The sequence below is a fragment of the Angustibacter sp. McL0619 genome (assembly GCF_049994355.1).
Taxonomy (GTDB): Bacteria; Actinomycetota; Actinomycetes; order Actinomycetales; family Angustibacteraceae; genus Angustibacter.
Map to the genome: position 1 here is coordinate 450,391 of NZ_CP188257.1, position 56,176 is coordinate 506,566.

Sequence of the window (56,176 nt, forward strand, 5' to 3'; positions counted from 1 at the left end):
GTTCTTCGTCCAGGAAGGCGTCGCCACGGAGTTCTCGGCCCGCCTGTCCGAGGCGATGGACGCGATGGTCCTCGGACCGGGCTACCTCGACGGGACCACCCTCGGCCCGCTGGTCAACGCCAAGACCCGGGACAAGGTCGCAGACCTCGTGACCGAGGCGGTGCACGGCGGGGCGCGAGTCGAGATCGGCGGCGCCACAGTGGACCGTCCGGGTTTCTTCTACCCGGCGACCGTCCTGACCAACGTCGCGCCGGACGCAGCGATCCTGCAGACGGAGATCTTCGGCCCGGTGGCGCCCATCGTCACGTTCCAGACCGAGGACGAGGCCATCAACCTGGCCAACAACACCGAGTACGGCCTGGTGTCGTACGTCTACACCGCCGACCTGGGCCGCGGCCTGCGGGTCAGCGAGGCCATCGAGGCAGGCATGGTCGGCCTCAACCGCGGACTGGTCTCTGATCCTGCAGCCCCGTTCGGCGGGGTCAAAGAGAGCGGTCTTGGCCGCGAAGGGGGCATCGAAGGGCTCTTGGCCTTCACCGAGAGCAAGTACATCGCCGTCGCCTGGTAACCGGCACGGGAAAGACACCCACGACACGCCGGCCATCGGTGCGGCGAGAACGATCGAAAGGGAAGTCATGAAGATCAAGGGCAAGGCAGGACTCACCACTGCTGTCGCGGTGACGGTCGTCGCGACCCTCGCCGCCTGCAGCGGCGGGGGAGCACCGAAGAACGAGGCCGGCGGCGGCTCCGGAGGAGGTGGCGGAAACTCCGGCTACACCTTCGCCATGATCACCCACGAGACCCCTGGCGACACGTTCTGGGACCGGATCAAGGCCGGCGCCAACCAAGCGGCCAAGGACACCGGGTCCACCCTGAAGTACTCGGCCGACCCGGACGCCACGAAGCAGGCGGTCCTGATCCAGAACGCGATCGACTCCAAGGTCGACGGCATCGCCACCACCTTGGTCACGCCGGAGGCACTGATCCCCACAGTCAAGAAGGCTGTCGCGGCCGGCATCCCCGTGGACAGCTTCAACTCCGGCCTCGGCTTCTACCAGCAGGCCGGATCCCTCGTGCACTTCGCCGCCGACGAGAAGCTGGGTGGCCAAGGGGCGGGCAAGCGAGCCGCCGATGACGGTGCCACGAAGATCCTGTGCACGATCCAGCAGGCCGGCTCGGTCGCCCTCGAGGACCGTTGCGCCGGGGTGAAGGACTCGTTCCCGAACACCGAGAACCTGCAGGTCAACGGCGCCGACGACGCGGCGGTCACCTCCGCCATCCAGGCAAAGCTGAGCCAGGACAAGTCCATCAACTGGATCATCACCCTGGGTGCTGCGCAGGCCCTCGACGCCGTCAAGGCGATCGCGGCGGACGGGTCCAAGGCCAAGGTCGGCACCTTCGACACCAACCCTGACGCCGCCCAGGCCGTCAGCGACGGAAAGGTCCAGTTCTTCATCGACCAGCAGCCCTACCTGCAGGGCTACCTGGCCATCACCCAGCTCTACCTGTACCTGAGGAACGGCAACATCATGGGTGGCGGCAAGCCCGTGCTGACCGGTCCGTCGTTCGTCGACAAGACGAACATCGCGAAGATCCTCCCGTTCGTGAAGCAGAACACCCGCTAACCAGCTTCGGGGGCCGGGCCTCTGCGGGCCCGGCCCCCGCCCAACAGCACTGGAGCTGTCATGAGCACACCAGCCAAGACCGAACCGCCACAGGCTGCGCCCTCCGAGGCCTCCAACCGCGTCTCCATGGGGCTGTCGAACCGGCTGCTGGCCCGCCCGGAGATCGGCGCCCTCGTGGCCGCGGTCGTCATCTTCATCTTCTTCCTCATCGTCGCCCCGGCGTTCCGGTCCGCGCCTGCCTTCTTCACCGTCCTCTACCAGGCCTCGACCATCGGCATCGTCGCCGTCGGAGTGGGCATGCTGATGATCGGCGGCGAGTTCGACCTGTCCGCCGGTGTCCTGGTCACATCGGCCGGTCTGCTGAATGCCATGTTCTGCTACGAGCTCGGCATCAACCTGTGGGTCGGCGCGATCCTGTCGCTGATCTTCTGTCTCACGATCGGCTTCATCAACGGCTATCTGGTGATGCGGACCGGCATCCCCAGCTTCCTGATCACCCTCGGAACCTTCTTCGTCCTCCAAGGCGCCAACCTCGGCGTGACCAAGCTGGTCACCGGCTCGGTCTCCAGCCCGAACATCAACCAGATGGACGGCTACAAGGCGCTCAACTGGATCTTCGCGGCCGAGTTCGACATCGGCTCGATCACGTTGTCCATCACCGTCATCTGGTGGATCCTGTTCACTGCGCTCGCCGCCTACGTCCTGCAGCGGACCAAGATCGGTAACTGGATCTACGCCGTCGGTGGCAACGCCGACTCCGCTCGTGCCGTCGGTGTCCCGGTGACCCGGGTGAAGGTCGGCCTGTTCATGACCGTGTCGTTCCTCGCCTGGTTCATGGGGATGCACTACCTCTACAACTTCAACGTGCTCCAGGCCGGCAACGGCGTCGGCAACGAGTTCCTCTACATCATCGCCGCGGTCGTCGGCGGCACCATGCTCACTGGCGGCTACGGCAACGCCATCGGTGTCGCCATCGGCGCGTTCATCTTCGGCATGACCAACCTGTGCATCGTGTACGCCGGCTGGGACCCCAACTGGTTCAAGGCCTTCCTCGGCGTCATGCTCCTGCTCGCGGTCATGGTCAACCTCTACGTCAAGAAGCTCTCAACCACCAGGAAGGTGGGCTGACATGACCGACACCCTCGCCGAGCACGCCGACCCGGAGCTCCACCAAGGCGAACACCTGGTCGAGATGACGGACGTCGGCAAGACCTACGGCGCCATCCGAGCCCTCAAGGGCATCAACCTCACAGTCAACGCAGGCGAGGTCACCTGCTGCCTCGGCGACAACGGGGCGGGCAAGTCCACGCTGATCAAGATCATCTCCGGACTGCACCCGCACAACCAAGGCACCATGAAGGTGGACGGAAAAGAGGTGCACTTCAGCTCGCCCCGAGACTCCCTCAGCCACGGCATCGCCACCGTCTACCAGGACCTCGCCGTCGTCAGCCTCATGGAGGTCTGGCGCAACTTCTTCCTGGGCTCGGAGATGGTCGGGAGCAAGGCTCCGCTGGCTCCTCTGAAGATCAAGGAGATGAGGGAGATCGCCGACTCCGAGCTGCGCAAGATGGGCATCGTCGTCAAGGACATCAACCAGCCCATCGGCAACCTCTCCGGCGGGCAGCGTCAGTGCGTCGCCATCGCCCGAGCGGTCTACTTCGGCGCGCGGGTGCTGATCCTCGACGAGCCCACTGCCGCACTTGGGGTGAAGCAGTCCGGGGTCGTCCTGAAGTACACGGCCGCCGCTCGCGACGCCGGGCTCGGCGTGGTTTTCATCACCCACAACCCGCACCACGCCTACATGGTCGGCGATCACTTCGTCATCCTCAAGCTGGGTGAAGCCGTGTTGGACAAGAAGCGCTCAGAGGTCACCCTCGACGAGCTCACTCGTCAGATGGCCGGTGGAGACGAGCTCGCCGAGCTGTCCCACGAGCTGCAGCGCTGACCCAGAGCGAGTTCCCGACGACAGACGGAGAAGGGAAGAGCCATGACAGTCGCAGTCGCACACCAGGCGACGACGACGGGCGCTCGGGCACTGGCGCTCGCCGCCCGGGAGGCCGCCTACCGAGACACGACGCTGGCGGTGGTTCACATCTCGGACTCGCTGGACGGCGACATCGCCGCGGCAAGCAAGGCCGGAATCTCTGACGCGGTCGACAAGGCCCTCGCAGACGCCGATCTGGAGCACGTCCGCTGGGACGTGCACCTCGTGGCCGGCGGAACCGACAAGTCAGATGTCGCCGGCGCGATCCTCGAGCTGATGAAGGGTCTGTCACCGGAGCTGCTCGTGATCGGCGCCCGGCGACGGTCCCCCGTCGGCAAAGCCTTCTTGGGGAGCGTCACCCAGACGCTGATCCTCGAAGCCGACGTGCCCGTTCTGGTGGTGCAAGAGCCTCGCTGACCCGCACGCGCCCGCCGCCGCCGGTGAACCGACCGGCGGCGGCGGGTGCGTGCGCGACGAGGCGTCGAGCGGTCGAGTTTCGATCGACGTAAGAATGTCAGTACAAAGCCTTGACGCAGGCCCCGGCGAACCGGGAAGGTTGATGTCACGCCCGGGCACTGCCAGCCGCCGGGGCGGCACGCCACCGTCGTCATCGGAGGAGGGACCATGCGGATCGGACTGGCCGGCACGGGACGGATCGGTGCCTTCCATGCCTCGACTCTGGCCGCCTTGGACAAGGTCGACGAGGTGGTCGTCGCCGATGCCCTCCCCGAGACCGCGAAGCGGCTGGCGAGTGAGCACGGATACCGGTTCGCAGCCGACCTCGACGAGCTGCTCGCGCAGGTCGACGCCCTGGTGATCGCCACCTCGACCACCGCGCACGCGGCCACCTTGCGCCGCGCGGTGGAGGTTGGCGTGACCACCTTCTGCGAGAAGCCGGTGGCCAGCACGATCGAGGAGACCACCGAGCTGCTGGACCTGGTCGAAAGCAGCGGCGTGCGGGTGCACGTCGGGTTCCAGCGTCGCTTCGACGAAGGCTACCGACGAGCCAGGGACGCCGTGCGCAGCGGCGAGCTCGGCTTCGTGCACACGGTGACGGCGCACACCCACGACCAGTCCCCGCCGCCAGCCGCCTACATCCCCACCAGCGGTGGCCTGTTCCGGGACTGCAGCATCCACGACTTCGACATCATCCGGTTCGTCACCGGCCGCGAGGTGGTCAGCGCGTTCGCGGCGGGCGCCAACAAGGGCGATGCCTTCTTCACCGAGGGCGGCGACGTCGACACCGCCGCCGCGCTCCTGCGGCTGGACGACGACACGCTCGTCTCCGTGACGGCCACTCGGTACAACGGGGGCGGCCACGACGTCCGGATGGAGGTCCACGGCTCCCTGGGCACCGTCGGCGTCGGGTACGACGACTCGCTCGCCGTCCGCTCGATGGAGCCGGGTGCGGACTACCCGCGGGGCCCGCAGAAGTGGTCGTTCATGGAGCGCTTCCTGCCCGCTTACCGAGCGGAGCTCACGGCCTTCACCGAGGTCGTCGCCGGCGCACCGAGCCCGTGCACCGTGGCCGACGCACTGGCGGCCTTCCGCATAGCCGACGCGTGCGAGCTGTCCCGGCTGAAGGGCGAGCCGGTCGACGTCACTGCGATCGGCGGCGCTCGATGACGGACTTCGACCTGGTCTCCATCGGACGCACCGGGGTCGACATCTATCCGCTCGACCACGGCGTCGGGTTGGAGGACGTCCGGACGTTCGAGAAGTTCCTGGGCGGCAGCGCGACCAACGTCGCTGTTGCGGCGGCTCGCTACGGCCGGCGCGTCGCGCTCGTCACCAGGACCGGCAAGGACCCGTTCGGTCGCTTCGTCCGACGTGAGGCGGAGCGGCTGGGAGTCGACCCGAGGTACATCTCGTCCGGCGATGGTCCGCCGACGCCGGTGACCTTCTGCGAGGTGTTCCCCCCGGACGACTTCCCCCTCTACTTCTACCGGTACCCGACCGCGCCGGACCTCCAGCTGACGTCAGCCGACCTGCCCATCGACGCGATCCAGCAGGCGAAGGTGTTCTGGCTCACGGTGACCGGGCTGTCGCAGGAGCCGTCGCGAGGCACCCACCTGGCCGCCCTCGAAGCGCGCGGACGCCGGTCGCACACCATCCTCGACCTGGACTACCGGCCGATGTTCTGGGAGCACCCCGAGGATGCCGGGGCGCAGGTGGCCAAGGCGCTGGCGCACGTCACCGTCGCCGTGGGCAACCGCGAGGAGTGCCGGGTCGCCGTGGGTGAGGAGGACCCGCAGCGAGCGGCCGACGCGATGCTCGAACGCGGCCTCGAGCTCGCCGTCGTCAAGCAGGGCCCGAAGGGCGTGCTCGCGGCCACCGCCGACGAGCGGGTCGAGGTGCCGCCGTTCCCGGTCGACGTCGTCAACGGCCTCGGTGCCGGCGACGCGTTCGGCGGGGCGCTGGTGCACGGCCTGCTGTCCGGCTGGGACCTGCGCCGGATCCTGGAGTTCGCGAACGTCGCCGGCGCGCTCGTCGCCGGCCAGCTCGAGTGCTCGACCGCGATGCCGGACCAGGCGACGGTGGAGTCGGCCCTCGCGCGGGGGACCTCACCCGCCGCGACGGCGACCCAGTAGAAGGAGACGGACGTGCTGAACCTCACCGAGATCCGGGCCCGTGAACCGGGCCGAATCAGGGACGAGTGGGCCAAGCGGACGCGCCGGCCACTGCTGGGTGACGACGGCCGGCTGCTCATCGTCGCTGCCGACCACCCGGCCCGGAACGCGCTCGGCGTACGTGGCGACGCCATGGCCATGGCCAGCCGGATCGACCTCCTCGACCGCCTGGCAACCGCGCTTTCCAGGCCCGGGGTCGACGGCGTGCTGGGCACCGCCGACGTGCTGGACGACCTGCTGCTGATGGGCGCGCTGGACGGCAAGGTCGTGATCGGTTCGATGAACCGCGGTGGGCTGCAAGGTGCCGTCTTCGAGTTCGACGACCGGTTCACCGGGTACACCGCCGCAGAGATCGCCAGCCGCGGACTGGACGGCGGCAAGATGCTGACGCGGGTCTGCCTGGGCGATCCCGGCACGGCCGCGACGCTCGAGGCCAGCGGCCGGGCCGTCACCGAGCTGGCCGAGCATCAGCTGATCGCGATGGTCGAGCCGTTCTTGTCCGTCCGCGAGGACGACCGGGTCCGCAACCTGCTCGACCCGGACAGCACCATCCGCTCGATCCACATCGCGTCCGGGCTCGGGGCCAGCAGCGCCTACACCTGGATGAAGCTGCCGGTGGTCGACGAGCTGGAGCGAGTCATGGAGGCCACCACGATGCCGACGCTGCTCCTCGGGGGGGACCCGGAGGGTGATCCGCAGGACACGTACGCGGCCTGGGCCAAGGCGCTGCAGCTGCCGGCCGTGCAGGGACTCGTCGTCGGTCGTGCACTGCTGTACCCACCGGACGCCGACGTGGCCGCGGCGGTGGACGTCGCCGCCGAGCTGGTGCACGGAGCGGCCGGATGAGCGCGATCGAGTGGATGCTGCCGCTCGGCAGCGCCGAGCGGGACGGGTTCGACCTCGTCGTGGACGACCGGCTACCAGGCTGGACGCACACCGGACTTCGCGTGGCCACCCTGGCCGAGGGCGATCGCGTGCAGGTACCGGCCGGACCGTGGGAGTACGTCGTCGTCCCGCTGGCCGGCTCGGCGGACGTCGACGCCACCCTCGCCGACGGCTCGACCAGGTCCGCCGCGATGGCCGGTCGCACCAGCGTCTTCGCCGGGCCGACGGACGTCGTGTTCGCCCCGGCGGGCTCCGCCCTCTCCCTCACCGGGACGGCGCCGACGTCCCGGATCGCCGTCTGCGCGGCTCGGGTCAGCGGCACCGGAACGGCCGCGTTCCGGCACCTGCTCGCCGTCGAGGTGCCGGTCGAGCTGCGCGGCGCCGGAATCGCCTCGCGGCAGGTGCGAAACTTCGGGACGCCCGGGGTGCTGGAGGCCGATGCGATCATCGCGTGCGAGGTCATCACCCCGGCCGGGAACTGGAGCTCCTACCCCCCGCACAAGCACGACGAGGAGCGCGACGGAGTCGAGACCGAGCTCGAGGAGATCTACTACTTCGAGTGCCAGGTCGAGAGCGCGCACGACGGTCGCGACCTGCCGGCCGGTGCAGATCCCGTTGGCTACCAACGGGTGTACGGGACGGCGGAACGTCCGATCGACGTGTTCGCCGAGGTGCGTACTGGTGACGTCGTCCTGGTCCCGCACGGCTGGCACGGCCCGGCCATGGCACCACCCGGGTACGACCTGTACTACCTGAACGTGATGGCTGGGCCCGGCCCGGTCCGCGCCTGGCTGATCTGCGACGACCCGGCCCACGCCTGGGTCCGCGACACCTGGCCGGGCCAGGACGTGGACCCACGACTGCGAGCGCGAGAGGAAGGAGAGTCATGAGCAAGCCCGCCCTGATCGGCAGCGCCCCCGACAGCTGGGGGGTCTGGTACGCCGACGACCCGGTGCAGGTGCCGTGGAAGCGGTTCCTGGACGAGGTGGCAGGTGCCGGCTACACGCGGATCGAGCTGGGCCCCTACGGCTACCTGCCGACCGACCCCAGCCGGCTGCGGGACGAGCTCGACCAGCGTGGTCTGACGGTCACGGCCGGGACGATCTTCGAGCACCTGCACCGCCAGGACTCCTGGGAGTCGACGTGGGCGGGGGTTTCCGCCGTCGCCGAGCTGACCGCGGCGATGGGCGCCAAGCACATCGTGGTGATCCCTGACTTCTGGCGCGACCCGGCCACCGGCGCCGTCCTCGAGCCGGCCGAGCTCACCCCCCAGGAGTGGCCGGCCTACGCCCGTCAGATCGACCGGCTGGCCAAGGCCATCCGGGACGACTACGGGCTGCAGATCCAGTTCCACCCGCACGCCGACAGCCACGTGGACACCCACGACCGCGTCGAGCGGTTCCTGGCCGAGACCGACCCCGAGCTGGTCACGCTGTGCCTGGACACCGGGCACATCTCCTACTGCGAGGGCGACAACCTCAAGCTCATCCAGGACTACCCCGAGCGGATCGGCTACGTGCACCTGAAGCAGGTCGACCCGCAGGTGATGACCAAGGTACGGGCCGAGGGGATCGGTTTCGGCGAGGCCGTCAAGCTCGGTGCGATGTGTGAGCCGCCACGCGGCATCCCGCCCATGCCGCCGATCCTGGACGCACTGGCCGCACTCGAGCACGTCGAGCTCTTCGCCATCGTCGAGCAGGACCTCTACCCCTGCGAGCCGGACGTCCCGGCGCCCATCGCCACCCGAACGCTCGAGTACCTGCAGTCCTGCGGCCCGCTGCGTTGACCTACGAAGGAGACCGACCAATGTCCGAGAGCGCGATCTCTTCGCGGCCCCTGCGGGTCGGCGTCGTCGGCGTCGGGATGATGGGCGCCGACCACGCCGAGCGGCTGGCCAACCGCACGGCCAACGCCACCCTGGTCGCCGTCGCCGACCCCGACCTTGACCGGGTGCAGCAGCTTGCCGCTCGCTACGCCGATGTCGCGGCCTACGCCGACCCGATCGAGCTGATTCGCGACGAGCGGGTCGATGCGGTGCTCATCGCCTCGCCGGGCTTCGTGCACACCGAGCAGCTGCTGGCGTGCATCGACGTGGGCAAGTACACGCTGTGCGAGAAGCCGCTCACGATGGACGCCGCCTCCGCCCTGCAGATCGTGGAGGCCGAGCGGGCCACCGGACGGCGGCTGATCCAGGTCGGCTTCATGCGTCGCTTCGACCCCGAGTACGCGGCGCTTAAGCAGCTGCTGGACGGCGGTGAGCTCGGGCGGCTCCTGTTGCTGCACAACGTGCACCGCAACAAGGACGTCCCGGACTCGTTCCTCTCGGAGATGATCGTGCGGGACTCGCTGGTGCACGAGGTCGACGTGTGCCGGTGGCTGTTCGGCGAGGAGATCGACGAGATCACCGTCTACTCACCGGCCGCGACCAGCCGGGCCGCAGCGGGCGTGGTCGACCCGCAGATCGCCGTCTTCCGGATGGCCGGCGGCGGGATGGCGACAACCGAGGTGTTCGTGAAGTGCGCAGTCGGGTACGAGGTCCGCTGCGAGGCGACCGCTGAGCTCGGCAACGCGACGGTCGGCCTCGGCAGCGGTGTCTTCGTCCGCTCCAACAACCGTTGGGGCGGCCAGGTTCCGGACGACTTCCGGGTCCGGTTCGGGGCCGCCTACGACGACGAGGTCCAGTCCTGGGTGGACTCGACCCGGCGCGGCGAGGTCACCGGACCCACCTCGTGGGACGGCTACGCCGCAACCGTCGTGTGCGAGGCCGGTGTTGAGTCGCTGAGCAGCGGCGCGCCCGTGAAGGTGACGTTGTCATGAAGCTGGCCCTCGACCCCTACATGTTCCGCGACGTCCCGCTGCTCGAGCTGCCGGCCATCGTCGCCGAGCTCGGCTACGAATGGATCGAGCTGTCGCCGCGGGAGGACTTCACGCCGTTCTTCGACCACCCACGGGTGGACGACGGCACTGCCCGGCGGTTCAGGTCCGAGCTGACCGCGGCCGGGGTCGGGGTCTCCTCGCTCCTGCCGCTCTACCGCTGGAGTGGGCCGGACGAGGAGGACCGCAAGGCCGCCGTCCGCTACTGGAAGCGGGCGATCCGGCTGGCCTCGCTGCTGGGCGTGGACACCATGAACAGCGAGTTCAACGGGAACCCGCGAGATGCCGCCACCTGCGAACGGCAGTTCTGGCAGTCCATGGACGAGCTGCTACCGGTCTTCGAGTCCGAGGGCGTCCGGCTCGTCCTGGAGCCGCACCCCGACGACTGGGAGGAGGACGGCAAGCGCGCCATCGACCTGATCCGGGGGATCAACAGTCCGCTGGTGTCGTTCCTCTACTGCGCGCCGCACACGTTCCACCAGGGCAACGACTGCGCCGCCATCATGGCGAAGGCCGGCGACCTGCTGACGATGGTCCACGTGGCCGACTCGTTCGACCACACCGGGTCGTCCGGACTGCGCTACATCGTCAACCCGCCCGGTTCGCAGGTGACCGTGCACCAGCACCTGGACATCGGCCAGGGCGAGGTCGACTTCGACGAGTTCTTCCGGTCGCTGGAGGAGGTCGGCTTCGACGGCATCGTCACGACCTGCGTCTTCGCCTGGGAGGAGCGGGCCCGTGACTCCAGCACCTTCATGCGCGAGCGCATCGCGCAGTACCTCGCGGGTTGGAAGACGCCGCCGACGCTCGTCTCGCCCTAGCCGTTGGGCTCGTCTCATCTTATGTGTTAATGTTCTGACAAAGACCTCACAGCATTCGGAGCCGTCATGACCGCCACGCGCATCACGCACCTCATCGCCGGCGAGCCCTGGTCGGGCACCGCTGAACGCACCAGCCCGGTCTACAACCCCGCCACCGGCGAGCAGTCCGGCGTGCTGGACCTGGCGTCGTCCGAGCTCGTCGGCGAGGTCGTGGCCAAGGCCAAGAAGGCGTGGTCCCAGGAGTGGGGCACGCTCTCCCTCGCCCGGCGCTCGCAGATCCTCTTCACGTTCCGCGAGCTGCTGAACCGTGACAAGGAGCGGATCGCCGCGATCATCACCGCCGAGCACGGCAAGGTGCTCGATGACGCGCTCGGTGAGGTCAACCGCGGCCTCGAGGTCGTCGAGTTCGCCTGCGGCATCCCCAGCCTGCTCAAGGGCGGCTTCACCGAGAACGCCTCTACCAAGGTCGACGTCTACTCGATGCGCCAGAGCCTCGGCGTGGTGGCGATCATCTCGCCGTTCAACTTCCCGGCGATGGTCCCGCTCTGGTTCGTGCCGGTCGCCGTCGCCTGCGGGAACGCGGTCGTCATCAAGCCGAGCGAGAAGGACCCGAGCGCAACCATCGCGATCGCCGCCCTGTGGCGCGAAGCCGGCCTGCCGGACGGCGTGGTGAACGTCGTCAACGGTGACAAGGAGGCGGTCGACGCGCTGCTGACCCACCCGGACGTCAAGTCCATCTCCTTCGTCGGGTCCACGCCCATCGCGCGGTACGTCTACGAGACGGGCACCAGCCACGGCAAGCGCGTGCAGGCCCTGGGCGGCGCCAAGAACCACATGCTCGTCCTACCCGATGCCGACCTCGACCTCGCGGCCGATGCAGCCATCAACGCCGGCTTCGGGTCCGCCGGCGAGCGCTGCATGGCCATCTCGGCGCTGGTCGCGGTCGACTCGATCGCGGATGACCTGGTGGAGAAGATCAAGGATCGGATGGGCAAGCTGCGCACCGGAGACGGCACCCGGGGGTGCGACATGGGTCCCCTGGTGACCCAGCAGCACCGCGACAAGGTCGTGGCCTACGTGGAGGCGGGGGAGGCGCAGGGGGCTTCCCTCGTCGTGGACGGTCGGTCCGGGACGTACGACGCCGACGGCGAGGGCTTCTTCCTCGCACCGACCCTGCTGGACAACGTCGACGAGCAGATGAGCGTCTACACCGACGAGATCTTCGGGCCGGTGCTCTCCGTCGTCCGGGTTCACTCCTACGACGACGGCCTGGACCTGATCAACCGCAACCAGTACGGCAACGGCACCGCGATCTTCACCAACGACGGCGGCGCGGCCCGGCGCTTCCAGAGCGAGGTCGAGGTCGGCATGGTCGGGATCAACGTGCCCATTCCGGTGCCGGTCTCGTACTATTCGTTCGGCGGCTGGAAGAACAGCCTGTTCGGCGACAGCCACGCGCACGGCATGGACGGCGTGCACTTCTTCACCCGCGGCAAGGTCGTGACGTCACGCTGGCTCGACCCCAGCCACGGAGGGCTCAACCTGGGCTTCCCGCAGAACGACTGACGAGGTGAACTGCTGAGCGAGTACGCCGCGTCAGCCTGGGTCCTCCTGGGGCTGGCCGCGGCGCTCGTCGGTTTCGCGAAGACGGCTATCGGTGGCCTGGCCTCGGTGTCCGTCGCGGTGTTCGCTGCCGTGCTGCCGGCCCGCGAGTCCACCGCGACGTTGCTCTTGCTGCTGCTGGTCGGCGACGTGATCGCGGTCTGGCACTACCGCCGCGACTGCGACGTCGCGATGATCAGACGCCTGGTGCCGGCGGTCATCCCGGGTCTGCTGCTCGGCGCCGTCGTGCTGGCCAGGACCGATGACGCCTTCCTGCGCAGGCTGATCGGGGTGATCCTGCTGCTGCTGCTCGGGCTCCAGCTCGTCCAGAGCGCGAGCCAGCGACGGGCGGCCGGGTCGATTTCGGAGTGGGGGCGTCCGGCTACCGCGGGGGTCGGTGTCGTCGCCGGCTTCACCACGATGGTGGCCAATGCGGGAGGCCCGGTGATGACGCTGTACCTGTTGTCGCAGAGGGTCGAGAAGATGCGCTTCCTAGGTACCATCGCCTGGTTCTTCTTCTGCGTGAACCTGTGCAAGCTGCCGTTCAGCGCGGGGCTTGGCCTCATCAACCGATCCTCGTTGCTGACGGCCGGAGTGCTCGCGCCGCTCGTCGTTGTCGGCGCCGGCGTCGGGGTCGTCGCCGCACGCCACCTACAACAGCGAACCTTCGAGCGGGTGGTGCTGGCAGCGTCGCTGCTCAGCGCGCTTCCGCTGCTGCTCGGCTAGCGACTCGTTGGCACCGCCGCCCCCCGATCGCGGCGCGACACAACCGGCGCGGCGGCCCTTCTCGTGAGGGATGCCGGCCCCTACACTCGCGGCACTTGAACACCTTGCGAGCCAGCCAGGAGCGACGTGCATGAGCCGTACCCGCCCCGTCAGCGTCGCCCTCGTTATGACCGCCCTCACTCTCGCGGTTGCCACGACAGCCGGCTGCTCGCACTACGCCAGCCGGACGACCGTCACCTTGACCAACGACACGGACGCCGACCGGATCGTCTTGCTGTGCCCGCATGGCGAATGCGACCCGGGCTACTCCGTCTTCGTTGTCGCCCACGACAAGTCCAAGCTCTCCGTGAAGACGACGGTCGCCGACGGTGGCCCGGACAGCCTGCAGATCCTGGGCAACGACGGCGACCACCCCCAGTGCATCTTCACGCTGAAAGACGGCAGCCAGTACAAGGTGTCCGAGGCCGAGATCTGCTGAGGTCCGGGGTTGCGGCTGCCAGACTGACCGGATGCCTCGGGAGTACGAGCCGGCGACGCCGGAGATCCTGCAGTGGGTGGCGCACCACGTTCATCCACGCGCCCGAGTCACGGCGGTCGCTCCCCTGCCCGGGGGGATCACTGCAGACATGGATCGCATCACCGTCGACTCCCCGGCTGGGCTCACGGACGTGGTGTTGCGCCGCTGGCCGGACGAGGACTGGGCGCAGGGGCTGGTGTCACGGGAAGGCTCCGCGCTCGAGGCAGTCCGCGGCCGCGGGGTGCCCGCGCCACGTCTCATCGCGATGGACGAGGAGGGGGTCGAGACCGGGGTGCGGTGCACCCTGACGACGGCACTGCCCGGGCAGCCGGACCTGGCCCCGCAGGATCCGGCGTCCTGGTTGAGTCAGCTCGCGAGCGCGCAGGCCGCGATCCACGCCGTACCCGACCACCCGCAGACCCGTTGGGACGGTTGGTTTGAGGAGGACGCACCACTGGATTGGCTGGCCGACCGCGGCCTGCGTGACGTTGCCCGCGAGGCCGCCTCGGGGCCGCTCGTCGGGGAGCAGGTCCTGGTCCACGGCGACTACCAGCAGTTCAAGTGCTGTGGTGCGATGGGCGACTCAGCGGCATCGTGGACTGGCCGAACGCGGCAACTGGCAACCGAGGCACCGACGTCGGCCACTGCAGGCTCAACCTGGCGGTGCTGTTCGACGCCAGGACGGCCGAGGACTATCTGGTGACCTACGAGCGTGCCGCGGGCGTCCGGGTTGACCGGCGGGCCGACCTGCGAGCGTTGCTCTGCTTCGACCTCGAGTGGAGGCGCTTCATCCCGCGCCAGGTCGCCGGCAGGGCTCGGGTCGACCTGGCGGGGATGCCGGACCGAGTTGCCGCCACGATCCGCAGCGCCTTGGAGCGTCCGCAGTTCACTGCACGGTACGGCGCATGACGCAGTTGCCCGCCCCCTTGCTGCGGACGAACTCGAAGTCCGCGCGCTCGAAGAGAGTCCGGGTTCCGTTGTAGAGCACCGACTTCTTCTTGCCGGCGGCATCATGCGGGTAGCCCTCGACGACGCCACCCCCTGCCGCGGCGATCAGGTCGAGGGCGCCGTCGAGGACGATCGCCGACAGGCCCCGTCGTCGGTAGCGCTTGTCCACGAAGATGCAGGTGACCCGGTAGTCAGGCAGCACGTCCAGCTCGTCCTCGTACTGCTTGCGGTGATAGATGTTCGGCAGCTCCTGTGGGCTTCCGTACTCGCACCAGGCCACCACCTCCGGCCCGTCGAAGACGAGCGCCGCGTGCGCCCGCCCCTCATCGACGAGGCGCCGCTTGAGGGATCGGTTGGCCTCGTACGTGCGCTCCTTCTCGGCGTTCATGGTGTGGAAGTAGGTGCACCAGCAGCCGCCGAACACGCCGTTGTGCCGCTCCACCATCCCGGCGAACCCATCCCAGGTTTCTGGCGCCAGCGGCTTGACCACGAAATCGCTCAAGGTCCCTCCATCGCTCGGTTGGGCAGGCGGACGAGCAACGCTTCCAGGCTTGTACACGAACAGGTCGAAAACCGTCCGGATCCCATCCGGCGTTGCCGGCCTTACGAGGCCATTCGCGTGAACGTGAGGTGGGTGACGCCGCTGGGGGAGGAGACCGCCTCGATGTCGTAGCGGTCCTCCAGGGCCTCGAGGCCGTCCCAGAGGCGAACGCCGTGGCCGAGAACGATCGGGGCCTGGACGAGATGCATGTGGTCAACCAGACCGGCGGCCAGGAAGTCGCGGACGACGGTGGGGCCGCCTCCGATCCGGACGTCCTGGCCGTCGGCTGCTTCGCGGGCGGTCTCGAGCGCCACGGCCGGGGCGGCGTCCAGGAAGTGGAACGTGGTGCCGCCCTCCATCTCCATGGAGGGCAGCGGTCGGTGAGTGAGCACGAAGGTCGGTGTGTGGAAGGGCGGGTTCGGACCCCACCAGCCCTTCCAGTCCGGGTCGTCCACCCAGCCGGGCGGCCCGAACTTGTTGGCGCCCATGATCTCGGCGCCGATCCCGTGACTGTGGCGCTCGGCGAAGGCGTTGTCGACTCCGGCGGTTCCGCCCGCGTCCCAGAACCGGGTGCCGAACATCCACTCGTGCAGACGCTGGCCCGCATGGCCGAAGGGTGCGTCGGCGGACTGCGGCTCGCCGGTGGCGAAGCCGTCGAGGGAGATGGACAGGTTGTGAATCCGGGTGAGTGACATTCACGCGCTCCTCGACTGGTTGGCTTGCTCGGCGCGGGTTGCCCGGGCCGGGACCACGCCTGCGACCTAGCGTTGCACCCTGATCACCCTCGCAGGCAACAGACCTCAGCCGACGAGCAGGACGAGCTTGCCGCGCAGGTGACCCTGCTCGCCTACGCGGTGTGCCTGGGCGATCTCGGCGAACGGGAAGGTCTGCGTGACCGGAAGGGCGAAGTGCCTGGACTCGATCAGCTCGGAGACCTCGGCGAGCGCGTGGACCGCGCGTCCGGCGTCCCCGCTGCTGAACAGCACCCCGTGCTTGCGCGCTCCCTCGAAGTCGGCGATCGTCACGACGTGCCCCGGGCCGCCCGCGAGCTCGATGAGCTGGGGCAGGACGCCGCTGCCGGCGACGTCGAGGGCCGTGTCGACCCCGTCGGGTGCGAGTTCGCGGACCCGCCCGACGAGCCCCTCGCCGTACGCGACCGGCTCGGCGCCCAGCGAGCGCAGGTACTCGTGGTTGGCCCGGCTGGCCGTGCCGATCACCCTCGCGCCGCGCACCACGGCCAGCTGAACGGCTGCGCTGCCGACGCTCCCGGAGGCGCCGTTGACGAGCAGCGTGCTGGCGTTGCCGACGCCGAGCTGGTCGAGCGCGCGCGTCGCCGTCTCGACGGCGGCCGGCAGCGTGGCAGCGCCGGCGAAGTCCAGCGACGGCGGGATCGGCGCGAAGAACGACAGCACCGCCAGCTCGGCCTGGGCCACCCCCTCGGTGCAGAAGCCGAAAACGCGGTCACCGAGCGCTACGTCCGCGACCCCGTCGCCGAGCTCGTCGACGATGCCAGCCGCCTCGTAGCCCATGGTCTGCGGGAGCTCCGGATCCATCAAGCCTGCGCGCTTCTTCCAGTCACTCGGGTTGACGCCGGCGGCGCGCACCCCGACCCGGACCTGGCCAGGCCCGGCGTGCGGGTCCGGAAGATCGACGATCTCAAGGACCTCCGGACCGCCGAACCGGCTGAAGCGGGCTGCCTTCACCGTTGGCTCCGATCTCGACCCGGGTCGCACCTACTGCGCTGCCCCGTACGCCAGGCGTAGTCCTACGATCCCACCACACCGGGCATCATGGTGATCGTCAGAGGCGTTCTGGGCTGCTTCGTCGGGTCGTTCTCGGACAGATCGGAGGCTGCGAGGCGATGGCGACCCTGCTCTCGGTCAACGTCGGGATGCCGAAGGATGTGTCGTGGCGCGGCCGGACCGTGCACACCGGTGTCTGGAAGAGCCCGGTGGCCGGGCCGCGCCTGGTCCGACGCCTGAACATCGACGGCGACGGGCAGGGTGACCTGGCGGGCCACGGCGGCGAGCAGCGCGCCGTCCTCGTCTACCAGATCGAGTCCTACCGGCACTGGCAGGAGTTCTTCGGCCGCGACGACCTGGCGTACGGCGCGTTCGGGGAGAACTTCACCGTCGAGGGGCTCGGCGACGACGAGGTCTGCATCGGTGATCGCTACCGGATCGGTGAGGCGGAGTTCGAGGTCACCCAGCCGCGCGTCACCTGCTACCGGGTGGGGATGCGGATGGGCGAGCCCCAGCTGCCGTCGTTGCTGGTCGCCCACCATCGTCCGGGGTTCTACCTGCGCGTCCTGACCGAAGGCCACGTCAGCGCCGGCGACGGGATCGTCCGCACCCGACGCGACGCGCGGCCGCTGAGCGTGGCCGACATCGATGCGTTGCTCTACCTGCCCGGGCACGAGGTGGAGCAGCTGAGGGCGGCCATGGACATCCCGGCCCTCAGTCCGGGCTGGCGAGATTCGTTCCGGAGCATGGTGGACGGCGAAGCGGGGGCGGCTCCGGCTGGTGTGCACGTCGCGCCGCCACCGGCGTGGGTGGGATTTCGCAGCCTGACGGTCACCGATGTGGTCGCCGAGAGCGCGTCGGTGACCTCGTTCAGGTTCGCCGGGGACGACGTGCTGCCCGCGTACCTGCCCGGTCAGTTCCTCGGCGTCCGGCTGCCGAGTGCTGCAGGGCCGGTCCTGGTGCGGTCGTACTCGCTGTCGGGCGACCCGGACGGCGGCCGTTACCGGATCAGCGTGAAGCGTGAGTCGCACGGGCTGGTCAGCTCACAGCTGCACGCCCACCTGCGACGGGGGGACCGGATCGAGGTCGCGGCGCCGAGGGGTGACTTCGTGCTGGACGAGGGCTCCGAGCCGGTGCTGCTCATCTCCGCGGGCATCGGTCAGACGCCCATGCTGGCGATGCTGCACCGACTCGCGAGTGAGCGCAGCACGCGCGCGGTGTGGTGGATCCACACCACGCACGACGCGGACAGCCATGCCTTCTCTGCCGAGGTCGCCGACCTGCTCGGGCGGCTGCCGTCGGCGCACTCCCTCGTCTACTACACGACTCCGGCACAGCCGCTCGCACCAGACTCAGACCTGCGGACCGGACGCCTCACCGCGGAGGTGATCGCGGGCCTGAGCCTGCCGGCCGACGCGCACGCGTACCTGTGCGGCCCGCAGGCGTTCATGGACGACGTCGCGGCCGCCCTCGCCTCAGTCGGCATCGGCCCGGGTCGCATCCACACCGAACGGTTCGGGTCGCGGTCGCCGATCAACCCCGGCGTCGTCGATGCGGCCGCGCCGCCGCCGCATCAGCCTCCCGGCCCGCCGGGTGCCGGCCCGTCGGTGACCTTCGCCCGGTCGGGACTCACCACAGCCTGGTCGCAGACCTACTCGTCGGTGCTCGAGCTCGCTGAGGCGTGTGACGTGCCCACCCAGTGGTCGTGCCGCAGCGGCGTCTGCCACACCTGTGCCACCGCGGTGCTGTCGGGGGAGGCGTCGTACGAGACGCCGCCACTCGAGGCACCCGGCGACGACGAGCTGCTCATCTGCTCGTCCCAGCCGACCACGGCCCTCGTGCTGGACCTGTGATCGCGACTGCTGGGACGCTGGCGGCATGCCGTGGCTGCCCGAGCTCTTCTCAGCGCCTGCGCTGCAGCTGATCCTCGACCAAAGACGCCGAGACGCACTGCTGGCCGTGCCCTACTTCGATGGTCTGCTGGCGGGCGATCCCGAACCTCTGGTCGCGTCGTTCGTGGGCCAGCCAGAGGTGCACGACCCCGTGCGCGGACGGATCAAGGGTGTGACGGCGTTCCGGGGTTTCGTCGCCGAGACCAGTGCCTGGCTGCTGCAGCACCACGCCACTGTCGGCGATGTCGAGCACGTCATCCAGCAGCGGCACGGCTTCGAGGAGGTGGTCCTGCACCTCGACACGGACCGCGGCACCGTGGATCTGCCGGTCGCCGTCGTCGCCGAACGCCAACCCGACGGACGCATCGACGAGGTGCGGGTCTACTTCACCAGCCGGCCCCTCACGGGACGGCCCGCGCTCCGCCCGCCATTGCTCCAGCCCGACCCTGACCTGACCCTGCCGGACTTCGTGGCGGCGTACCTGCGAGCGGTCGCGGTCGGGGACGTCGACGAGGTCGTCGCCACGTTCGAACCGGACGGCTATGTCCGCGAGTCGGTGGGTGGGCAGGTCCACCGTGGCGCGGACGGCCTGAGTGCCTTCTACACGCGGCTGTTCTCTCACGGGGGCGGCATCCCGCTGGAGGCCTGCGCCTTCGTTGGTGATGTGCGCGGATGCGCTGTGGAGTACAACGTCGTGCGCTGGGGGACCACACAGCTGCCGCCTCAGGCCGGGCTCAGTGTGTTCATGGCCGGCCCCGGTGGGGGGCTCGCTGCCGTCCGCGACTACGGCGACATCGAGCCGCCGCTGCACCTCGAAACCTAGGCAGGGCCCCCAAAAGTGGCCACTACGAGTCGGCCGCGGCCTGCCGATCCCAGCCGTGGAACGACGAGAGGTCGCCCGAGTCCCAGGCCTGCCGCAGACCCGGAACGCTGAGGTCCCAGTCAGGCCGGATCTCCTGGCTGGCCGTCCGTAGGTCGTGCCAGAGGTCGCCCACCGAGGGGCGGCCCCAGAACCAGTAGCCGTTGTAGATGCTGTGGACGACGAGCCCGGGCTTCAGGACGAGCGTGTGCGGAATCATCGGGTCGTGCTCGGGGTCGGTGTACTCCTGGATGTCCAGGTCCTGCTGGACGACGCGACCGGGGTCGGACAGGAACGGCCACTGCGCGCCGACCGAGGCGCGGAACTCCTGCAAGGTGTGATGCTCGTCGGTCGCGATGGTGACGACCTGGGTGTAGGCCACCGCGATCCTCGGATAGAACGCCGCGAGCTCGAGATGCTGCTGATGCTCCTTGGGGCAGTAGTGACCGCGTGCCAGCGTGAGGATCAGAGGGTCGTCGCCCTGCAGCTCGCTGAGCCGCCGCGTGACACTCGTGTGGTCAGGCAGCTCGTAGTCCGGGAACGTGGCGCCGGGGACGATGTCGGAGCGCATGGCAGGACCTCTCGATCGATGGGACGACCTTGGCCTGGTCAGCCGGAGACGAACTGCTGGCCGCCGTCGATGTCGTACGTCGCCCCGGTCAGGGCGGTGTTGGTCATGATGTGGACCGCCAACGCCGCGACGTCCGCCGGACCGACGACGCGTCCGATCGGCAGCGTGGCGCGCAGCTCCTCGCGGCGGTGGTCGAGCTGGTCTCCGAGCAAGGACGCCGACAGTGGCGTGTCGACGAAGCCCGCGGCAATCAGGTTCACGCGGACCGGGGCGATCTCGAGCGCCAGGTTGGCGGTCAGCGCCGGCAGTGCCGCGGTCGCCGCCGAGATGATCCCGAGGCCGACGCCGGTTCGCCGACCACCGGTGCCGCCCATGAACAGCAGCGTGCCTCCCGGACGGACCTTGTGCGCGGCGTAGCGCGCTACTGCGAGCATCACCATCGGATGCTCGTACAGACCTCGGCGCGCCTGCTCGAAGTCCATCTCCGCCAAGGGCGCGTAGTAGGGGCGGCCAGCCGTCACCAGCACGTGGTCGATCGGTGTCCGGAGACCGTCGAAGAAGCTCTCGAGAGCCGTCAGGTCGTTCGCATCGAACGTCGCGGTGCTCAACGGTTCGAGCTCGGTTGCGGCGCGCTCGAGCCGCTCGCCGTTGCGGGCGGCCAGGATGACGTCGCCTCCCTGGGCCCGCACGAGCCGCGCGGTCTCGAGCCCGATCCCGGCGCTGCCGCCGATCACGACGACGGTCTGCCCCAGCAGTACGGGCTCATGTTCAGGCGCCGCGAGCGACTCGCGGGTCACGTCGGCGGCTCTTCGCCGGCACGCTGGCGGACCATGTAGAGCGCGTACCAGTCCGGCCAGTCCGGATCCGCTTCACCGGTCCGCTCCTCGTGCTTTCCGTGAGCGTCGGCAGCCCGCCGCAGGGCCTGGGCGAGATCGCTCGCGGACTCGTAGGTCGTGCCCATCCGAGACTCCCTCAGCGGCCCGGCAACCGGGTCTTGATCTCCTGCAGCAACCAGCCGTTGCCGTCCGGATCGGCGAAGGACGCGAACGAGCCGTAGTCGGAACGTCCTGGGGCGGTGCCGTCCAGCCGTCCCTCGGTTCCCGCGTGATGGAAGATGCCCGTCACGTCATGGAACGGCTCGCTGACCTCGACCCCACGGGCGATCAGGTCGGCCCGGGCCGCGTCGATGTCGTAGACCGAGAGCTGGAGCCCCTCGCACGAGCCTGGCGCGGCGGACGTGACCCCGGTGCCGAAGATGATCGAGCAGGTCGAGCCGGGTGGCGTCAGCTGGACCACCCGGTAGCCGGCGTCGACGACGAGGTCGGCGTCCAGGCGCCAGCCCAGCCCCTCATAGAAAAGCCTCGCCCGATCGACATCCGAGACTGCCAGAACCACGACCTCGAGTCTCATCTCCCCGGGCTTCACCGGTGGGCTGCCGCTGGCGGTCTCCCCGCTGGCGTCGACGCTGCTCATCTGTGGCTCCCTCAGTTGATGCCGACCCTGCTCCGCGAACCCGGCAGCCGTCAAGCGGTCACCCTTCGAAGGCCTCCCCATCGGGGCTGGCCACCACGACGACGTAGCCGTCGAGGTCCTGGATCCACAGCTCTCGGTGGGCGGGTCCGTTGCCGTTGCCTTCTGGGGGGTTTCGATGGACGTCGCGCACGACCCTTGCTCCGAGCGTCTGGGCGCGGTCGACGACGCCGTCGAAGTCGGAGACCTCGCCAAACCAGATGAGCACGCCGTTCCCGACCGGGCTGGCCGCGTCCGAGATCAGACCGTGGTGGTGCTCGACGTCCACCTGGTGCAGCTGCAGGACGAGCTCGCCGTCGGAGAGCAGCCGCTCGTACTCGGGGCCGCCGTGGTCGCTCACCAGACCGAGCAGGTCCTGGTACCAGCGGCTGGCGGCCTCGACGTCGCGCACGGCGAGCATGGTCTGCGGCCTGGCTCGGGGTGCCTCGGCGACGAGGCCGACGCGGTTTCCGGCGGGGTCCTCCACCTCGACGAGCCACCGCTCGCCCCCGTCGAGCTGGGGCCGCCCGCGGACGGAACCTCCGTGCTCGGCGACGAGCTGCAAGGTGTGGGCCAAGTCCTGGATGCACACCCAGATGACCGGACCGTCGGGGCTGGGGCTTAGGTCGGTGGTGAGCTGGCCGATCAGGCCGGGCGCCTCGAACCCGCCGTTGTCGCTGCCGACGGACCACCTGAGCACCTGCTGGTAGAAGCGAGCGGACGTCGCGATGTCCTTCGCTGGCAGCTGCAGGTAACCGAGCTGACCGTGGGCGGGAAACGAGTGGGTCGCTTGTTGGGTCATGGCGTGGGTTCCTCTCGAGCGATGAGCAGGCGATGGGCTGAGCGCGCGAACCAGGCCCGGTACTGCACCGGCGTCCAGCCGCGGTGGCGGGTGAGGCGGTCGAACACGGCCGGGTCCATCAGCAGCCAGAGGGTCTGCACCGCATCGTCCCGGCTGTCGGCGAGCCTGGCGCGCTCGGCGAGGGTCGTCACGACCCAGCGTGCGGTGCCCTCGCGCTGGTTCACGAGTTGCTGGCTGAGCGCAGCGAGGTCGGCGTCCCGCTGGGCACCCTCGAAGGCCGCCAGGACGAGGCCCGCGGACCGCTGCTGCGCGTCGGTGAGAACGGCGGCGACGGCGTCCAGGAAGCTCTCGGCGTCGGGCAGAAGGGCCGCCTGCGCCGCCCAGGCCCGTTCGAGTACGGGCACGGGTGTGTCGTCCCCGGCGATCGCGACGTCGATGGCCTGCTTGAGCAGATTGGCTTTGGTGCCGAACAATGACTCGATCGTCGCGACACTGACTCCGGCGTTCGCCGCGACCGTCCTGATCGTCGTTGCGGTGTAGCCGCCGAGGAACTGTTCTGCTGCGACAGTGAGGATTCGTCGACGCGTCTGCCGCGCGTGCTGTTGGCGTCGGCTCGCGTCGTAGCTGCGCCGTGCGGTGGTCTCAGCCACAAGCGCAGTATTGGCTACGGTCTGCCCATAGTCAATGCTCAGCCCGAGAACTCCCCGCGGTAGCCTCGAGATCCCAGGCGGTCAGGTGGTGGGCGTGGACGCTGTCGAGTTCCGCATCCTCGGCCCTCTGCAGGTGCGGGTCGGCGGTCGGGTGAGCGTCGGGCGGGGCCACAAGCGACGTGTACTCCTGGCCGTGCTTCTGCTGTCCGCCAACCGCACCGTTCCCAGAGCGCGCATCATCCAGGCGCTCTGGGGCGAGGACCCTCCACGGTCTGCCGTCAACCTCGTCCACGGTTACGTGCGCGACTGGCGCGCGGTCCTGGACTCGCAGCGGCGCCCCCGCTCGACCGGTGAGCGCCTGGTGACCTCGCCCGAGGGGTACCGGCTGGTCGTGACCGAGGATGAGTTCGACCTCCTCCGGTTCGAGGGGCTGGTCAGCAGGGCCCGCGAATGCGTTTCCGTCAAGGACCTGCCGTCCGCGCGGCGGTTCCTGGTCGCTGCGTTGGCGGAGCGCCGGGGGCCAGCCCTCGCGGACCTGCCCGAGCTCGAGCTGGCGGACGCCGCAACGGCGCTGGAGGAGGCCTGGCTCTCGGCCGTCGAGCTCACCGCGGACGTCGAGCTGTCGTCGGGACGTCCGGAGCAGGCTCTCGCCGTGCTGGACGTTCCCGCCCACGACCACCCACTGCGCGAATCGATCGCCGCGCGCCGGATCCTGGCCTTGTATCGCGCGGGTAGGCAGTCGGAGTCGTTGACGCTGTACGACCGGACCCGCTCGACGCTCGTCGAGGTGCTGGGCGTCGAGCCCGGTCCGGACCTGCGCACGCTGCGAAACAAGATCCTCACGCAGGACCCTTCCCTCGGCGGGCCCACCACGCGCACCCCGACCGTGCGGCTCCCGTCCAGCTTGTCGTCCTTCGTTGGCCGGCGGCTGGAGCTGGCGCAGCTGGTGGAGGCGACCCAGCGGCACCGGCTGGTGACCCTCACAGGGCCAGCCGGCTGTGGCAAGACACGGCTAGGCATCGAAGCGGCACGAACGCTTGCCGCGGCCGGCGACCGGGACGTCGCTTTCGTTGACCTCGCGCCAGTGCGCGAGGCCGAAGTCGTGTGGCCGACCGTCGCCGCTGCCCTCGGCATGAACCTCGCCCCGCATCTGCGCGGCGCCGACTCGCTCGCTCTGCAGCTGGGTGAGCGACCCGTGCTGCTGCTGATGGACAACATGGAACAGCTCGTCCCGGCGGCTGCGGATCTGGAGCAGCTCCTGTCAGCAGCTCCCGGCGTCGCGGTGCTCGTCACTTCGCGCCAGCCGCTGCATCTTCCCGGCGAACAGGTCGTGCACCTGCACCCGCTGCCCATCCCGGCGAGGTCGGACTCCGAGCCGGGAACGATCCGGGACTCGGATGCGGTGCAGCTCTTCGTCGACCGAGCCCGGGCCTGCGATCCGGCCTTCTCCGTCACCGACACTGACGCCGGGGTCGTCGCCCGGATCTGCCGGAGCCTGGATGGGCTGCCGTTGGCGCTGGAGCTGGCCGCACCGTGGACGTCGACCCTGAGCCTGGCCGTGCTGCTCGAACGCTTGGACCGTCCACTACGGATGCTGGGCACCCATGTTGCGACGAGCGAACGCTCGGCGCGCCATCGCACCCTGCACGCCGCGATCGACTGGAGCTGCGACAGCCTCAGCGCCGACCAGCGGGCACTGCTGGCGAATCTGTCCGTGTTCCGGGCCACCTTCGAGCTGACGACGATCGAGCAGGTCGCCGGGGTCGGAAAGGACACGCTGCAGGACCTCGCGGTGCTGGTGGACAGGAACCTCGTGCAGAGGACCGCTGCGCGCAGCGGAACGGTCTACCGGTTGTTGGCGACCATCCGCGAGTACGCGGCCGAGCAGCTGGCTCGCCAGCCGTCCGAACAGGCAGCGGTCCTCGAACGCCTGGCGCATCATGTCTGCCAGCTGGCCGAGCAGGCCGCACGCCACGCCAGGACCCAGCAGGGCGAGGCGCCGTTCGTCGCCCTGGGTGAGCAGCAGGCGGACGTCCGCCAGGTGCTGGACCACCTGCAGCACAACGGACAGAGCGTCCGACTGCTCGCTCTCGTCATCGACTGCCTCCCGCTCTGGTGGGACCTCGGGCACGTCCAGGAGGGCTTCGCCCGCCTCACCGATGCGCTTGCCGGATGCCCCCCGAACGCGGACGCCGAGCTGCTGGCCGCCGCGCATGCCGGCGCCACGATGCTCGCCGACTCGGTCGGAGAGCCAGTGGTCGCACTGGAACACGCCCGGGAGAGCGGCCGGTGCGCGGCCCGCGCCCATTCGGCGAGCCTCGAGATGTTCGCCCGCTGCCTCGAGGGGAACAGCCTGACCTGGATGGATTGGGCGGGGCCGGCCACGAAGGGACTGGCTCTGCTCCAACAGGTCCGCGAGTCAGGACCGGACCTGCCCGAGCACGGGCTGCGCTGGGGTTGGGCGGCCCGACGGTCGGTGGTCGCACAGGCAAACCTGGTCAGCGCCGACTTCCTGCGCTACCGGGAACCGACGTTCGCCCGCACGCTGGTGAACTCCATTCGGGACGAGTCGCTGACCGCGCAGGACGACTACCTGACTTCGTTCATCGTGCGTCTACAGGGAGCACTGGACGCGGACGCCGGCCTCTGGGGCGAGGCTGAGCAGCGGCTACAGGAATCGCTGGACCTCGTCGTGCGGATGGGTTTCCAACGTGGGGAAGCACGCAGCGTCGAGGAGCTCGCACTGCTCGCCTGGGCCCAAGGCGAGCTCGAGGCAGCGGCCCGACTCGGAGCGCGCGCGACCCAGCTCGGCAGAGAGTCCGGGCACGTGCTGAACTGGGCCCGATGCGCGGCCCGCCTGTCCGAGGTGTCCATGGAGCAGAACGACCTCGACGGTGCCCGACTGCTGATCGACCAGAGCGAGGCCGCGGTACTCGGCGGATATCCCGACATCGCCGCGCGCGCCATCGGCCCCAGGCGGGCACGCCTCGCCCGGCTGTCGGGCCAGTCCCACGAAGCGGTTCGCCAGCTACGTTCCGCACTCCTGCTGCAGGACGCGTACGGCCTCACGCCGGACAGGGTGGTCTACGTCGTCGAGTCGGCACTCGCCGCCGCCGCCGCAGGTCGCGCCGAACAGGCGCGGTCGATCGCGGGCCGACTCACCCTCGAGGCAGAGCGGCTCGGCCTCCGGCTACCGGCACCCGAGCTCGCCCGCATCGCGACGCTCTGAGCGAGTCCAGTGATTGTCCAGTGCCTCGGCGCAGCCTGATCGGACCAAGCGTGCAACCACGCTGTTCGCCCAGGAAGGGGCCTGTCATGAGCACGATCAGGACCACTCGCGGCGGCCGCCTCGTACGGCCCCTCACTACCTTCGCGGCGGTGGCAGCCGTGCTGGCGGCCTCACTGCTGTGCGCCGGGGCCACGCGCTACGACGCAGCATCAACTGGCGCGGGCGTCTCCCTCGGGGCGTACGGGAGTGCGAACGCCGTCGAATATCGGCTGAGCCACCCGGGTTCCACTCGATGCAGCAGTCAGGGCAGCGCCAACGCATTGGAGCACTGCCTCGCCCCGTGACAGCAGACCCGCCCCTGACCCGCGATGGGGCGGTTCAGGGGCGGTTCCGGGGCGGTTCAGCGATACCTGGTCATCTCGGCCGCGAGCGCGTCTGTCGACACCAGGTCAGGGTCCTCGTCCGGTGACATCTTCGACTGCTGGATCTTCGCGGGCAGCGTGCTCAGGGCAGCCGATTCGGGAACAACGTCCCGAGCCTTCCGAACCGCCGACAGGGCCTGGGAGCGCGCTGCGAACGCGGTCGCGGTTGCGGTGACACACAAGGCGTCCGATTGAGCTCTCGCCGAGTCGGTCAGGTCGGGGTTCTTCGCCCCAAGACGAAAACGGTGGGCATCCTGACGCTCCCGGTTGTAGGTGTCCACGGCAGAGCTGACTTCTAGCAGTGCGGCCCACCGCCCGGCCACCAGTGCCCGGTCCCTCTGCAGATGGTCGCCCCAGGTAGCCGACACGACACCGCACGCGACGCCGACGATCGCCGCCGACAAAGTCCCGGCCACCCCGATCAGCGCCTTACGCAGGTCCGCGTCACCCACCATCAGCGCGGCGAACCACACTCCGGCGGTGATGCCTACCGCGACGACGCCACACAGCACCAGGACCCACACCCTGACGGGTAGGCGACCGCGGCGATGAGCCGCGGGAGCGGTGCTAGTGGTCACGGCTCGTACGTCTTGGCTCTGTCGTAGCCGTCGAAGGCCCCAGCAAGCGCATCCGATTGGGTCTTGAGGTCCCCCGCCGCGTTGTCAAGCGTGGGCTGCGCATTATTCGTCACCGAGCTGCGGGCCAGCTCCCCCGCGAAGTGCAGCACAACGGGGGCCGCCAGCAGCAGGATCGCCGCGACCACCATCGTGGCGATGAACTCAGGGGTGCTCAGCGCCGTTCCCGTCACCACGATCGTCGGGCCATCCCCCCGGATCGCGACCGGGTGCGCCTCGACGGTGTCGAACATCGCGGCCGCGATCATGGCGGTGCCGACGACACACATCAGCGCCACTGGAAACAAAGCGAAGCGCAGGCCGCTCTTGGCGGCCTCATTGGCCTTCTCGAGCACCGTCACGTACAGCTGCGAGTACGCCGTCCGTGCCTGTTCGGCCTGAACGGCGCGCAGTTCCGTCTGCTTGTCGTTCTCAGCCGCTGTCAGAGCATGAGGCAGCGAATGGTCCACTGAAGCGGCCTCGCGAGCTGGTGGAGAGCCTTCCGGCTGCTCGCCAGCATCGCGGTCACTCGCGACCTCTGTACTCACGTTCAACCTCCGGGCTGGCTCAACCACGCGGCCGCGAACTCCGACAGTAGTACCCGCTACACCGCATCGGAAGGGAACGTCGCGGGGTCTAGGCGAGTCCGTCGCTCGTGGGGAGCTTCACGCTTGCTGGTTGAGTGGAGTCCCACAATGGTGAACTGGTTGTCCAGGGGAACTGGGGTGGGTGGGACCAGTCGCGGACCCCGCTGAAGTCCACCATTCCGGCGCCGGTGAACTTGGCCGGGGAGAAGTCGCCAACGAAGTCGACTCGACTGCCCGAGAACTCCGCACCGTCGAAGTCGACCTCGCTGCCGCGGAACTTCGCGAGGCTGAACCCGAGGTAACCGTCGGCGAACTTGCTGTAGGTGAAGTCGACCTTGCCGCCGGCGAAGTCGGCCTGGTTGAAACGCAGCTCACCGTTGATGGCGGCGTAGTTGAAACGGACCAGACCATCGGAAAACTCCGTGCTGTGGAAGCCGAGCCTGCCACTGCTGGAGACCTGCGCGTTGAAGAAGCACACGTCGGCGCCAGCGCACTGGGCACCGCTGAAGTCGACGTGGCCACCCGAGAACCGGGCTCGGTCGAAGCGGAGCTCGCCACCGGAAAGACGGGCGCGGATGAAGTCGACGCTCGCGCCGGAGAAGTCGGCGTTCTGGAATTGAACCTTCCCACCGGAGAACGTGGCGAGCCAAAAGCTGACTCTGCCGCCCGAGAACGTGCAGTTGGTGAAGTCCATCCGGCCAGTGGGGAATTCGGCCCTCCCGAAGTCAACCAGCCCCCCGGAGAAGTTGGCGCCGGAGAAGTCGCCGCCGTCGAACACGACCCCGGTGAAGTCGAAGTTCAGGCCCTGCCAGGAAGTTGCGGCACCGTCCCTGAGGTGGGCGGCGACAACGCGAACGACCGTATGGCGCACCTCGCGGTTGGCCCGGAAGGCAAGCAGTTCCGCCTGCCCTGCATCCTCGCCGGGGCCGAGGTCATGGGGCATGCGCAGGTACCCGCACAACACGTCGACGCAGGTCTGCCGGTTCTCTTCCCAGTCATCGGCCAAGCCCGCCAGCGCATACACGCCGGCCAGCCGAACGGTTGGCGGCTTGTCGTCACCCAGCTGGGCAGCCGAGCTGATGAAGCGCTCGTTGAGCGTGCGGTTTCGCTGCTCCGCGAGGGTCCTGTCCAGCTGGTCGCGTTGCTCCTTCAGGGATTTGTCCAGCGCTTCGCGTTGGCCCCGGGTCTGCTCCTTGAGGGTCTGCCTGGTGTCTCTACTGGTTGCGCGGCGACCAAAGTACTGGGCAGCCAGAGTGCCGATCAGGGTCAGGACGCCGACGCCGGCAGCGATGAGCGCTGCGACGAGCTGAGGATCCATACGCGGAACCTAGTCCTTTCCCCTGAATGCGATGCTGCGGTCAGTTGCGGAGGAGGGTGCCCGTGGGCGCACGGCGGTGAGACGCTGACGGCATGATTCTTGCCTGCCACGCTCTGATCTATTCCGACGACGCCGATGCTTCCCGGGCCTTCTTCAGGGATGTGATGGGTTTCCCATCCGTGGACGCCGGCACCGGCGACCACAACTGGTTGATCTTCCAGACCGGCCCGAGCGAGCTGGGCGTCCACCCCACGGGTCCGCTGCACGACGGTGCGAACGCACCCAGGCACCAAACGATCAGCTTCATCGTCGATGACCTGGACACCACGATGGCCGAGCTACGAGCCAAGGGCGCTGAGTTCAGCTCCGGCCCAGATGACCACGGCTACGGAATCGTGGCGATGATGACGGTGCCGGGTGCCGACGACGTGCAGCTCTACCAGCCGCGGCATCAGACGGCGTACGGGCTCTGACCAACCCCTCGAGATCAGGTGCTCTTGAGCTCCTCGGCGAGCATCACGATGATGCCGCTAGGGCCGCGGACGTAGGTGAGCTTGTACACGTCCTCGTAGGTCGCCACGCCGCGCAGCGGGTGACAGCCGTGCCTCGCGGCGATCTCAAGGGCCTCGTCGATGTCGTCGACCGAGAATGCCACACGATGCATGCCGATCTCGTTGGGTCGGGTCGGATTCGTCTCTATGGCGTCAGGATGGATGTACTCGAAGAGCTCGAGGCGACCATTGCCGTCCGGTGTCTGGAGCATGGCGATGTTGGCGTGATTGCCGTCAAGGCCGACCGCGGTGTCGGTCCAGTCTCCGCTGACCGTGTCTCGGCCGAGGACGGTCAGCCCGAGATCGGTGAAGAAGGCGATCGTCTCTTCGAGGTCGCGGACGGCGATGCCGACGTTCTCGAGTTTGATGGGCATGTGTTGCAGGCTAGCCAGTCACTGCGACGTGCTCTTGTTAGCCGGCTTCCGCGGTCAGAACCCGTTGGTGGAATGCACCACCGAGTAGTTGTCGCCGTCATCGAGCCGTTGGCCGTCGAGCGGGTTTATCCGCACGCTCTGGAAGCCGAGGTTCTGGTCGTGCACGGAGAAGTGCAGGTGGTCGAAGGCGGACAGGCCAGTGTCGTCCATCAGTCCCAGGCGAATGCCCCGAGGTACGAACATTCCGAGAGACCACGGGATGAGGTGCGGACCAGCCAGGTGCAGGTACTTCGCTCTGAGTCGGGTGTCACCACCAGTCAGGGCTGCAGGAGTCCAGTCCGACGAGGTCACCACGTGGTTGGTCGCGATCCGGTTCTCTATCAAGGGGTCGCCGTTCGGGCGATTCGCTTCGAGGTCCTGCACGACCCCGGCGCTCACGCAGAGCACCGGTGTCCCGCCGGCCGCGTTGACCAACGGCACGTGCTGCTGGTAGCGAGTGAAGTCGATGGCGAAGGCCTGCTCACTGCCGGTGTGCCCGAACTGGTTGTAGTAGAAGCCGGCCGGACCCCAACCGGCCGGCCCATTCGACAGCCCCAGGGCGAGGAGCCAGCCGAACGGGATGGAGGCGACCGCCAACGCCTCGGCGCCGAAGTTCAGCACGCCCCCGGCCTTGAAGCTGATCCCGGCCGGCCACGGCGCTCGCAAGAACGGGTTCGGCAAGGGCTGGTTGGTCATCGGATCCCCGCTCGGCATGAGCGAGGTCAGCGCGTCGTCCGGGAGGGTCCAGATGACACCGGCCCACTCCCAGCCGAGCGAGCACCGACACAACATCAGATGCATCAACGCGTACGGCGACCCCGGCGTCGCCGGGACCACGGCCAGATACCGCTTGTCCCCGTGACCCGTGACGTCGCTCGGGTCGCACAGTGCACCACCACTGAAGTGCTCGACCAGGAGCTCGATCGTCCGCTCGGCGTCCACGAACCGAACCTCCGAACCCGCCACCCCCACCCGCATGTGGGTCGCGGACGCAAGCGAGCCCAGTGCGGCCGCGTCCGGTTTGCGGACTGCGAGCGCGAGACGCGCCGCCAGCTCCTGCATCGTGTCGCAGATCCAGGGGTGATCGCTGCGCAGCCGTGCCGCCTCCCTCTTGGCCAGGTCCGCAACCGGGATCTCGTACTGCGACGGGTCGTCGGTCTCGCCAACAGCCCGGTCGTACCACTGCAGCGCCAGCGCGGTGTCACGGATCGTGTCTTCGGCCACGCGGGCCGCGTGCAGGGCGATCCAGGCCCGGGAGGAGCCGTCGGTAGGTCCGTCGAGCAAGCCGCTGTACGTCGCCAGTGCGTCCTTCGGTTGACCGGCCGCTACCTGTGTCCGCGCGAGGTTCTCGAGCGCGATCGGGCCCCACAGCCGGTCGCCGAACTTGGCCGCACCGAACCGGTCGGCGTGTTCGGCGTAGACCGCGACCGCCTCGGCCGACCGCTTGCTGCGGGACAGGTTGTCGCCGAGCCACAACAGGTAGGCCGGCGCGAAGTCGTCGCCGCCGGCTTCGACCCGCTTGCGCAGCTCGTCGTTGGTGGCGCAGGCGTCCCCGGCAACTCGAGCCTGGTTGACCAGGCTCGACAGTTGCACCCAGACGGCTGATGCCGCGTCGAGATCGGCTAACGGGAGGTCGTCTTCAGCCATGCCAACTCCCAGGCATCGAAGGTCTCACTTCAGGCTGGCACCAACATCCAGCCGTGGCAACCACGCTCTTCGGTGACCCACGGGTGCCGGTTCTCACCGAGTGCCGGGAACCTAGAGAGCGGCATCAAGCCCGAGGAAGCCTGTGCTCATCGCTTGGTGAGCGGTGACGGGCAGCACGCTCAACACATCCGGGAGCGCTGGCATCGACTTTGCCATGGCCGGATCGCCGAGCAGGTCGGCGAAGGCGGTGCCGAAGTCCTTGCCGAGTTGCGTCGCCAGCGCCGCACGCAGGCTCTGCGGCACACCGTCTTGCGAGAGCTTTGCCAGGGCAGAGCTGATGGCCTTCGGCGTCAGAGCGTCGTCCCCGCTGACCTCGGCCATCGCGTCGTGGATGTTCGCGACCACCGTCTTCAGCTCGCTCGACGCCGTGTGCGCCAGCTCCGCCAGCCGGTTGCGATGCCAGGCCTCGGCCGTGTCCGACCCGGCCAGTCGGGCACCAAGCACCTTTCCGGCTGCGGCCGAACCGGCGAGCTGACATCGCGCCATCCGGTGCAACGAGCCCGCGACGGCGGAGAGCGCGGGCATCGAATCCTGCTGCGGCAGCGCCACCACCGCTGGAATGGGAACCTCGGCGAAGTACTGCTCATCCGGGACGGGTGGGTCGTCAGCAACCTGCGCGTACATGGCGGCGACGCCGGCGAAGTACAACGCTTCGACGGCTGCGCCGGCCGCCAGTGGAGCAAGGAAGATCGTCAGCACGGGTACCGACGCCAACGCACCCGAGATCGCGGCTCCTGCCGCGAGCCCCGTCGCCGTCCACCAGTTGTCCTCGGACATGTGGGCGGCGCTGATCTTGTCGCTCGACACCGAGACCAGCACCGACGCCGGGCTCTGTGGGTTGGGTGGGTAGACGTTGTCGAACTCGTCCCTGATGTCGGTCAACACCGGGGTGTACACGACGCGACGGCTCAGCTGGTCGTCCAGGACGTGGTAGGTGGGTTTCGAGACCCAGGTCCAGTTCTGCACGATCGGGCCGGCGAGGTTCTGGCTGACGGCGTCGTGCGCCTCGAGGCGCAAGGTCGACGGCGGAAAAGCACTTCCATCCGAGGCTGTCAACGACAGCGTCGCGCTGAGCGCGGCATATGCCCCACTGCTTGCGGTTGCCTGGACGGTGTACGGGTCGTTCCAAGCAGCCGTTCGCGGGCTCACGACTACGATCGTCGGGCTGCCCGCAGGAAGGCCGATCTCGATCTCCGCGTCCGCGCTGAGCACGTGGTCGGCACCAGCTGCGTCGTGCACGGTGACAATCAGGCGCAAGGTCTTCGTGCCCAGGCTGTGGTACAGCGCCTGACGTCCGCCTCCGATCGGGCTGACGTCTTCGGAGACGAACCCGATCGGCGGCCAGATGCCATCGGTCTGCTCGGCCGTGACCAGAGACGGCGGCCAGGAGAGCGAACGCCGGTCCCAGACGTGCTCGACATCACCACCGACCTCGACCACGAGCTCCATACTCGCGCTGACCCAACGGGTCCGCGGGGTTGCGACGACGCGCCACGCGAAGTGGAGCGGTTCCCCCGGCCGCAGAAAGGCCGACTCCGGCAGGAAGTCCAACCAGGACGACAACAGGCCTGCGCCACCGGCCGTCGTCATCTCCGCTAGTTCCGAGACATCGGCGTACTGAGTCAGGGTTGAGACAGTCATCATGGGCTCCCAGCACCATGCGACCCGTAGCCGGGCCGACCGCCACGCGACCCGCCACCGGGTCGACCGCCCCGATGCTACTCCGGACCGGTCACGTCGATCGAGTAGCTGCCCGATGCGCAGCCCGTCACCCGCCAGCCGCCGTCGACCTGCGTCGCGCCCGCGTCCGTAACGCCAGTCGTGGTCAGGTTCGGGCGTGCGTCGCCGGGCACCCAGATGTCGAGCTGGCAGTTGATGTCGGGGTCGTCGACCGTCGCAGTGAAGGCAAGGTCGGCGCCGCCGGAAGCCAGCGAGTCCAGCCGTCCCGGGAAGGCGCGCGGGTACGCCCGGCTCAGAGGTTGCGCGAAGCCGTCCGGCGGGGGGCTCAGCCTGCCCGTGCGGCAGTCGACGGAGACGAGGTTGCCGCTGCTCTCCGCATCGTCTCCGGTTTCCGGGGAGCCACAGCCCTGGCGCCACACCCAGAACGCGCCGCCTGCGCCGTGCCGGTTCTCAGCGGCGACGAATCGCTGCACCTTGGCGCCGTCCACGTCCGGGTCGCCGAACCAGCCCCATTCTCCCAGCCACAGCGCGGCGCCGTACGACTTCGCTGCCTCGGCCGACATCGCCAGGTTCCGCTCGATCGACGCGATCGTCAGCCCGAGGCTCTGGTCCATGGTGATCGACTCGCTGTACGGGTGCGGCGCGAACACCAGCTGCGCGTCGGAGGTGAACCCGGGGGGTGGAGTCACGTCGAACGCGAGCCCGGACCACAGGACGCTCGGCTCAACGAAGATCAGGTGCGCGAATCCGGGTCTCTCCGCGCCGCGGATCGCCGTGATCGCCGCGTCGTAGTACCGGCCGAGCAGCAGGGCGCTGCTGACCGGCGGGGTCGCGCCGATGCCGGGCTCGTTGAGAAGGTCGTAACCGGCGACGGCGGGCTCGTCCGCGAATGCCTTCGCCACCGTCGCCCAGGTGCGGATCAGCTCGGTCTGGATGCCGTCGCGGTCCGTGTAGAAGTTGCTGTACGCCGTCGCGACCGCCGGCGCCAGGTCCCGTGCCATGAACTGGCAGTGCTGGGCACCATCGGTGATCGTAGCCCAGGCCGGGGCGCCGTCCCACCCGGTTGTCGGCGACGTCGCCGCGCCGCACCTCTGGCCGGGCGGCGCGGCAAGCGCATTGCCCCAAGCGTCCTGGTGTATGTCGAGCACGGTGTAGAGGCCATGTTCCTTGGCCGACGCAACTGCGGCCCGGATCTCGTCGAGGTAGGCATGGTCGAACTCGCCCCTGGTCGGTTCCAGCCGCGACCAGGACATGCCCAGGCGGACCACGCTGAAGCCGTACGACGCGATCTGCGCGAAGTCCTCGTCGGTGGGCTTCTGGGTCGCGGGGACATCGGGGTCGCGCAAGTAGTAGTCGATCAGCTGGTTCACGTTGACGCCGCGCAGCAGAACCCGTCGACCGGTGACGTCGCCGATGACGGGCAGTCCGTCGCTGGTCTGCGCCGGCAGCAGGTGCAGCCGTTCCAGCCCGCCGCTGGCCGGGACCGGCGCCACGGCCTGGGGGCCACGTGTTCTGGTCGGGACGACGAGTGGGATCGCGAGCAGGACCACGACCGTTCCGACGACGATCCAGGTCCGCGCGCGCGGGCGGTGGGACGTCGCGCCGTCGCTGTCGCCAGGGCCGACGCGAGCTCGCCAGCGCCAAGTCGTTCCGGTCGCCAGCGCAGCGATCAGGCCGACGCCCACGCCGTACCCGATCGCCGTCGCAACGCAGATCACGGTGGTCGCGATCCACCAACTGTCCGGGCCCGCATCGTCCAGGTGGCCGGTCAGCGCCGCAACAACCGCCCCGACCACGCCGAGTCCGACACTCGCGACGAGCGCCGCGAGCCAGACCGCCAGCGGGGCCTGGTCGGGAAGCCGCCGCAGCGCGGCCCGGACGGCCAACGCGAACAGGCCGAGGAATACGACCATCCCGGCGAGCGCGCCAAAGGCGCTCGCGGCGCTGGTGGGGGCCAGCAGGGGCCCGGTGAAGGCGTACCCGACCGGACCGCCGCGCCAGTTCGAACTGCCCACCGCCGTGAACGCCACGACGACTGCAGTAACAGCCACCGCGAATGCAGTGCCCGACCCGAGCCACTCCCCGCTGCCCAGTGCGGTGGTCGTTCCGGCCTCGCTGTCGGACGCGCGGCGGCCGCGCGCGAGAACGGCGGCCGCGCCGACCACTGGTCCTGCGACCAGGCCCTTGAGGCCGGCGAACCCGCTCGTCGCAACCGCGAACTTCAGTACGGCAACGAGGCTCAGGTGCGGCCCGACCATCGGGAGTGCCGCCGTGACTCCGGTAGCGGCCGCTGCGGTGGCGACGGCGCCAACAACGCAGACCCACGTGAAGGCGAACAACGCTCGACCCGAGCGAGCCAGCGCGTAGACCGGAAGCATCGTCCCGACAAGCAGCACCGGCACTCCGACGATCAGCGGAGCCCACTGGTAGACCCGGCCGAAGCGGATCACCGGCATCCCCGCCCCTCCCACCGGCGCAAGCAGGCCCGTCGGATCTACGATCGCCAGGACCACGACGAGCAGGAGGACGACCGCGCCGGCGGCGGCGGACGCGCGGAGCTCACGGCCTCGCAGCAGCGCGCGCCGCCGGACCCGGGACGACGTCGTCTGATCGGCCATAGTGAGCGCGAAGCATAACTGGGCTGCAGCGGTCTGGTGCTCAGGCGCCGGTCCTGCCGTCGATCCCTTCGCGAAGCAGGTCGATGTGCCCGCAGTGCTGGGCGTACTCGGCGATCATCCGGAGCACCAGCCAACGCAGATCGACATCCTCGTGCCAGTCCAGGGGACGGGCGGTGTCGTCCAGGCGGTGTGCGGCGACGATCTCGCGGGAGACCTCACACTCTGCGTGCCAGGCCTGTAGGTCGGCTTCGAAGTCGGCGTCCGCCGGCGGATCGAAGTCGAGGTCGGGGTCGTCAGCGGTGAAGAAGAGGAACGGCACGTCACGGCGCTCGAAGTTCTGCTGAAACCACCACCGCTCGACGCCGGCCAGGTGTCGCACCAGGCCGTGCAGCGACATCGTCGATGGGGGCATGGACCGCGCTCGCGCCTGCTGGGGGGTCAGGCCGCGACACTTCATCTGCACCGTCGCCCGGTAGTACTCGAGGTAGGCCGCAAGAGCCTCCCGCTCGGCAGCAACGCGTGGGATGCGCGGACGGTCATCGTCGACCCAGCTGGGCGAGAAGTCCTCGTCGGCCAGGCCAGACTCCGGCCAAACCGTGCCCTCCGAGGGCTGATCGCTCATGCACGCACGCTATCGGCCGGTGCGGGCCAGCTCGGCGAGCTCGTCGTTGAAGCGTGCCGGCTCCTCGGCGAACGGGACATGCCCAACCCGGTCGTACCAGGATGCCCGGGCGGTGGGGCACACCTGGAGGATGTGCTTGGCCATGGTGGGCAGGACGATCTGGTCCAGGCGGCCGTGGGAGACCAGGATCGGAACAGTCAGCCCGGCCAGCACCTGATCAGAGTCGATCTGGCGGGAGATCAAGGCGCCCAGCACTTGTGGTGGCACGTTCACGCTCCCGCAGAGCCCGGTCTCGAAATCAGCTGGGTCCAGCGGTTCCGCGCTCATGCTGCGCCAGAACCGGCGCAGTGCGGCGATCCTCGTTGGCAGGTCGGGGTCGGCCCCGGCCGGTGCGTTGCTCAAGAACGCGGGCCCAATGTCGTCGAAGTGTTGGTTCAGGTGGGTCGCGGCTCCGACGAAGTTGATCGCCGAGATGGCGCTCTGCCCGTATACGCGGACGTAGTCGCAGATCACGAAGCCGCCGTAGGACCAACCCACCACCGTCGGTCGGTCCAGGTACAGCTGCTCGATGACGGCGGCCACGTCGGCCGCCCACAGCCCCGGATCCTGGTACAGGCTGGCGTCCAGGCCGCGGCCGGACATTCCGTGCCCGCGTAGGTCGAGGGCGACAACGCGGAACTGCTCGACGAGTGCGCTCTCCACCTGATGTCTCCAGCACAGGTGGTTCCCCGACCAGCCGTGGATCAGGAGGACGGGCGGGCCTTCGGCCGGCCCCCATTCCCGGACGTGCAGCGCCTGACCGCCACCACCGACGACGGTGTGGATCGTGGCGGAGCGGGAGAACGTGTCCTGGTCGGTGGTCATGGTGGGGCCTTCCATCTGCGGGGCTCGCGCGGACGAATCTGCAAAGCGAGATCAGCATGTGCCGCGCCCCTAGCGGCCGACTACCGCGGACCTTGCCGCGGGCTTACCGTGCATTGGTGATGCTGTTCCGGATTCTCGGACCGCTCGGCGTCGAGTACGACGGGCGTGCGGTGCCGATCGGCAGCCCACTGCAACGACGGCTTCTCGCGGTGTTGCTGGTCCATGCCCGGACGGTGGTCTCGGCCGACCGGCTCGTCGACGTGCTGTGGGGTGAGCAGCCGCCGACCGACGCGAGGCAGGGCCTTTGGACCTGCGTGTCCCGGCTTCGTCACGCGTTGAAGGATCCGGCCGGCGGCACAGCCCGCGACGTGCTGATCAGCCGCCCACCCGGATACGTGCTGATGGTGCAGCCCGAGCAGATCGACGCCGGTCGGGTCGAGCGGCTGCTCGACGACGCAGCGCGGATCGCCCCGGACCGACCTCGTGCGGCTGGGGAGATGTTGCAGCAGGCGTTGAGCTCGTGGCGTGGTCCCACCCTGGTCGAGTTCTCCGACGCGTCTTTCGCCGCCGCTGAAGCGGCGCGGTTGGATGAGCTGCGACTGGTCGCGATGGAGCGGCGATTCGACGTCGACCTCGCCCTGGGCGTCCACGCCGAGCTGGTCGGCCAGCTGCGGGCGTTCACGACCCTGCACCCCTTGCGCGAGCGGCCACGAGCGCAGCTGATGCTCGCGCTGTACCGCTCCGGCCGTCAGGCCGAGGCGTTGGAGGCCTTCAGCACCTATCGAAGACTGCTCGAGGACGAGCTTGGGCTGGATCCGTCCCCCTCCTTGCGCGCGCAGCAGACTGCGATCCTGCAACGGTCGGCCGAGCTGGATAGAACCGCCCTACCCGCCGAGGAGCTCGACGAACGTCCGTCGGCCGTCCTCGTCGGCGATCGGGATCAGGGTGCATTGTCTGGCCTTGGTCTACCCGCCGAGGGGACGAGCTTCATCGGTCGGTCGCGGGACATCGCTCTGGCTGCCGCGACCATCAGCCAGGCGCGGCTGGTGACGCTCACTGGCGTGGGCGGAGTGGGAAAGACGCGACTGGCAGCGCGCGCCGCCGTCGCAGTGTCAGGCCAGTTCACCGAAGGCATCGCGTGGTGCGAGCTGGCGCCGCTGACCGGTCCGGATGCGGTCGCTCCGGCACTGGCCACGTCGCTCGGCGTTCGCCGTCAGGTCGGCGCCGGCGTCCTCGACTCGGTCGTCACCTTCCTCGCTCCCAAGCGGCTGCTGCTGGTGCTGGACAACTGCGAGCACGTCCTCGCTGGAGTTCGTCCGCTGGTCGAGGCGATCCTTCGCGGGTGCCCGGGAGTGGTGGTGCTAGCGACCAGTCGAGAGAGGCTGGCGTTGGACGGCGAGCGTGTCAGGGGCGTCGACCCGCTGCCTCTGCCGGACACCGCACATCCGCAGGACGCGACGGCCCCGGCGGTCGCCCTGTTCGTCGAACGTGCGCGGGCCGTACGTCCAGACCTCGATCTCGACGCAGACAACCTCGCCGCGATCGTGGCCGTGTGCCGACAGCTTGACGGGCTGCCCCTCTCGCTCGAGCTCGCCGCCGCGCGGATCAGGTCCCTCAACCCGGTGGACCTCTCGGCGCGGATGGCTGGTCGCCTCGACCTGCTCTCCCCTGCCGATGCGGATACCGGACGACACGGCACCCTACGGGCCGTCCTCGACTGGTCCTACAACCTTCTGACTCCGTCTCAGCGACGTCTCTTCGATCGGATGTCGGTGTTCTCCGGCAGCTTCGATCTCGCCGCGGCCGAGAGGGTCGGTTCAGGTGGGGGCATCGCAGGCAGCAACGTGATCGACCTGCTGGCTGCTCTGGTGGACGCATCGATGATCACCGTCGGCGCGACCGGCGGGAGGGTTCGGTATTCGCTGTTGGAGACGTTGCGGGGCTATGGATCTGAACATCTGCGCAGTTACGGGGAGGCCGACGCGGTTCGCCTGGAGCACGCAACCCACTACGCCTCGGTAGCCGAGGAGGCAGACCGCGGGTTGCGCGGAGCGGACGAGGCCGAGTGGGTCACCATCGTCGATCGGGAGCTCGACAATCTGCGTGCGGCTCATCAGTGGTTGGTTCGAGCGGGTCGGGTGGAGCTGGCGCTGCGGCTCTCGCGCGGGCTCCACTACTACATGTTGTTCAGGTTCCGCGACGAGGTCGTCTCCTGGGGTCAGGTGGCTCTCGAACTCCGTGGCGCAGACCAGCATCCGTTGTTCGCAGAGGTGTGTGGCGCAGTCGGCGAAGGCCTGACGGCGCGCGGTGAGATGGACCTGGCGGCCGCACTCGCCGTCCGTGCGTTGACCCATGCCGCCGGCCCCGACGATCACCGGCGGATGTTCGGTCTCCGGCTGAGCGGGATGATCTCCCTGTACGTCGGCAGGCTCGATGACGGCTATCGCGATCATGCCGAGATGCTGCGGTTGGCGCGGCTGCACGATCGCCCCTACGAGGCCGGGATGGCACTCCTGGGTCTTGCCCAGTCCTGCACCTACGCGGGCGACCCCGAGAAGGGTCTGGGTTTCGCAGACGAGCAGTACCGGGTCGTCGAACCGCTGGGCAACCCGTCGATGCTGGCCCTCGCGTCGTACGACCGGGCCGAGGCGTTGTCGATGCTCGAACCCGACCGCGCGATCGAGCCGTACCAGCGAGCCATCGGGCTCGCCGAGTCGGCGGGGGCGACCTTCGTGGAGGGAATCGCGCTGGTCGGCCTGGCCTCCCTGTTGGGACGTTCCGGCGACCCCAGCACCGCGCTCCCGTTGTTCCGTTCCATCGTCGATCGATGGCGGCGGATGGGAGTGTGGACGCACCAGTGGACCACCTTGCGCAACCTCGTGCAGTTGTTGCTCAGGATGGACAGCTGGGGGTCTGCCGCCGTCCTGGTGGGTGCGATCAACGCACACAGCACCGCCGCTCAGGCGTTCGGAGCCGACGCCGAGCGGATGGGCGAAGCCACCGAGCTCCTGATGGACAGACTCGGGTCCTCGAGCTGGTCGGAGGCCACCGGCAGGGGTGCCGCGATGTCCGACGATGCCGTGGTGACCTTCGCGTGCGACGCCATCGATCAAGCGGTTGCCCTGCTTCCCGGACGTGATCCCCCTCCGCCTCCCCCGGTACACGAGTGAAGAAAGCCGAAGGACCATGTCGAAGAGCCTCACCCTCGTTCGACGTACGTGCGACAAGCAACTCCCCACCACGTGACTGGAGTGATCAAGATGCCGCGTTTCATGGGTTTCGTGCGGATGGAAGAGGGCGTCGGGACGCCGCCCCAGGCACTGTTCGACGCGATGGACGTGCACATCGGCGAACGGGCTGCCAAGGGGGTGTTCCTCGACGGAGGCGGGCTCTACGGCACTGAGGACGCCGTGAACTTCGTAGTCCGAAAGGGCGAGGTCAGCAGGGTCGACGGACCGTATGCCGAGGCCAAGGAGGTCGTCGGCGGCTGGGCCATCATGCAGTACGACAGCCTCGAGGACGCCGTGGCCGATCAGCGGGAGTTCGCCGACCTGCACGCGAAGTACTGGCCCGAGGTCACCGTGATCTCGACCCTGCGCCAGATCTCCACGGGCCCCGAGGCGCCTGGCGACTGAAGGGGCCTCCTACGCTGGCACAGTGCCGGCGCAGACCAGTAGGGATGACCCGACCGAGGCCATCGTCGCCGCGTGGCGGGCCGAGTCGGCCCGCCTCGTCGGCGCTCTCACCCGGATGACGCGCGACGTCGAGCTCGCTGAGGACCTGGCACAGGACGCACTCGTGGCCGCGCTCGAGCAGTGGCCGGCAGCCGGCGTACCGGAGAACCCGGTCGCGTGGCTGATGGCCATCGCGAAGCGACGCGGCGTCGATCACTTCCGGCGGGCCGACACCCTTCGCCGCAAGTTCGCGGAGCTCGAACATGTCCGTGGCGGAGAGGAGGAGGAGATGCCCGATCTCGACGCCCAGGTCGACTACATCGCGGACGACGTCCTTCGACTCATCTTCTTGTCGTGTCACCCCTGCCTGACCGCCGACTCCCGGGCCGCGCTGACGCTGCGTCTGGTCGGGGGACTCACCACTGCCGAGATCGCTCGCGGGTTCCTGGTCACCGAAGCCACGATGGGTCAGCGCATCTCGCGCGCCAAGAAAACGCTGTCCGAGGCGCATGCCGAGTTCGAGCTGCCCACGGGGCCGGAGCGGACCAGGCGCCTCGACGACGTCATGGCTGTGATCTACCTGATCTTCAACGAGGGTTATGCCGCCACCGCCGGCGAGGACTGGATGCGTCCCGACCTGGCGAACGAGGCGATTCGGCTCGCGCGCATGCTGTCAGCCCTCGCTCCCGACGAGCCTGAGGTGCTCGGGCTGCAGGCCCTGCTGGAGCTCCAGGGGTCGCGGATGACCGCCCGGCTCGATGCGCACGGCGCGCCGGTTCTGCTGGAGGCCCAGGACCGCACGCGCTGGGACCAGTTGCTGATCCGGCGCGGGATGGCCGCCCTACAGGGAGCCGAACTGCTGGCCGCGCGTGGGAAGCCGGTCGGGAAGTACTTCCTTCAGGCCTCGATCGCCGCGCAGCACGCCCGCGCGAAGAGTGCAGAGGATACGGACTGGCGCCGGATCGCGGCTCTCTACGACGTCCTGGCCGAGGCCGCGCCGGGACCGGTCGTCGAGGTGAACCGGGCCGTCGCGCACGGACGGGCGTTCGGCCCGGATGCGGGGCTTGCCATACTGGCGGAGCTGGACGCAGGTGCGCTTGGCGAATCGCCGCTCGTGCCGAGCGTGCGCGCAGACCTGCTAGAGCGCGGCGGGTTGCACGCGCAGGCAGCCGAGGCGTTCACCGAGGCGGCCGCGCTCACCCGGAACGAGGGCGAGCGTGCAGTGCTGCACCGTCGGGCCGAGCTCAATCGGACGCATGCGACGACGTCCCGGTGAGCGCGGCCGAGATCGGCTCCAGCCCCGCGACCAGCTCGTCGAGCTCGTCCGCGCTGAGCGCGTCGTACGCCGGCGCCGCAAGAGCATCGGTGAGGGCTTCGATCCGCTCCTTGGTCGCTCGGCCGGCTTCGGTGAACCCGCCGGCGGCGTCCACGAGGCCGCGCCCGCGAAGCCCGTCGACGACGGCGGCCAGCTGTGGCTTGGGCAGGTGGTGGATCCGGCCGAACTCCTCTGGCCTCATCCCGAGCGAGAGCGCGAGGAGGACGTGGGCCTCGGTGCCGCCGATGCCGTGGACGACGAGCGCGGCGTTGTGGCCGTCGCCGCGGTGCTCGCGCAGCAGGGTCGCCGCGTGCCAGAGCCTGGCCACCGGTTCCTGGGGCACATCGAGCGCCCGGAGCCCGGCGTACAGCGCTCGGCCCTCGGTTGGCGCGCTGACCGCTGCTCGGGTGGCGAGGTCGGCAGCGCGCACCAGACCAGGGGAGTCGGCGAGCTGTCCGAGCTTCTGCCGCAGCGCGGCGGCGCTGCCCTGTTCGCGCACGGCGATTGCCTCCTCCGGGGTCGTCTTCCCCCAGACCCACGGAATGTGGCGCGCCACCTCGCCGTCGGCGAAGTTGTAGAAGACCGCGTGCACGACCTCGGCCGGCGCCAGCCCCAGCGGCGCGGCCCGGCCCGCGAAGTACCCGTCCCAGTAGTTGCGCATGCCGAGGCCCAAGAACGCCTCGTTCGGCACCTCGGAGAAGGTGACGGTGGCGATCGGCTCGACGAGCTCGAACATGCGGCGGATCCTGGGCTGTGGGTGCGGCATCGGTCGGCATCTCCTGTGGTCGTGGCCGCGCCGCCGTGAGCGGCCTTTCACGCTAACCACGAACGACATGACCCGGATACGACAACTCTGGTCGATTCTGTCGGGCAGCGCCGTGGTGTCACGGACACGGTCGCCGCGGAGATAGCCTCTGGCCCGTGATGGCTATCCCTGAGCAAGTGGAGGCTTACCTCGCGAGTCAATCCGAGCCCAAGCAGACCGATCTTCGGGCGTTGCACGCACACATGCTCGCGGCGTTTCCTGATTCCAGGTTGTGGTTCAGCGACGGGACGAACGAGGACGGCAAGGTCGTGGCCAACCCCAACATTGGCTACGGCGCATACACGATCACCTACGCCGATGGGTCGTCGCGAGAGTTCTATCGGATCGGCCTGAGCGCCACCACGTCCGGCATCTCGGTCTACGTGCTTGGCCTCGACGACAAGACCTTTCTGGCACGCACCTACGGCGCCTCGATCGGCAAGGCCACCCTCACGGGATACTGCATCAAGTTCAGACGCCTCTCAGCCGTCAACGTCGATGCTCTTCAGGCGGCCATCCGACACGGCATGAGTGTTGATCAGACGGGGTACGCGATCCCCGATGCCGGGCGAGGAGGTGAGGCATGACGACGGTCGTGTTCGATCTTGGTGGCGTCGTGGTGCTCTGGGACCCCGTGCCGGCCATCGCTGCGGTCGTCGGGCATCAGCGTGCCGAGCATTTCGTTCACGGCGGCGAGTTCGACTTCGCGGTGTGGAATCACGCACAGGACTCGGGCCGGTCCTGGGCGGACGCTGAGGCAGCGGCGACGGCCAGCCACCCGGGACTGGCGGAGGAGATCGCCGCCTATCGGACAAACTTCGCCCTCTCGCTGCGGGGATTGGTCCCGGGAACGGCGGGGATCCTGCGCGCGCTCCACGACCGCGGGGTACGACTGGTCGCCCTGACGAACTGGTCAGCCGAGACGATCCACCACGCGCCCGAGGTCTTCCCTGAGGTGTTCGATCTCTTCGACGACATCATCGTCTCCGGCGCGGAAGGCGTCGCCAAGCCCGACGAGGAGATCTTTCAGATCCTCGCCCGTCGGCTTGCGCACCCGATCGGCGGCGTCTTCTACGTCGATGACAACAGCCGCAATGTAGACGCCGCTCGCGCCGCCGGCATGGACGCGGTCCTCTTCACCGACGCCGCCACCCTGCTCGCGGAGCTCCAGGGGCGCGGCCTGCTCGACTGACTTGGTCACCATGCGAAAAACAGCGGAAGAGGGCGTCTCGCCCTTGGCCCGCCGGGGGGGAGTTGATGCGTCGGCTCGACTTCCCAAATGGGTCAAGCCAAGGCGACGCTTACGATGTTGTGATGACGGACGGTTCGCCAGCAGCTGGCCCTGCACGACGGCCGTACCCGAAAGGGGTGGCACGCCGTCGACAGATCATTGAGAGCGCAATCTCGGAGTTCGCGGAACACGGTGTCGACGGCACGTCTCTGCGTACTTTGGGTCAAGAAATCGGCGTCTCGCACGCCACGCTGAGACACTATTTCGCTTCACGGGACGAACTCCTGGTCGAGGTCTACCGAGCCCACGAAGAGGCCGAGGATGCGGACCATGGCCCTCATCTCGGCGCTGTGGACATCATCGCGGACAGTGCCGAACGGAACCGATCGATCCCAGGAATGGTGAGGCTTTACGCGTCATTGACCACGGATGCGCTTCAAGAAGATCACTCACTGACGCAAGCGTTCGTCCGCGACCGCTTTCAGAAGGTGCGCGACGAACTCGCCGAACGGATCCGGCAGGATCAAGCCTGCGGACGGATCGATGCGGACATCGACCCGGTCGACGCAGCCGCTCTCGTGATCGCCGCCTCCGATGGGCTCCAGATCCAGTGGCTGCTTGCACCAGATGTGGTTGACGTACCGCGATCCATGGCCATTCTCAAGCGACTGTTCCCTGGACGCACCCACTCCTGATTCACACGAAACCAGACAGTGTATGATTTCTGTGACTCAAGGAGACGTCAGTGACCCAGCTCGTAGCGCCCCCGGCGAGGCCGTCCGCGATTCGCGACACGTTCGCGTCGCCCCTCTACCGCGGGGCGACCGTCGCGCTCTTCCTGTCCGGACTGGGATTCTCGGGGGCTGCGCCCCAGATTGCCCTTTTCCTCGTCAACGACCTCCATGTGTCGTTGACGACGGCCGGTCTCTACTACCTCACCAACCTCACCGCCCCCGTCGTCGGCTACCTGGTCGGAGCACGATCTGATCGCACGGGCAAGCGGCTGGGCCTCTTCCGCCTCTGCGCTTTCGCCGGATTCGTCGGCTGGCTGGCGATCGCCTTCTCCACACAGGCATGGATGCCGTTCGTGATCAGCGCCGTAGTCCTGGCATTCGCAGGTGCAGCGGCCTCCCAGCTCTTCGCCGCGATCCACGACGACCTACAAGCGAACGAGAGTCCCGTAGCGGACGGTGTCACATCCATCGTGCGCATGGCCCTTACAGCCGGCTGGATCGTCGGCCCGGTGTTCGGCGCGTTTCTCGCTGCCGAGTTCGGGCCGCGAACAATGCTGGTCGCCACCGCCATCTTCACGCTTGCACAGATCGTGCCTCTCGGATTCATGCGTTCCCCCGGCAAGCGGGAACCAGCCCCCCAGGTTGAGGCGACCGAGGGCAAGTCTGGCAAGCCCGTTCGATCCCAACGGCTTCAAGTGATGATGCCGCTACTCACCTTCACCGGCCTCTACGTACTCGTCTACGCCGGCGAACCGATCAAGTACGCATACCTGCCCATCTACATGAACGACGACCTGAGGTTGCCAGCGGTCGTCAGCGGCGCCGTCATTGGAATCCAACCGTTGGTGGAGCTGCTTCTCATGCCCGTCGCGGTGCTCGTCGCGCGCCGCATCGGAGTAATGCACCTGATGGCCGTGGGTGCCGCGTTCGGTGTCGCGGCGAACCTCTGCTTCGCTCTGTCTGGGTCCGCGGCCGGGATGTTCGCCGGACAGATACTCATGGGCGGCGTCTGGGGGATCTTCGCGGGACTCGGAATCATCGTTGCGCAGCGTCTGCTGCCGGGAGCGGTCGCGACCGCTTCAGCGATATTCATCAGCTCCACTGCCGTCGCAAGCGCCCTCGGAGGACTCACCGGCGGCCTCGGCGTTGGCTTCCTCGGACTCCCCCACGTGTTCCTCCTGCCCGCCCTGTACGCCGCACTGGCCACCGTCGGGATCGCCATCATGAGTCGCTCCAGGCAGGCTGCCACTGTGGGACGTCCCGCCAGATCGAGCAGGAATCGAGAAGCGTCGGCCGGTGATCGGTCATAGCGTGTCACCACCGGCGAGGGAGCGGTCAGCAATGTGACCACGTAGCCTGAGGAGGCACGACATGAGTCCCACGATCCGCAGCCTGGTGATTCCGGTGTCCGATCTGGACGCCGCCAAGGCGGTGTACAGCGTGCTCCTCGGCGCACCGCACACCGACGGGCCGTACTACGTCGGTTACAACATCAACGGCTTCGAAGTCGCTCTCAATCCGGCCGGCGAGGGCGGGGGACCGGTGGCCTTCGCCGACGTCGAGGATCTCGACCTGACGCGCGAGAGCCTGCTCTCGGCCGGCGCCACGGAACGCGACGCGCCGCGCCAGGTCGCACCAGAGGCGCGTGTCTGCGTGCTCGCCGACGCCGACGGTAACCCGATCGGGTTGCGCGGAAAGTAGAGCCTGTGCCGAGTGCCGACGACGCGGCCGTGGTGGCATGGCTGGGCCGACTTCAGGACGCCTCCTTCGCCCGGGCCAGCCCGGCAACACGCACGGCCTACCCGCCAGATCGACGGATGACCGCAACCCAGCTCGCCGGGTACCTGGCGCGCCGAACCTACGCGCTCGCATCCACCACCCGCCCAGGCGGCCGTCCGCACGCCGCACCGACCCTGTTCTCTGCATACGCGGAGGCGTTCTGGCTCCCGACGGTCGCCGGTGCCGCCCGGCTCGGCAACGTCCGGGCCCATCCGTGGCTCGCGCTGTCCATCCTCGAAGGTGAGCACGACAGCCACGCCGCCGTGCTCACAGAAGGCCCGGCTGAGGTGCTGGCAACCGCTCCGGACGAGGTCCGGAGAATCACCGAGCTGCGCAACCGCGGCGGTGGCTTGGACTGGGCAGCCGCCTGGATACGGCTTACCCCGCAGCGGCTCTTCAGCTTCGCCGAGGTCGGCAGCGTCGTTGTGGCGGAGTGACATCCCGGCTGCTGCCGAGGGCCACTCCAACGCCTCCCTCGCCGCTGCCCTGTCCTTGTCCGAGCGCACCGTGATGGCGCACATGCGTTCGGTGTTTACCAAGCTCGGACTGGTCGACGACGGCACCACCCACCGCAGGCTCCTGACCGTCGTCACCTACTTCGGCTCACGCCAAGGTAGCGATCTCCTGCTATCAGTTGGCTGACGAGATGCTCACGGCGTTCGGATCGGCTGGCGCTGATGGCGTTCGTGCCCGCATCGCTGGCATCGGCGCACGTGACGCTGGCGCAGCCCAGGCCGGTGCCGTGCGGGTACGTTTGCGGGATGGCCCCGAGGCCGGAGACGGATAGCGTCGACGTTGCCGAGCTTGTTGCGACCCTGTCGTATGCCGCTGATCTAGGTCTGGGGCAGCCGATGGCCCACTGCATGCGGCAGACGGTCATCGGGCTGCGCATAGCTGAACTCCTCGGGGCGAGCGATGAGGATCGTCGGGCGACGTACTACCTCGGCTTGATGATGAACACGTGGTGTCACGCGGATGCGGCTGAACAGGCGACGTGGTTCGGGGACGACATCTCGTTCAAGGGGGACGGCTACGAGACGCTAGGCATGAGCACCGCGCAGACAGTGGCGTTCCTGCTGCGCCGAGTGAGTTCCCATGGCAGCGGCCTACAGCGACTGAAGCGGCTCGCGCAGTTTCCGCTGACCGGTCAGCGGCTTGTCAACGAGTTCTTGCGAACGCACTGCGAGCTTGGTGCGCAGTTCTCCGAGCGGATCGGCCTGGAGAGCTCAGTGGCAGGTGCGATCCAACAGGCCTACGAGCAGTGGGACGGGAAGGGCGAGCCCTGTCACCTGCGGGCGGACGCGATCTCGTTGCCGGCCAGGCTGGTTCAGCTGGCCGGGCCCGTGGAGGTCTTCAGCCGTCGCCATGGGGTCGAGGCGGCCCGAGCGATGAGCTTGCGTCATCGGGGGACGTACTTTGATCCCGAACTGGTGGATGTGTTCCGGCAGCACACACCACAATTGCTCGAGGGCTTGGACGAGGCCTCGGAGTGGGACGCCGTGCTCGCCCTCGATCCGTCACTCTCGGAGCGGGTCGCCGGCACCAATCTGGACGCGGTGCTGTTGGCGATGGCCGACCTCGTTGACCAGAAGTCACCACACCTGGCTGGGCATTCCCGAGGGGTCGCCAACCTCGCCGGGGAGGCCGCACGGGTGTTGGGCATGCCGAGCGACGAGGTGACGAATATCCGGCGTGCAGGCATGATCCACGACCTCGGCCGGCTCGGAGTGTCGAACTCGATCTGGGACAAGGTGAGCCCGCTGACCAACGCGGAGTTCGAGCGAGTCAGGATGCATCCGTATCTCACTGAACGAATGCTGGCCAAGGTCTCCGCATTGTCGCGAAGCCGGGAGATCGCCGCCCGCCACCACGAACGAATGGACGGCACCGGATACCCTCACGGGCTCAGCGCCGCTTCGTTGAGCATGTCCGATCGGCTGCTCGCGGCGGCCGACGTGTACCACGCGAAGACTGAGGGCCGGCCGCACCGCGCAGCCCTCAGCGACGAGCAGGCCCGCAACCACCTGCGTCAGGAGACGCGGGCGGGTCGACTGGATGCCGCTGCGGTGCAAGCGGTCCTGGTGGCGGCCGGTCATCGCGTTGATGCTCGGCGTGATGGACCTGCGGGCCTCACCCCGCGCGAGGTGCAGGTGCTCGGCCTTCTGGCGCGCGGGTTGGCGAACAAGCAGATCGCCAGCCAACTAGGCATCACTGCCAAGACCGCGTCGAACCACGTGGAGCACGTGTACCTCAAGCTGGCAGTCACGAGCCGAGCCGCCGCCACCTTGTGGGCGACCCAGCACGGGCTTGTCGGGTCGTTCGAGGCACGCTGAGGCGCAGTCTGCCCTGGTCGTGTTCCCGGAGAGCTGTCGCATGCTGGGGCGAACGCCTCATGACAGCGGACGCGGTCCTGCATAGCGTCAGCAGGACCAACAGCCGACAGGACATGTGATGACGACCGACACCAAGCACCGCGAAGGGTTCTACCGCCGCGAGCTCCTGCCGCGGATGATCAACGTCATGTGCGGCGCCAAGCATGGTGAACCGCATCGTCGCCACGTCTGTGCCGGGCTGAGCGGAGAGGTCATCGAGCTCGGCTTCGGATCCGGCCTCAACGTCCCCTTCTACCCGGCGACCATCAGCCGCGTCACGGCTGTCGATCCCTCCGAGGTGGGCTGGAATCTCGCCGCCAAGCGCCTCAAGGCTTCGGCTGTCCCGGTTCGGTGGTCCGGCCTTGACGGGCAATCGCTGCAGTTTCCTGACCACAGCTACGACTCCGCCCTCTGCACGTGGACTCTCTGCACCATTCCGGACGCGAGTGCGGCCCTGAGCGAGGTTCGCCGGGTGCTCAAGCCAGGTGGGACATTGCACTTCGTGGAGCACGGCCTGGCCCCCGACGAATCCGTCCGCCGACGCCAGCGTCGCCTCGACCCCATCGAGCAGCGTCTCTTCGGTGGGTGCAGACTCACCCTTCCCATCGAGGAAACGTTGACATCGGCGGGATTCACCATCTCCGAGCTGAACTGTTTCTATCAGCAGGGCGCTCCAAAATTCGGGGGTGCATACTCCATGGGCGTCGCGGTCTCCCCGCCCGCATAGTCCGGCGCTGCTGCTGGAACCGAACGCGAACCGGCGTCGACGACGCTCGAAAACTGGACAGTTTGCGGCGCCTGAAAATGAACCCCTGAGCGTCGCTGGGTCGATCAGCCCAGGTCCCGGCCGGAGCCGTCCACCTCAGGGACGGGCGACGAAGTAGGCGTTGAACGGGTCGGCCTCTAGGTCCATGACCTCGACGTTTGCGAAACCCGCCTCGCGGACCATTGTCTCGGCGAGTTCGACGCCCCAGACGGTACCGAGCCCGTCACCTCCCTGGCCGAGGGACACGGACATGCAGTGCACGGTCGAGACCGCGTACAGGAAGCTCGCCCAGGGCAGCGCGAGGTTGTTCTCCAGCCGGCTCGAAGCCTTGATGTCCACCATCAGGAAGGTGCCCTCGGCCCGGACCGCCTCGCGAATGTTGGCCAGCACCGTGGCCGGATGCGCCTGGTCGTGGATCGCGTCGAACACCGTGACGAGGTCGAAGGCCCCGTGCTCGCCCAGGTCGGCGGCGTCGCGGACCTCGAAGGTCACGTTCGTCAACCGCCACTGGGTCGCCTCGGCCCGGGCGGCATCGATTGCGTCCGGGGAGAAGTCGAACCCGGTGAAACGGCTGGCGGGAAACTCCCGCGCCATCAGATTGACCGCGTGCCCCTGCCCGCAGCCGATGTCGGCCACGTCGATCCCCTGCTCCAGCCGTTCGACGAGTCCGGTCAACGGCACGATCGTTGCGATCAGGGAGGCGTCGTGAACCGCCGCGCTGTCGGCGGCCTGCACGTCGTGGAAGCCCGGGTAGTCGGCGTACGCGAGCCCTCCCCCGCTGCGGAAACGCTCGAGCACCAGCGGCGTCACCTGCCCCATCAAGGTGAGCAGCGCCATGATGGGTGCGACGTTGTCGGCACCAAGCCCGGTGAGGAAGGGCGCGTGCGCCGCGCTGAGCGCGTAGGTGCCCTCGCGCGGCTGGTAGTCGACGAACCCGGCCGTGACGACCCCGCCGAGCCACTCACGCACATACCGCTCGTCGAGGCCGGCCGCGTCCGCGACCTCTTGGCTGGTCGCCGGCGGGAGCGCCTGAAGCGTGTCGAACAGGCCGAGCTGGTGGCCGATACTGCCCAGGACGACGATCGCGCCGTCGTTGAAGATCTGCACCATTCGCTCGTCTACGCCGTCCATGTGTGCGCCTCCTAGCGGCGACCAACATACGCCTGGGACGTTGAACAGAGCGTGAGAGTCGCGCCGAGACCTGCACCCGGCGAGGGCGGCGCGCGTCCAGGCGCATGAGCGCTCCGCTGCGCAGTTCACTTGGCCGAGGTGGCCAACGCGAACCCATGGTCCCCGGCGATCAACTCGGCGGCGCGCTCGCCGATCATGATCGCGGCGGCGTTGGTGTTGCCGCTGACCACGTTCGGCATGACGCTGGCATCGGCGACCCGCAGACCAGCGACTCCGATGACCCGCAGATCTGCGTCGACCACGCTGCCCATCCGACAGGTTGAGGCCTCGTGGTAGACGGTTTGCGCATAGTGCCGGGCCCAGTCCTCCAGTAAGGCGTCGCTGGGCGGCGCAGCTTCTGTGTGGCCGTGGGCCGCCGCCAGTGCGGGCGGCACCATCAGCGGTCCGAGCCCATCGCCGGGCCAATGGTCGACGATCTGCAGGGAGCGTCGCATCACCGCGAGCATCACCGTGACGTCGTGCGGGTCGGCGAAGTAGTTGAGATCGATCCGCGGGGCGTCCGCGATGTCGGAGCTGGCCAGCCGCACCTGCCCCTCGGAGTGCGGCTGCACCGGGTTCGGCAGGACCACGAGGGTCTGCGCGTTAGGCGCCAACGCAGTGTCCGGATCGGCGAAGTAGTCGGCCGGGTCCACCCGGAACAGGTCCCGCCAGCCCTCTGGTGTGTCCCCGCAGGCGAACAGCCCGATCTCGGCGTCGTGGGTATGCAGGTCACCCAAGCCGGTGGAGAAGAACGCGACCGCGTCGTAGAACGAGGACGACGCCAACCCCTTCCCGGTGCTTGCCCACTCGGTCACCTGGCGCTCGGCCTCGGCCTTGAGCCTGGCCAGTTCCGGAGGCAGGTCGGCGTCGTGCGCTGGGTCGGCGGGCAACGGTCCGGCCGGGGCCCGCAGCGCGTCGGGGCCAAGGGCGATCGCGATCTCGCTCATCGTCAACGCCACCCCCGGCGCCGGGAAGGCCAACGGCACCTGCAGGTGGTCCTTGAGATGCCTGCCAACGTGCCGGTTGTCCAGGACACACTGCACGCCCACCGATGCGAGCTCATCGGCCGAGCCGATCCCGGACAGCAGCAAGAGCTGTGGCGACCCGATCGCGCCGGCGCTGATCATGACCTCCCGGTCCGCGTACAGGCTCGTCGTCCGGCCCTCAGCGTCCCGGTAGCGCACCCCGGTGGCGCGCAGGCTGGCCCCGCGGGCCTCGATCAGCACCCGATCCACCTGGGCGTGAGTGATCACGGTCAGGTTCGACCGCTCCATTGCCGGGCGCAGGAACGCCTCGTATGTGGAGGACCGCTTGCCGCCGCGAGTCGTGGTCTGACACAGGGACGCGCAGCCGGCCGGCCCACCGCGGTCGCGGCTGTTGTAGTCGCCGGTGGGGATCCCAGCCGCCGCGGCGGCCTGGACGAATTCCTCCGCGGCCTGGGTGTGCGGCGAGCGCACGGATACGCCGAGCGGGCCACCGGTACCGTGCACCTCCTCGTCGATGACGACACCGTCGTCCTGATCCGGCGGGTCGAGGTCCTCGCTCTTTACGAAGTACGGCAGCACATCCGCGTACGACCAGCCCTTGGCGCCGTTCGCCGCCCAGCCGTCGAAGTCGCCGGGATGTCCCCGGACGTAGGCCATGTAGTTCAGGCTGGACGAGCCACCGAGCATCTTGCCTCTCGGCACCATCATCCGGCCGTCGGCGAGGCCCTTGCCGACGCCGCCCGGGTCGCCGGTGTACATCCAGTCGACCTCGGGGTCGAGCTGGAGGGTGGCGACCGCGGCAGGCATCGCGGCGCGCGCTGGGGGAGTGCCGCCGGCCTCGACCAGGGCGACGCGTACAGCCGCGTCCTCGCTCAACCGGGCGGCGATCACCGCGCCCGCCGACCCAGCACCGACGACGATGACGTCGAAGCGATCGGCCGCACTGGCCGGTGACGGACTGGGTGCCTGGCCCACCTTGAGAGGTCTACCACCGGTAGCGGCATGCGAACAGAGCGCGCGACTTCTCTCCGGTTTGTCCGGTGGATGCTCCCGATCAAAGTCCTCCGGACCGGGCCTCTGGCGTATGGGAACAACTCATCTGACGGACTTCCGGGGACGGCGCCGCCGACTGCCTTGCCTGCCGGGTGGTTAGCGCGGGGTGCGCCCATCGTGCGCGGCCGCCAGCCTGGCCAACGCCAGCGCCGCGATGAACAGACCGAAGTCCCGCAATGCCACGTCGCCGTAGTAGCCGATGCTGACCAGGTTGACGATGATCCCGGCCAGCCATGCGGCGACCAAGTACGCACCTAGCCTCGGCCGGAAGGCGACCGTGATGCCGGCCGCGATCTCGATGATGCCCACGGCGTACATCGCCTGCTGCGCGGTGCCGGGCACCAGGTTGTTGATCCACGGCGCCAGGAACAGCTTCCAGTCGACGAGCAGGTTGAAGAACGCGTCCAGCCCGAAGATGATGACCACCACGGAGAACAGCACCCGCAGCAGCATGAACGCCTGCCAGCTCGGATCCGCATGCCGGCGCTCCTCCGCTTCGAGGGTCTCGCGGGTCAGCACGTTGCGGCTCGGGTCCATCGGGTCCTCCTGTGGGTGACGACGCCTTTACCACAGGGCGTTGGTTGGACGGTAGGTAGGCCGGCCGGCTGCCGTCCTCACCTTGTCCGATAGGTCGCCCGTTCGGGCCTACCCACCGTCTCCCGGATACGCCACTCGGGCGACCCCCCGGGCGAGCCTTCGGTTCCAACGGGTTGAGGATTCCACGGGCGCTCAGCCCAGAGTGGCGCGGATCGGACGGCCCGGAAAGGCGTCGACGTCCAGGGTGCCGTCGCGCACCACGAAGGTCCCGTCGACAAGCAGGTGGCGCACCCCGACGGATGGCCGCGTCGGGTCGACGTAGGTCGCACTGTCGCTGATCGTGGCAGGATCGATGACCACCAGGTCGGCGTCTGCGCCGGCCGCGAGCCAGCCCTTGGTCCGCGCGGCGGGAGCGAAGCCGGCGACCACTTGCGCGGGCAGGTAGGAGCACCGGCGGAATGCCTCCGCCCACGACCAGGCGCCGGTCTCGACGACCATCCGCCGCAGCGAGCGGGCGAACGTTCCGGCGGTGCGCGGATGCGTCTGCCCACCCTCGGGAAGCGGCCACTCTCGGCTGTCGGTTGAGCCGTCCGGCCACTCGACGTGCATGGCGTCGCTGGCGACGATCGAGTCCGGGAAGGCAAGCGCCCGCTGGAGCAGCGCCGCGTCCTCGGGGTTCTCCTCGTCGAGGAAGGAGACGACGCACACGGCGCCCGGGTCGGTCGCGCGCAGGTGGGCCAGCCGGCCGACCGAGGCGATCCGCTCGCCGGTCGCGACGATCGTGAGCGAGGACGGCCGCAGACCCCACGCCGCGAGTCGTTCCGGGGCCAGGAAGTAGGCGCCGATCGCGGTGCTCCCGGCGCCGTACGGGTAGGCCTCGACGGTCACCCGCGAGCCGTTGGTCCGCGCGGTGCCAAGGAGGTCCAGCACCCGGTCGACGTGTCGTCGGGAGGTGCTGTTGACGTGGCAGTGGTGCATCGACGCACCGGTCTCGGCGGCAGCGCGGGTGATCTCGAGCGAGCCGTCGATCGGCGTCGTCGGATCGGCCTCCACAATCTCCCGGACGTGGGTGAAGGTCGCGGTCCCGGTCCGCGCCGCGAGGCGGGCGACGTCCAGGAACTCGTCGGGGTCGGTTCGTGGGGCGTAGCCCATCAGGACGCCGATGCCGAGCGCTCCCGCCTCCAGCTCGGACTCGAGCAGCTGCAGCCACGCGACGCGTTCGGACGGCGATGACGAGCGCTGCCACGCCGGGTCGCCGAGCATCACGAGCGACGCGTGCAGGTCGGCCGCAGGGGGCGTTCCCAGGTGCACCGCGGCGCGGGCATCGCCCCATGAGGCGGAGAAGCCGTAGTGCAGCAGCCGTCCATCGGCAGCAGCCCGTGCATACGCCTTCTCGATCGGCATCAACCCGGCCTCGAGGTCGAGCGTCGCCGTGACACCGTCGAGCGCCTGGAGGCGCTGGCCCGCGATGGAGTGCACGTGACTGTGCAGGTCGACGAAGCCTGGCCCGACCACCAGACCGGCCACATCGACGACCGTCGCGTCATCTGCCAGGACCGAGGGCGGGAGAACGGGTCCGAGGGCGACCACCTTGCCGCCGTCCACGGCCACGTCGGCCACCTGCTCGGTCCCGGAGCGCGGATCAACCACACGCCCGCCGCGAAGAATCAGCACCCCGACATCAAACACCGGAGCCGTGCACGGCTCACTGGATGATCGGACAATCGACCCCGCTCCACGCTGTGTGATCGGACGAACACTCTTCGCGAGGACCGGCCTAGGTTGGCCGCCATGTCAACGCTGGAGAGCCCGCCGGCCATCGCCGACCTGCAGTCCGCCGCCCACTGGCTGGCGGAGAGCTTCGCCCACCTCGCCGACGAGCACGGGGTCCCGGGAGCGACCATCGCTGTACTGGCGGGTGGCGAGATCGTCACCGCCGGCGCCGGGGTCA

55 protein-coding genes and 1 pseudogene (2 of these 56 running past the window's edge) are annotated in these 56,176 nt (G+C 68.8%); 34 read left to right on the forward strand and 22 right to left on the reverse strand.

Annotated features, from left to right (window positions below; translation table 11 throughout):
* The 17 genes from ACPPVT_RS02155 to ACPPVT_RS02235 form a co-directional block, all read left to right on the forward strand.
* Nucleotides 1–568: the 3' end of an NAD-dependent succinate-semialdehyde dehydrogenase gene (locus ACPPVT_RS02155; protein WP_426565025.1), read on the forward strand. 920 nt of this gene lie to the left of the window's left edge; the window shows 568 of its 1,488 coding nt (coding positions 921–1,488); its start codon lies beyond the left edge, outside the window; its stop codon occupies nt 566–568.
* Between the two features lie 67 nt (nt 569–635).
* The gene (locus ACPPVT_RS02160; protein WP_426565027.1) at nt 636–1,625 is read left to right on the forward strand and encodes a substrate-binding domain-containing protein; all 990 of its coding nucleotides are present in this window, start codon (nt 636–638) and stop codon (nt 1,623–1,625) included.
* A gap of 60 nt (nt 1,626–1,685) precedes the next feature.
* Nucleotides 1,686–2,753, forward strand: a complete 1,068-nt coding sequence (locus ACPPVT_RS02165; protein ID WP_426565029.1) for an ABC transporter permease — start codon at nt 1,686–1,688, stop codon at nt 2,751–2,753.
* Nucleotide 2,754: 1 nt separating this feature from the next.
* The gene (locus ACPPVT_RS02170; RefSeq protein ID WP_426565031.1) at nt 2,755–3,570 is read left to right on the forward strand and encodes an ATP-binding cassette domain-containing protein; all 816 of its coding nucleotides are present in this window, start codon (nt 2,755–2,757) and stop codon (nt 3,568–3,570) included.
* 42 nt (nt 3,571–3,612) lie between these two features.
* A complete protein-coding gene (locus ACPPVT_RS02175; protein WP_426565033.1) occupies nt 3,613–4,026 on the forward strand; it encodes a universal stress protein in 414 nt (137 codons plus the stop codon).
* Nucleotides 4,027–4,233: 207 nt separating this feature from the next.
* Nucleotides 4,234–5,235 (forward strand): Gfo/Idh/MocA family protein, encoded by a 1,002-nt coding sequence (locus ACPPVT_RS02180; RefSeq protein WP_426565035.1) that lies wholly within the window; start codon nt 4,234–4,236, stop codon nt 5,233–5,235.
* Nucleotides 5,232–6,200: a 5-dehydro-2-deoxygluconokinase gene (gene iolC / locus ACPPVT_RS02185; RefSeq protein ID WP_426565037.1), complete on the forward strand. Its 969-nt coding sequence runs from the start codon at nt 5,232–5,234 to the stop codon at nt 6,198–6,200. The genes ACPPVT_RS02180 and iolC overlap by 4 nt, the downstream gene beginning before the upstream one ends.
* A 15-nt stretch (nt 6,201–6,215) precedes the next feature.
* Complete coding sequence (locus tag ACPPVT_RS02190) at nt 6,216–7,085, forward strand: class I fructose-bisphosphate aldolase (protein WP_426567030.1); 870 nt, start codon at nt 6,216–6,218, stop codon at nt 7,083–7,085.
* Entirely contained in the window at nt 7,082–8,014 is a 933-nt protein-coding gene (iolB, locus tag ACPPVT_RS02195; protein ID WP_426565039.1) for a 5-deoxy-glucuronate isomerase, read from the forward strand. Before ACPPVT_RS02190 ends, iolB begins: the two co-directional genes overlap by 4 nt.
* On the forward strand, nt 8,011–8,910 hold the full coding sequence (locus ACPPVT_RS02200) for a TIM barrel protein (protein ID WP_426565041.1): 900 nt from the start codon (nt 8,011–8,013) through the stop codon (nt 8,908–8,910). The genes iolB and ACPPVT_RS02200 overlap by 4 nt, the downstream gene beginning before the upstream one ends.
* Nucleotides 8,911–8,945: 35 nt before the next feature.
* Nucleotides 8,946–9,941 carry a Gfo/Idh/MocA family protein gene (locus tag ACPPVT_RS02205; protein ID WP_426567031.1) on the forward strand — a complete coding sequence of 332 codons (996 nt, stop codon included), beginning with the start codon at nt 8,946–8,948 and terminating at the stop codon, nt 9,939–9,941.
* Nucleotides 9,938–10,819, forward strand: a complete 882-nt coding sequence (locus ACPPVT_RS02210; protein WP_426565043.1) for a sugar phosphate isomerase/epimerase family protein — start codon at nt 9,938–9,940, stop codon at nt 10,817–10,819. Before ACPPVT_RS02205 ends, ACPPVT_RS02210 begins: the two co-directional genes overlap by 4 nt.
* Before the next feature lie 66 nt (nt 10,820–10,885).
* On the forward strand, nt 10,886–12,385 hold the full coding sequence (locus tag ACPPVT_RS02215; protein WP_426565045.1) for a CoA-acylating methylmalonate-semialdehyde dehydrogenase: 1,500 nt from the start codon (nt 10,886–10,888) through the stop codon (nt 12,383–12,385).
* 105 nt (nt 12,386–12,490) lie between these two features.
* A complete protein-coding gene (locus ACPPVT_RS02220; RefSeq protein WP_426565047.1) occupies nt 12,491–13,147 on the forward strand; it encodes a TSUP family transporter in 657 nt (218 codons plus the stop codon).
* A 130-nt stretch (nt 13,148–13,277) separates the two neighbouring features.
* A complete protein-coding gene (locus ACPPVT_RS02225) occupies nt 13,278–13,625 on the forward strand; it encodes a hypothetical protein (RefSeq protein WP_426565049.1) in 348 nt (115 codons plus the stop codon).
* Nucleotides 13,626–13,656: 31 nt separating this feature from the next.
* Complete coding sequence (locus tag ACPPVT_RS02230) at nt 13,657–14,367, forward strand: phosphotransferase family protein (protein WP_426565051.1); 711 nt, start codon at nt 13,657–13,659, stop codon at nt 14,365–14,367.
* Complete coding sequence (locus ACPPVT_RS02235) at nt 14,364–14,573, forward strand: hypothetical protein (RefSeq protein WP_426565053.1); 210 nt, start codon at nt 14,364–14,366, stop codon at nt 14,571–14,573. The genes ACPPVT_RS02230 and ACPPVT_RS02235 overlap by 4 nt, the downstream gene beginning before the upstream one ends.
* On the opposite strand, the gene ACPPVT_RS02240 is transcribed toward ACPPVT_RS02235, so the two are convergent.
* The 3 genes from ACPPVT_RS02240 to ACPPVT_RS02250 all read right to left on the reverse strand — a co-directional run bounded on the left by ACPPVT_RS02240 (nt 14,551) and on the right by ACPPVT_RS02250 (nt 16,856).
* The gene (locus ACPPVT_RS02240; protein WP_426565055.1) at nt 14,551–15,114 is read right to left on the reverse strand and encodes a GNAT family N-acetyltransferase; all 564 of its coding nucleotides are present in this window, start codon (nt 15,112–15,114) and stop codon (nt 14,551–14,553) included. The genes ACPPVT_RS02235 and ACPPVT_RS02240 overlap by 23 nt on opposite strands.
* A 101-nt stretch (nt 15,115–15,215) precedes the next feature.
* Complete coding sequence (locus tag ACPPVT_RS02245) at nt 15,216–15,848, reverse strand: dihydrofolate reductase family protein (protein WP_426565057.1); 633 nt, start codon at nt 15,846–15,848, stop codon at nt 15,216–15,218.
* 105 nt (nt 15,849–15,953) lie between these two features.
* Nucleotides 15,954–16,856 (reverse strand): NADP-dependent oxidoreductase, encoded by a 903-nt coding sequence (locus tag ACPPVT_RS02250; RefSeq protein ID WP_426565059.1) that lies wholly within the window; start codon nt 16,854–16,856, stop codon nt 15,954–15,956.
* 158 nt (nt 16,857–17,014) lie between these two features.
* Here ACPPVT_RS02250 and ACPPVT_RS02255 point away from each other — a divergent pair, with 158 nt between their 5' ends.
* Together ACPPVT_RS02255 and ACPPVT_RS02260 are read left to right on the forward strand one after the other, a co-directional pair.
* Complete coding sequence (locus ACPPVT_RS02255) at nt 17,015–18,748, forward strand: MOSC domain-containing protein (RefSeq protein ID WP_426565061.1); 1,734 nt, start codon at nt 17,015–17,017, stop codon at nt 18,746–18,748.
* A 25-nt stretch (nt 18,749–18,773) separates the two neighbouring features.
* A complete protein-coding gene (locus ACPPVT_RS02260) occupies nt 18,774–19,610 on the forward strand; it encodes a nuclear transport factor 2 family protein (protein WP_426565063.1) in 837 nt (278 codons plus the stop codon).
* A gap of 22 nt (nt 19,611–19,632) precedes the next feature.
* Here ACPPVT_RS02260 and ACPPVT_RS02265 read toward each other — a convergent pair whose 3' ends face one another.
* The 5 genes and pseudogenes from ACPPVT_RS02265 to ACPPVT_RS02285 form a co-directional block, all read right to left on the reverse strand.
* Nucleotides 19,633–20,217, reverse strand: a complete 585-nt coding sequence (locus ACPPVT_RS02265) for a redoxin domain-containing protein (RefSeq protein ID WP_426565065.1) — start codon at nt 20,215–20,217, stop codon at nt 19,633–19,635.
* A 38-nt stretch (nt 20,218–20,255) separates the two neighbouring features.
* On the reverse strand, nt 20,256–21,014 hold the full coding sequence (locus tag ACPPVT_RS02270) for an SDR family oxidoreductase (RefSeq protein ID WP_426565067.1): 759 nt from the start codon (nt 21,012–21,014) through the stop codon (nt 20,256–20,258).
* Nucleotides 21,011–21,690: pseudogene (locus ACPPVT_RS02275) on the reverse strand (VOC family protein). Before ACPPVT_RS02275 ends, ACPPVT_RS02270 begins: the two are co-directional and overlap by 4 nt.
* A 58-nt stretch (nt 21,691–21,748) precedes the next feature.
* Complete coding sequence (locus ACPPVT_RS02280) at nt 21,749–22,528, reverse strand: VOC family protein (protein WP_426565069.1); 780 nt, start codon at nt 22,526–22,528, stop codon at nt 21,749–21,751.
* A complete protein-coding gene (locus tag ACPPVT_RS02285; RefSeq protein ID WP_426565071.1) occupies nt 22,525–23,178 on the reverse strand; it encodes a TetR/AcrR family transcriptional regulator in 654 nt (217 codons plus the stop codon). Before ACPPVT_RS02285 ends, ACPPVT_RS02280 begins: the two co-directional genes overlap by 4 nt.
* 94 nt (nt 23,179–23,272) lie before the next feature.
* Between ACPPVT_RS02285 and ACPPVT_RS02290 the strand changes: the two genes are divergently transcribed.
* A complete protein-coding gene (locus tag ACPPVT_RS02290; protein WP_426565073.1) occupies nt 23,273–26,407 on the forward strand; it encodes an ATP-binding protein in 3,135 nt (1,044 codons plus the stop codon).
* A gap of 400 nt (nt 26,408–26,807) precedes the next feature.
* On the opposite strand, the gene ACPPVT_RS02295 is transcribed toward ACPPVT_RS02290, so the two are convergent.
* From ACPPVT_RS02295 to ACPPVT_RS02305, 3 genes are all read right to left on the reverse strand, one after another.
* Nucleotides 26,808–27,302 carry a hypothetical protein gene (locus ACPPVT_RS02295; RefSeq protein ID WP_426565075.1) on the reverse strand — a complete coding sequence of 165 codons (495 nt, stop codon included), beginning with the start codon at nt 27,300–27,302 and terminating at the stop codon, nt 26,808–26,810.
* A 101-nt stretch (nt 27,303–27,403) separates the two neighbouring features.
* Nucleotides 27,404–27,991 carry a hypothetical protein gene (locus ACPPVT_RS02300; protein ID WP_426565077.1) on the reverse strand — a complete coding sequence of 196 codons (588 nt, stop codon included), beginning with the start codon at nt 27,989–27,991 and terminating at the stop codon, nt 27,404–27,406.
* Between the two features lie 88 nt (nt 27,992–28,079).
* On the reverse strand, nt 28,080–29,348 hold the full coding sequence (locus ACPPVT_RS02305) for a pentapeptide repeat-containing protein (protein ID WP_426565079.1): 1,269 nt from the start codon (nt 29,346–29,348) through the stop codon (nt 28,080–28,082).
* 92 nt (nt 29,349–29,440) lie between these two features.
* Here ACPPVT_RS02305 and ACPPVT_RS02310 point away from each other — a divergent pair, with 92 nt between their 5' ends.
* Nucleotides 29,441–29,821, forward strand: coding sequence for a VOC family protein (locus ACPPVT_RS02310; protein ID WP_426565080.1), 381 nt, complete (start codon nt 29,441–29,443; stop codon nt 29,819–29,821).
* A gap of 14 nt (nt 29,822–29,835) precedes the next feature.
* Here ACPPVT_RS02310 and ACPPVT_RS02315 read toward each other — a convergent pair whose 3' ends face one another.
* From ACPPVT_RS02315 to ACPPVT_RS02340, 6 genes are all read right to left on the reverse strand, one after another.
* A complete protein-coding gene (locus tag ACPPVT_RS02315; RefSeq protein WP_426565082.1) occupies nt 29,836–30,273 on the reverse strand; it encodes a VOC family protein in 438 nt (145 codons plus the stop codon).
* A gap of 54 nt (nt 30,274–30,327) precedes the next feature.
* On the reverse strand, nt 30,328–31,959 hold the full coding sequence (locus ACPPVT_RS02320) for a hypothetical protein (RefSeq protein ID WP_426565084.1): 1,632 nt from the start codon (nt 31,957–31,959) through the stop codon (nt 30,328–30,330).
* A 111-nt stretch (nt 31,960–32,070) separates the two neighbouring features.
* Entirely contained in the window at nt 32,071–33,660 is a 1,590-nt protein-coding gene (locus tag ACPPVT_RS02325; RefSeq protein WP_426565086.1) for a hypothetical protein, read from the reverse strand.
* A 77-nt stretch (nt 33,661–33,737) separates the two neighbouring features.
* Nucleotides 33,738–36,317, reverse strand: a complete 2,580-nt coding sequence (locus tag ACPPVT_RS02330) for a glycoside hydrolase family 5 protein (RefSeq protein ID WP_426565088.1) — start codon at nt 36,315–36,317, stop codon at nt 33,738–33,740.
* Between the two features lie 40 nt (nt 36,318–36,357).
* Nucleotides 36,358–36,939: a DinB family protein gene (locus tag ACPPVT_RS02335; protein WP_426565090.1), complete on the reverse strand. Its 582-nt coding sequence runs from the start codon at nt 36,937–36,939 to the stop codon at nt 36,358–36,360.
* Nucleotides 36,940–36,948: 9 nt separating this feature from the next.
* Entirely contained in the window at nt 36,949–37,803 is an 855-nt protein-coding gene (locus ACPPVT_RS02340) for an alpha/beta fold hydrolase (RefSeq protein WP_426565092.1), read from the reverse strand.
* 119 nt (nt 37,804–37,922) lie between these two features.
* Here ACPPVT_RS02340 and ACPPVT_RS02345 point away from each other — a divergent pair, with 119 nt between their 5' ends.
* The 3 genes from ACPPVT_RS02345 (at nt 37,923) to ACPPVT_RS02355 (ending at nt 42,753) form a co-directional block, all read left to right on the forward strand.
* Nucleotides 37,923–40,973, forward strand: coding sequence for an AfsR/SARP family transcriptional regulator (locus ACPPVT_RS02345; protein ID WP_426567032.1), 3,051 nt, complete (start codon nt 37,923–37,925; stop codon nt 40,971–40,973).
* A 90-nt stretch (nt 40,974–41,063) separates the two neighbouring features.
* Nucleotides 41,064–41,438, forward strand: coding sequence for a YciI family protein (locus tag ACPPVT_RS02350; RefSeq protein WP_426565094.1), 375 nt, complete (start codon nt 41,064–41,066; stop codon nt 41,436–41,438).
* Between the two features lie 115 nt (nt 41,439–41,553).
* Entirely contained in the window at nt 41,554–42,753 is a 1,200-nt protein-coding gene (locus ACPPVT_RS02355; protein WP_426567033.1) for an RNA polymerase sigma factor, read from the forward strand.
* On the opposite strand, the gene ACPPVT_RS02360 is transcribed toward ACPPVT_RS02355, so the two are convergent.
* The gene (locus ACPPVT_RS02360; protein ID WP_426565096.1) at nt 42,722–43,558 is read right to left on the reverse strand and encodes a MarR family winged helix-turn-helix transcriptional regulator; all 837 of its coding nucleotides are present in this window, start codon (nt 43,556–43,558) and stop codon (nt 42,722–42,724) included. The two genes, ACPPVT_RS02355 and ACPPVT_RS02360, sit on opposite strands and share 32 nt — an antisense overlap.
* A gap of 158 nt (nt 43,559–43,716) precedes the next feature.
* On the opposite strand from ACPPVT_RS02360, the gene ACPPVT_RS02365 reads away from it, so the two are divergent.
* The 9 genes from ACPPVT_RS02365 to ACPPVT_RS02405 all read left to right on the forward strand — a co-directional run bounded on the left by ACPPVT_RS02365 (nt 43,717) and on the right by ACPPVT_RS02405 (nt 50,440).
* Nucleotides 43,717–44,184, forward strand: a complete 468-nt coding sequence (locus tag ACPPVT_RS02365; protein ID WP_426565098.1) for a DUF1801 domain-containing protein — start codon at nt 43,717–43,719, stop codon at nt 44,182–44,184.
* On the forward strand, nt 44,181–44,789 hold the full coding sequence (locus tag ACPPVT_RS02370; RefSeq protein WP_426565100.1) for an HAD family hydrolase: 609 nt from the start codon (nt 44,181–44,183) through the stop codon (nt 44,787–44,789). The genes ACPPVT_RS02365 and ACPPVT_RS02370 overlap by 4 nt, the downstream gene beginning before the upstream one ends.
* 176 nt (nt 44,790–44,965) lie before the next feature.
* Nucleotides 44,966–45,523 carry a TetR/AcrR family transcriptional regulator gene (locus ACPPVT_RS02375; protein WP_426565102.1) on the forward strand — a complete coding sequence of 186 codons (558 nt, stop codon included), beginning with the start codon at nt 44,966–44,968 and terminating at the stop codon, nt 45,521–45,523.
* Between the two features lie 50 nt (nt 45,524–45,573).
* Complete coding sequence (locus ACPPVT_RS02380; protein ID WP_426565104.1) at nt 45,574–46,872, forward strand: MFS transporter; 1,299 nt, start codon at nt 45,574–45,576, stop codon at nt 46,870–46,872.
* A gap of 61 nt (nt 46,873–46,933) precedes the next feature.
* The gene (locus tag ACPPVT_RS02385; RefSeq protein ID WP_426565105.1) at nt 46,934–47,263 is read left to right on the forward strand and encodes a VOC family protein; all 330 of its coding nucleotides are present in this window, start codon (nt 46,934–46,936) and stop codon (nt 47,261–47,263) included.
* Nucleotides 47,264–47,379: 116 nt separating this feature from the next.
* On the forward strand, nt 47,380–47,778 hold the full coding sequence (locus ACPPVT_RS02390; RefSeq protein WP_426565106.1) for a pyridoxamine 5'-phosphate oxidase family protein: 399 nt from the start codon (nt 47,380–47,382) through the stop codon (nt 47,776–47,778).
* Nucleotides 47,687–47,983: a LuxR C-terminal-related transcriptional regulator gene (locus ACPPVT_RS02395; protein ID WP_426565107.1), complete on the forward strand. Its 297-nt coding sequence runs from the start codon at nt 47,687–47,689 to the stop codon at nt 47,981–47,983. The genes ACPPVT_RS02390 and ACPPVT_RS02395 overlap by 92 nt, the downstream gene beginning before the upstream one ends.
* A 35-nt stretch (nt 47,984–48,018) precedes the next feature.
* A complete protein-coding gene (locus tag ACPPVT_RS02400; RefSeq protein ID WP_426565108.1) occupies nt 48,019–49,674 on the forward strand; it encodes an HD domain-containing phosphohydrolase in 1,656 nt (551 codons plus the stop codon).
* Nucleotides 49,675–49,792: 118 nt separating this feature from the next.
* Nucleotides 49,793–50,440 (forward strand): methyltransferase domain-containing protein, encoded by a 648-nt coding sequence (locus ACPPVT_RS02405; RefSeq protein ID WP_426565110.1) that lies wholly within the window; start codon nt 49,793–49,795, stop codon nt 50,438–50,440.
* Between the two features lie 135 nt (nt 50,441–50,575).
* On the opposite strand, the gene ACPPVT_RS02410 is transcribed toward ACPPVT_RS02405, so the two are convergent.
* The 4 genes from ACPPVT_RS02410 to ACPPVT_RS02425 all read right to left on the reverse strand — a co-directional run bounded on the left by ACPPVT_RS02410 (nt 50,576) and on the right by ACPPVT_RS02425 (nt 55,899).
* A complete protein-coding gene (locus ACPPVT_RS02410) occupies nt 50,576–51,610 on the reverse strand; it encodes a class I SAM-dependent methyltransferase (protein WP_426565112.1) in 1,035 nt (344 codons plus the stop codon).
* 125 nt (nt 51,611–51,735) lie between these two features.
* Nucleotides 51,736–53,610 (reverse strand): GMC family oxidoreductase, encoded by a 1,875-nt coding sequence (locus tag ACPPVT_RS02415; RefSeq protein ID WP_426565114.1) that lies wholly within the window; start codon nt 53,608–53,610, stop codon nt 51,736–51,738.
* A gap of 174 nt (nt 53,611–53,784) precedes the next feature.
* Complete coding sequence (locus tag ACPPVT_RS02420) at nt 53,785–54,225, reverse strand: hypothetical protein (RefSeq protein ID WP_426565116.1); 441 nt, start codon at nt 54,223–54,225, stop codon at nt 53,785–53,787.
* 192 nt (nt 54,226–54,417) lie between these two features.
* Nucleotides 54,418–55,899, reverse strand: a complete 1,482-nt coding sequence (locus ACPPVT_RS02425) for an amidohydrolase family protein (RefSeq protein ID WP_426565118.1) — start codon at nt 55,897–55,899, stop codon at nt 54,418–54,420.
* Between the two features lie 144 nt (nt 55,900–56,043).
* Here ACPPVT_RS02425 and ACPPVT_RS02430 point away from each other — a divergent pair, with 144 nt between their 5' ends.
* Nucleotides 56,044–56,176: the 5' portion of a serine hydrolase domain-containing protein gene (locus ACPPVT_RS02430; RefSeq protein WP_426567034.1), read on the forward strand. It continues 1,247 nt past the right edge of the window; 133 of the gene's 1,380 nt are visible here — the first part of the coding sequence; it begins with the start codon at nt 56,044–56,046; its stop codon lies off the right edge, out of view.

What these genes read in the sequence shown, in the direction of transcription:
- ACPPVT_RS02160 (WP_426565027.1), top strand. Translation starts at nt 636, where the DNA reads ATGAAGATCAAGGGCAAGGCAGGACTCACCACTGCTGTCGCGGTGACG.
- ACPPVT_RS02165 (WP_426565029.1), top strand. Translation starts at nt 1,686, where the DNA reads ATGAGCACACCAGCCAAGACCGAACCGCCACAGGCTGCGCCCTCCGAG.
- ACPPVT_RS02170 (WP_426565031.1), top strand. Translation starts at nt 2,755, where the DNA reads ATGACCGACACCCTCGCCGAGCACGCCGACCCGGAGCTCCACCAAGGC.
- ACPPVT_RS02175 (WP_426565033.1), top strand. Translation starts at nt 3,613, where the DNA reads ATGACAGTCGCAGTCGCACACCAGGCGACGACGACGGGCGCTCGGGCA.
- ACPPVT_RS02180 (WP_426565035.1), top strand. Translation starts at nt 4,234, where the DNA reads ATGCGGATCGGACTGGCCGGCACGGGACGGATCGGTGCCTTCCATGCC.
- iolC (WP_426565037.1), top strand. Translation starts at nt 5,232, where the DNA reads ATGACGGACTTCGACCTGGTCTCCATCGGACGCACCGGGGTCGACATC.
- iolB (WP_426565039.1), top strand. Translation starts at nt 7,082, where the DNA reads ATGAGCGCGATCGAGTGGATGCTGCCGCTCGGCAGCGCCGAGCGGGAC.
- ACPPVT_RS02200 (WP_426565041.1), top strand. Translation starts at nt 8,011, where the DNA reads ATGAGCAAGCCCGCCCTGATCGGCAGCGCCCCCGACAGCTGGGGGGTC.
- ACPPVT_RS02210 (WP_426565043.1), top strand. Translation starts at nt 9,938, where the DNA reads ATGAAGCTGGCCCTCGACCCCTACATGTTCCGCGACGTCCCGCTGCTC.
- ACPPVT_RS02215 (WP_426565045.1), top strand. Translation starts at nt 10,886, where the DNA reads ATGACCGCCACGCGCATCACGCACCTCATCGCCGGCGAGCCCTGGTCG.
- ACPPVT_RS02225 (WP_426565049.1), top strand. Translation starts at nt 13,278, where the DNA reads ATGAGCCGTACCCGCCCCGTCAGCGTCGCCCTCGTTATGACCGCCCTC.
- ACPPVT_RS02230 (WP_426565051.1), top strand. Translation starts at nt 13,657, where the DNA reads ATGCCTCGGGAGTACGAGCCGGCGACGCCGGAGATCCTGCAGTGGGTG.
- ACPPVT_RS02245 (WP_426565057.1), bottom strand. Translation starts at nt 15,848, where the DNA reads ATGTCACTCACCCGGATTCACAACCTGTCCATCTCCCTCGACGGCTTC.
- ACPPVT_RS02255 (WP_426565061.1), top strand. Translation starts at nt 17,015, where the DNA reads ATGGCGACCCTGCTCTCGGTCAACGTCGGGATGCCGAAGGATGTGTCG.
- ACPPVT_RS02260 (WP_426565063.1), top strand. Translation starts at nt 18,774, where the DNA reads ATGCCGTGGCTGCCCGAGCTCTTCTCAGCGCCTGCGCTGCAGCTGATC.
- ACPPVT_RS02265 (WP_426565065.1), bottom strand. Translation starts at nt 20,217, where the DNA reads ATGCGCTCCGACATCGTCCCCGGCGCCACGTTCCCGGACTACGAGCTG.
- ACPPVT_RS02280 (WP_426565069.1), bottom strand. Translation starts at nt 22,528, where the DNA reads ATGACCCAACAAGCGACCCACTCGTTTCCCGCCCACGGTCAGCTCGGT.
- ACPPVT_RS02305 (WP_426565079.1), bottom strand. Translation starts at nt 29,348, where the DNA reads ATGGATCCTCAGCTCGTCGCAGCGCTCATCGCTGCCGGCGTCGGCGTC.
- ACPPVT_RS02310 (WP_426565080.1), top strand. Translation starts at nt 29,441, where the DNA reads ATGATTCTTGCCTGCCACGCTCTGATCTATTCCGACGACGCCGATGCT.
- ACPPVT_RS02315 (WP_426565082.1), bottom strand. Translation starts at nt 30,273, where the DNA reads ATGCCCATCAAACTCGAGAACGTCGGCATCGCCGTCCGCGACCTCGAA.
- ACPPVT_RS02320 (WP_426565084.1), bottom strand. Translation starts at nt 31,959, where the DNA reads ATGGCTGAAGACGACCTCCCGTTAGCCGATCTCGACGCGGCATCAGCC.
- ACPPVT_RS02325 (WP_426565086.1), bottom strand. Translation starts at nt 33,660, where the DNA reads ATGACTGTCTCAACCCTGACTCAGTACGCCGATGTCTCGGAACTAGCG.
- ACPPVT_RS02330 (WP_426565088.1), bottom strand. Translation starts at nt 36,317, where the DNA reads ATGGCCGATCAGACGACGTCGTCCCGGGTCCGGCGGCGCGCGCTGCTG.
- ACPPVT_RS02335 (WP_426565090.1), bottom strand. Translation starts at nt 36,939, where the DNA reads ATGAGCGATCAGCCCTCGGAGGGCACGGTTTGGCCGGAGTCTGGCCTG.
- ACPPVT_RS02340 (WP_426565092.1), bottom strand. Translation starts at nt 37,803, where the DNA reads ATGACCACCGACCAGGACACGTTCTCCCGCTCCGCCACGATCCACACC.
- ACPPVT_RS02345 (WP_426567032.1), top strand. Translation starts at nt 37,923, where the DNA reads ATGCTGTTCCGGATTCTCGGACCGCTCGGCGTCGAGTACGACGGGCGT.
- ACPPVT_RS02350 (WP_426565094.1), top strand. Translation starts at nt 41,064, where the DNA reads ATGCCGCGTTTCATGGGTTTCGTGCGGATGGAAGAGGGCGTCGGGACG.
- ACPPVT_RS02355 (WP_426567033.1), top strand. Translation starts at nt 41,554, where the DNA reads ATGACGCGCGACGTCGAGCTCGCTGAGGACCTGGCACAGGACGCACTC.
- ACPPVT_RS02360 (WP_426565096.1), bottom strand. Translation starts at nt 43,558, where the DNA reads ATGCCGCACCCACAGCCCAGGATCCGCCGCATGTTCGAGCTCGTCGAG.
- ACPPVT_RS02365 (WP_426565098.1), top strand. Translation starts at nt 43,717, where the DNA reads ATGGCTATCCCTGAGCAAGTGGAGGCTTACCTCGCGAGTCAATCCGAG.
- ACPPVT_RS02370 (WP_426565100.1), top strand. Translation starts at nt 44,181, where the DNA reads ATGACGACGGTCGTGTTCGATCTTGGTGGCGTCGTGGTGCTCTGGGAC.
- ACPPVT_RS02385 (WP_426565105.1), top strand. Translation starts at nt 46,934, where the DNA reads ATGAGTCCCACGATCCGCAGCCTGGTGATTCCGGTGTCCGATCTGGAC.
- ACPPVT_RS02390 (WP_426565106.1), top strand. Translation starts at nt 47,380, where the DNA reads ATGACCGCAACCCAGCTCGCCGGGTACCTGGCGCGCCGAACCTACGCG.
- ACPPVT_RS02400 (WP_426565108.1), top strand. Translation starts at nt 48,019, where the DNA reads ATGGCGTTCGTGCCCGCATCGCTGGCATCGGCGCACGTGACGCTGGCG.
- ACPPVT_RS02405 (WP_426565110.1), top strand. Translation starts at nt 49,793, where the DNA reads ATGACGACCGACACCAAGCACCGCGAAGGGTTCTACCGCCGCGAGCTC.
- ACPPVT_RS02410 (WP_426565112.1), bottom strand. Translation starts at nt 51,610, where the DNA reads ATGGACGGCGTAGACGAGCGAATGGTGCAGATCTTCAACGACGGCGCG.
- ACPPVT_RS02420 (WP_426565116.1), bottom strand. Translation starts at nt 54,225, where the DNA reads ATGGACCCGAGCCGCAACGTGCTGACCCGCGAGACCCTCGAAGCGGAG.